At 72.6% G+C, this 57,671-nt stretch carries 46 protein-coding genes and 1 tRNA gene (2 of these 47 cut by a window edge); 32 read left to right on the top strand and 15 right to left on the bottom strand.

From position 1 onward, the window contains the following. The 6 genes from hpnH to AC07GB_RS15855 form a co-directional block, all read left to right on the top strand. Positions 1-930, top strand: the 3' portion of a protein-coding gene (gene hpnH / locus AC07GB_RS15880) for an adenosyl-hopene transferase HpnH (protein ID WP_478845650.1). The gene continues 90 nt to the left of window position 1, outside the view; the window shows 930 of its 1,020 coding nt (coding positions 91-1,020); the start codon falls outside the window, past its left edge; the stop codon is at positions 928-930. 4 nt (positions 931-934) lie between these two features. Then, on the top strand, positions 935-2,101 hold the full coding sequence (gene ispG / locus AC07GB_RS15875) for a flavodoxin-dependent (E)-4-hydroxy-3-methylbut-2-enyl-diphosphate synthase (RefSeq protein WP_478845648.1): 1,167 nt from the start codon (positions 935-937) through the stop codon (positions 2,099-2,101). Between the two features lie 25 nt (positions 2,102-2,126). Further along, on the top strand, positions 2,127-4,103 hold the full coding sequence (gene dxs / locus AC07GB_RS15870; RefSeq protein WP_478845646.1) for a 1-deoxy-D-xylulose-5-phosphate synthase: 1,977 nt from the start codon (positions 2,127-2,129) through the stop codon (positions 4,101-4,103). After that, complete coding sequence (locus tag AC07GB_RS15865; RefSeq protein ID WP_478845644.1) at positions 4,100-5,494, top strand: aspartate aminotransferase family protein; 1,395 nt, start codon at positions 4,100-4,102, stop codon at positions 5,492-5,494. Before dxs ends, AC07GB_RS15865 begins: the two co-directional genes overlap by 4 nt. 113 nt (positions 5,495-5,607) lie before the next feature. After that, entirely contained in the window at positions 5,608-6,240 is a 633-nt protein-coding gene (locus AC07GB_RS15860; protein WP_478845642.1) for a helix-turn-helix domain-containing protein, read from the top strand. Further along, positions 6,227-6,385, top strand: a complete 159-nt coding sequence (locus tag AC07GB_RS15855; RefSeq protein ID WP_478845640.1) for a DUF6126 family protein — start codon at positions 6,227-6,229, stop codon at positions 6,383-6,385. The genes AC07GB_RS15860 and AC07GB_RS15855 overlap by 14 nt, the downstream gene beginning before the upstream one ends. A gap of 6 nt (positions 6,386-6,391) precedes the next feature. On the opposite strand, the gene AC07GB_RS15850 is transcribed toward AC07GB_RS15855, so the two are convergent. After that, entirely contained in the window at positions 6,392-7,189 is a 798-nt protein-coding gene (locus AC07GB_RS15850; RefSeq protein WP_478845638.1) for a tyrosine-protein phosphatase, read from the bottom strand. Positions 7,190-7,454: 265 nt separating this feature from the next. On the opposite strand from AC07GB_RS15850, the gene AC07GB_RS15845 reads away from it, so the two are divergent. The 3 genes from AC07GB_RS15845 to AC07GB_RS15835 all read left to right on the top strand — a co-directional run bounded on the left by AC07GB_RS15845 (position 7,455) and on the right by AC07GB_RS15835 (position 11,568). After that, positions 7,455-9,566 carry an alpha-galactosidase gene (locus AC07GB_RS15845; protein ID WP_478845636.1) on the top strand — a complete coding sequence of 704 codons (2,112 nt, stop codon included), beginning with the start codon at positions 7,455-7,457 and terminating at the stop codon, positions 9,564-9,566. Between the two features lie 273 nt (positions 9,567-9,839). Then, positions 9,840-10,643: an SGNH/GDSL hydrolase family protein gene (locus tag AC07GB_RS15840; RefSeq protein ID WP_478845634.1), complete on the top strand. Its 804-nt coding sequence runs from the start codon at positions 9,840-9,842 to the stop codon at positions 10,641-10,643. Positions 10,644-10,809: 166 nt separating this feature from the next. Continuing rightward, entirely contained in the window at positions 10,810-11,568 is a 759-nt protein-coding gene (locus AC07GB_RS15835) for an SIMPL domain-containing protein (RefSeq protein WP_478845632.1), read from the top strand. Here the strand turns inward: AC07GB_RS15835 and AC07GB_RS15830 are convergent. After that, positions 11,565-12,176, bottom strand: a complete 612-nt coding sequence (locus AC07GB_RS15830) for a TetR/AcrR family transcriptional regulator (protein WP_478845630.1) — start codon at positions 12,174-12,176, stop codon at positions 11,565-11,567. The genes AC07GB_RS15835 and AC07GB_RS15830 overlap by 4 nt on opposite strands. Positions 12,177-12,271: 95 nt before the next feature. Next, positions 12,272-12,850 carry a carboxymuconolactone decarboxylase family protein gene (locus AC07GB_RS15825; protein ID WP_478845628.1) on the bottom strand — a complete coding sequence of 193 codons (579 nt, stop codon included), beginning with the start codon at positions 12,848-12,850 and terminating at the stop codon, positions 12,272-12,274. Positions 12,851-13,060: 210 nt separating this feature from the next. On the opposite strand from AC07GB_RS15825, the gene AC07GB_RS15820 reads away from it, so the two are divergent. The 12 genes from AC07GB_RS15820 (at position 13,061) to AC07GB_RS15765 (ending at position 24,965) form a co-directional block, all read left to right on the top strand. Next, positions 13,061-14,218: an MBL fold metallo-hydrolase gene (locus AC07GB_RS15820; protein ID WP_478845676.1), complete on the top strand. Its 1,158-nt coding sequence runs from the start codon at positions 13,061-13,063 to the stop codon at positions 14,216-14,218. Between the two features lie 377 nt (positions 14,219-14,595). After that, the gene (locus AC07GB_RS15815; protein WP_478845626.1) at positions 14,596-16,452 is read left to right on the top strand and encodes a sensor histidine kinase; all 1,857 of its coding nucleotides are present in this window, start codon (positions 14,596-14,598) and stop codon (positions 16,450-16,452) included. A gap of 80 nt (positions 16,453-16,532) precedes the next feature. Beyond that, positions 16,533-16,967, top strand: a complete 435-nt coding sequence (locus tag AC07GB_RS15810; RefSeq protein WP_030688231.1) for a roadblock/LC7 domain-containing protein — start codon at positions 16,533-16,535, stop codon at positions 16,965-16,967. A 2-nt stretch (positions 16,968-16,969) separates the two neighbouring features. Next, a complete protein-coding gene (locus tag AC07GB_RS15805) occupies positions 16,970-17,341 on the top strand; it encodes a DUF742 domain-containing protein (protein ID WP_478845624.1) in 372 nt (123 codons plus the stop codon). Next, positions 17,319-17,915: a GTP-binding protein gene (locus AC07GB_RS15800; protein WP_030688235.1), complete on the top strand. Its 597-nt coding sequence runs from the start codon at positions 17,319-17,321 to the stop codon at positions 17,913-17,915. The genes AC07GB_RS15805 and AC07GB_RS15800 overlap by 23 nt, the downstream gene beginning before the upstream one ends. A 16-nt stretch (positions 17,916-17,931) precedes the next feature. Continuing rightward, positions 17,932-18,549 (top strand): GAF domain-containing protein, encoded by a 618-nt coding sequence (locus AC07GB_RS15795; RefSeq protein ID WP_478845622.1) that lies wholly within the window; start codon positions 17,932-17,934, stop codon positions 18,547-18,549. Positions 18,550-18,726: 177 nt separating this feature from the next. Continuing rightward, a complete protein-coding gene (locus AC07GB_RS15790; RefSeq protein WP_478845620.1) occupies positions 18,727-19,911 on the top strand; it encodes a Gfo/Idh/MocA family protein in 1,185 nt (394 codons plus the stop codon). Positions 19,912-20,092: 181 nt separating this feature from the next. Then, positions 20,093-21,121 (top strand): L-threonine 3-dehydrogenase, encoded by a 1,029-nt coding sequence (gene tdh / locus AC07GB_RS15785; protein WP_478845618.1) that lies wholly within the window; start codon positions 20,093-20,095, stop codon positions 21,119-21,121. Positions 21,122-21,207: 86 nt separating this feature from the next. Next, positions 21,208-22,416 carry a glycine C-acetyltransferase gene (locus AC07GB_RS15780; protein ID WP_478845616.1) on the top strand — a complete coding sequence of 403 codons (1,209 nt, stop codon included), beginning with the start codon at positions 21,208-21,210 and terminating at the stop codon, positions 22,414-22,416. A 170-nt stretch (positions 22,417-22,586) separates the two neighbouring features. Further along, entirely contained in the window at positions 22,587-23,492 is a 906-nt protein-coding gene (locus AC07GB_RS15775) for a LysR family transcriptional regulator (protein WP_478845614.1), read from the top strand. Between the two features lie 83 nt (positions 23,493-23,575). Continuing rightward, positions 23,576-24,553, top strand: coding sequence for an alpha/beta fold hydrolase (locus AC07GB_RS15770; protein WP_478845612.1), 978 nt, complete (start codon positions 23,576-23,578; stop codon positions 24,551-24,553). 58 nt (positions 24,554-24,611) lie between these two features. Then, positions 24,612-24,965, top strand: coding sequence for an MmcQ/YjbR family DNA-binding protein (locus tag AC07GB_RS15765; protein ID WP_478845610.1), 354 nt, complete (start codon positions 24,612-24,614; stop codon positions 24,963-24,965). 32 nt (positions 24,966-24,997) lie between these two features. Here the strand turns inward: AC07GB_RS15765 and AC07GB_RS15760 are convergent, their stop codons facing one another. After that, a complete protein-coding gene (locus tag AC07GB_RS15760; RefSeq protein WP_478845609.1) occupies positions 24,998-25,927 on the bottom strand; it encodes a transketolase family protein in 930 nt (309 codons plus the stop codon). A 50-nt stretch (positions 25,928-25,977) separates the two neighbouring features. Further along, a complete protein-coding gene (locus tag AC07GB_RS15755; RefSeq protein WP_478845607.1) occupies positions 25,978-26,700 on the bottom strand; it encodes a transketolase in 723 nt (240 codons plus the stop codon). A gap of 125 nt (positions 26,701-26,825) precedes the next feature. Here AC07GB_RS15755 and AC07GB_RS15750 point away from each other — a divergent pair. Then, positions 26,826-26,902 (top strand) — tRNA-Pro (locus tag AC07GB_RS15750). A gap of 276 nt (positions 26,903-27,178) precedes the next feature. Here AC07GB_RS15750 and AC07GB_RS15745 read toward each other — a convergent pair. Further along, positions 27,179-27,970: a VOC family protein gene (locus AC07GB_RS15745; RefSeq protein ID WP_478845605.1), complete on the bottom strand. Its 792-nt coding sequence runs from the start codon at positions 27,968-27,970 to the stop codon at positions 27,179-27,181. Positions 27,971-28,240: 270 nt separating this feature from the next. On the opposite strand from AC07GB_RS15745, the gene AC07GB_RS15740 reads away from it, so the two are divergent. Beyond that, positions 28,241-28,810 carry a hypothetical protein gene (locus AC07GB_RS15740; RefSeq protein WP_478845603.1) on the top strand — a complete coding sequence of 190 codons (570 nt, stop codon included), beginning with the start codon at positions 28,241-28,243 and terminating at the stop codon, positions 28,808-28,810. Positions 28,811-29,358: 548 nt separating this feature from the next. On the opposite strand, the gene AC07GB_RS15735 is transcribed toward AC07GB_RS15740, so the two are convergent. Continuing rightward, on the bottom strand, positions 29,359-30,600 hold the full coding sequence (locus AC07GB_RS15735) for an IS701 family transposase (protein WP_478845601.1): 1,242 nt from the start codon (positions 30,598-30,600) through the stop codon (positions 29,359-29,361). A gap of 1,452 nt (positions 30,601-32,052) precedes the next feature. Here AC07GB_RS15735 and AC07GB_RS15730 point away from each other — a divergent pair. Continuing rightward, the gene (locus AC07GB_RS15730) at positions 32,053-32,607 is read left to right on the top strand and encodes an LmbU family transcriptional regulator (RefSeq protein WP_051856505.1); all 555 of its coding nucleotides are present in this window, start codon (positions 32,053-32,055) and stop codon (positions 32,605-32,607) included. A gap of 81 nt (positions 32,608-32,688) precedes the next feature. On the opposite strand, the gene AC07GB_RS15725 is transcribed toward AC07GB_RS15730, so the two are convergent. Beyond that, positions 32,689-33,333 (bottom strand): FMN-binding negative transcriptional regulator, encoded by a 645-nt coding sequence (locus AC07GB_RS15725; protein WP_478845599.1) that lies wholly within the window; start codon positions 33,331-33,333, stop codon positions 32,689-32,691. A 388-nt stretch (positions 33,334-33,721) separates the two neighbouring features. Between AC07GB_RS15725 and AC07GB_RS15720 the strand changes: the two genes are divergently transcribed. Continuing rightward, positions 33,722-35,047: a lysine N(6)-hydroxylase/L-ornithine N(5)-oxygenase family protein gene (locus AC07GB_RS15720; RefSeq protein WP_478845598.1), complete on the top strand. Its 1,326-nt coding sequence runs from the start codon at positions 33,722-33,724 to the stop codon at positions 35,045-35,047. Positions 35,048-35,222: 175 nt separating this feature from the next. Here the strand turns inward: AC07GB_RS15720 and AC07GB_RS15715 are convergent, their stop codons facing one another. Then, positions 35,223-35,447, bottom strand: a complete 225-nt coding sequence (locus AC07GB_RS15715; protein WP_478845596.1) for an MbtH family protein — start codon at positions 35,445-35,447, stop codon at positions 35,223-35,225. 590 nt (positions 35,448-36,037) lie between these two features. On the opposite strand from AC07GB_RS15715, the gene argJ reads away from it, so the two are divergent. The 5 genes from argJ to AC07GB_RS15690 all read left to right on the top strand — a co-directional run bounded on the left by argJ (position 36,038) and on the right by AC07GB_RS15690 (position 41,864). Beyond that, the gene (argJ, locus tag AC07GB_RS15710; protein WP_478845594.1) at positions 36,038-37,192 is read left to right on the top strand and encodes a bifunctional glutamate N-acetyltransferase/amino-acid acetyltransferase ArgJ; all 1,155 of its coding nucleotides are present in this window, start codon (positions 36,038-36,040) and stop codon (positions 37,190-37,192) included. After that, positions 37,189-38,100, top strand: a complete 912-nt coding sequence (gene argB, locus AC07GB_RS15705) for an acetylglutamate kinase (RefSeq protein ID WP_478845592.1) — start codon at positions 37,189-37,191, stop codon at positions 38,098-38,100. The genes argJ and argB overlap by 4 nt, the downstream gene beginning before the upstream one ends. Positions 38,101-38,152: 52 nt before the next feature. After that, positions 38,153-39,418 carry an acetylornithine transaminase gene (locus tag AC07GB_RS15700; RefSeq protein ID WP_478845590.1) on the top strand — a complete coding sequence of 422 codons (1,266 nt, stop codon included), beginning with the start codon at positions 38,153-38,155 and terminating at the stop codon, positions 39,416-39,418. Between the two features lie 207 nt (positions 39,419-39,625). Next, a complete protein-coding gene (locus tag AC07GB_RS15695; RefSeq protein ID WP_478845588.1) occupies positions 39,626-40,465 on the top strand; it encodes a DUF4097 family beta strand repeat-containing protein in 840 nt (279 codons plus the stop codon). Between the two features lie 175 nt (positions 40,466-40,640). Then, positions 40,641-41,864 (top strand): cytochrome P450, encoded by a 1,224-nt coding sequence (locus AC07GB_RS15690; protein WP_478845586.1) that lies wholly within the window; start codon positions 40,641-40,643, stop codon positions 41,862-41,864. Here AC07GB_RS15690 and AC07GB_RS15685 read toward each other — a convergent pair. Continuing rightward, complete coding sequence (locus tag AC07GB_RS15685) at positions 41,861-42,337, bottom strand: hypothetical protein (protein WP_478845584.1); 477 nt, start codon at positions 42,335-42,337, stop codon at positions 41,861-41,863. The two genes, AC07GB_RS15690 and AC07GB_RS15685, sit on opposite strands and share 4 nt — an antisense overlap. Positions 42,338-42,975: 638 nt before the next feature. Here AC07GB_RS15685 and AC07GB_RS15680 point away from each other — a divergent pair. Both AC07GB_RS15680 and AC07GB_RS15675 read left to right on the top strand, forming a co-directional pair. Continuing rightward, positions 42,976-43,947, top strand: a complete 972-nt coding sequence (locus AC07GB_RS15680; RefSeq protein ID WP_478845582.1) for an ATP-binding cassette domain-containing protein — start codon at positions 42,976-42,978, stop codon at positions 43,945-43,947. Between the two features lie 49 nt (positions 43,948-43,996). Then, complete coding sequence (locus tag AC07GB_RS15675) at positions 43,997-45,001, top strand: Ppx/GppA family phosphatase (RefSeq protein ID WP_478845580.1); 1,005 nt, start codon at positions 43,997-43,999, stop codon at positions 44,999-45,001. Positions 45,002-45,040: 39 nt separating this feature from the next. Here the strand turns inward: AC07GB_RS15675 and AC07GB_RS15670 are convergent, their stop codons facing one another. From AC07GB_RS15670 to AC07GB_RS15650, 5 genes are all read right to left on the bottom strand, one after another. After that, positions 45,041-46,228 (bottom strand): Rieske 2Fe-2S domain-containing protein, encoded by a 1,188-nt coding sequence (locus tag AC07GB_RS15670; RefSeq protein WP_478845578.1) that lies wholly within the window; start codon positions 46,226-46,228, stop codon positions 45,041-45,043. A 76-nt stretch (positions 46,229-46,304) separates the two neighbouring features. Further along, a complete protein-coding gene (gene redH / locus AC07GB_RS15665; protein ID WP_478845576.1) occupies positions 46,305-49,046 on the bottom strand; it encodes an undecylprodigiosin ligase RedH in 2,742 nt (913 codons plus the stop codon). Next, positions 49,043-50,197, bottom strand: coding sequence for an SAM-dependent methyltransferase (locus tag AC07GB_RS15660; protein WP_478845574.1), 1,155 nt, complete (start codon positions 50,195-50,197; stop codon positions 49,043-49,045). Before AC07GB_RS15660 ends, redH begins: the two co-directional genes overlap by 4 nt. Then, entirely contained in the window at positions 50,185-50,976 is a 792-nt protein-coding gene (locus AC07GB_RS15655) for a thioesterase II family protein (RefSeq protein ID WP_478845572.1), read from the bottom strand. Before AC07GB_RS15655 ends, AC07GB_RS15660 begins: the two co-directional genes overlap by 13 nt. Positions 50,977-51,004: 28 nt before the next feature. Next, positions 51,005-57,671 carry the 3' portion of an aminotransferase class I/II-fold pyridoxal phosphate-dependent enzyme gene (locus AC07GB_RS15650; RefSeq protein WP_478845570.1) on the bottom strand. The gene runs 1,103 nt beyond the window's last position, so only the last 6,667 of its 7,770 coding nucleotides appear in the window; the start codon falls outside the window, past its right edge; the stop codon is at positions 51,005-51,007.

Here is a 57,671-nt window from a genome sequence, read left to right as displayed (position 1 = left end):
GAGTTGGAGCCGTTGTTCGCCTGCAATCTGAAGTGCGAGGGCTGCGGCAAGATCCAGCACCCGGCCGGTGTGCTCAAGCAGCGCATGCCGGTGGCCCAGGCCGTGGGCGCCGTCCTTGAGTCCGGGGCGCCGATGGTGTCCATCGCGGGCGGTGAGCCGCTGATGCACCCTCAGATCGATGAGATCGTGCGCCAGTTGGTGGCCAAGAAGAAGTACGTCTTCTTGTGCACGAACGCCATGCTGCTGCGCAAGAAGATGGACAAGTTCACGCCCTCGCCGTACTTCGCGTTCGCCGTGCACATCGACGGCATGCGGGAGCGCCACGACGAGTCCGTGGCCAAGGAGGGCGTGTTCGACGAGGCCGTGGCCGCCATCAAGGAGGCCAAGCGGCGCGGCTTCCGGGTGACCACCAACTCCACCTTCTTCAACACGGACACCCCGCAGACCATCATCGAGGTCCTGAACTTCCTCAACGACGACCTGAAGGTCGACGAGATGATGCTGTCGCCCGCCTACGCCTACGAGAAGGCGCCCGACCAGGAGCACTTCCTCGGCGTGGAGCAGACCCGCGAGCTGTTCAAGAAGGCCTTCGCCGGCGGCAACCGGCTCCGCTGGCGCCTGAACCACTCGCCGCTGTTCCTCGACTTCCTGGAGGGCAAGGTCGACTTCCAGTGCACGGCCTGGGCGATCCCGAACTACTCGCTCTTCGGCTGGCAGCGCCCCTGCTATCTGATGAGCGACGGCTACGTACCGACGTACCGTGAGCTGATCGAGAAGACCGACTGGAGCAAGTACGGCCGGGGCAAGGACGACCGGTGCGCCAACTGCATGGCGCACTGCGGGTACGAGCCGACCGCCGTGCTCGCCACGATGGGGTCACTGAAGGAGTCGCTGCGCGCCATGCGCGAGACGGTCTCCGGGAACAGGTGACGTCATGACGCTTTCAGGCCCCGTCTCGCTGGGCCTGCCCGAGCCGCCGGTCCGCCCGATAGCGGAGCGCCGCACCACGCGGCGCGTCCAGGTCGGACCGGTGGCCGTCGGGGGCGGCGCGCCGGTGTCGGTGCAGTCGATGACGACGACGCGTACGTCGGACATCGGGGCGACGCTTCAGCAGATCGCGGAGCTGACGGCGTCGGGGTGTCAGATCGTGCGGGTGGCGTGTCCGACGCAGGACGACGCGGACGCGCTGGCGACGATCGCGCGCAAGTCGCAGATTCCGGTGATCGCGGATATCCACTTCCAGCCGAAGTACGTGTTCGCGGCGATCGACGCGGGCTGTGCGGCGGTCCGGGTGAACCCGGGCAACATCAAGCAGTTCGACGACAAGGTGCGGGAGATCGCCAAGGCCGCGTCCGCCGCGGGCGTCCCGATCCGTATCGGTGTGAACGCCGGGTCGCTCGACAAGCGTCTGCTCGCCAAGTACGGGAAGGCGACGCCGGAGGCTCTGGTGGAGTCGGCGTTGTGGGAGGCCTCGCTCTTCGAGGAGCACGGTTTCCGGGACATCAAGATCTCGGTGAAGCACAACGACCCGGTGGTGATGGTCAACGCCTACCGGCAGCTGGCGGCGGCCTGTGACTATCCGCTGCACCTGGGCGTGACGGAGGCGGGTCCGGCGTTCCAGGGCACGATCAAGTCGGCGGTGGCGTTCGGTGCTCTGCTGTCGGAGGGGATCGGGGACACGATCCGGGTGTCGTTGTCGGCGCCTCCGGCGGAGGAGGTCAAGGTCGGCATCCAGATCCTGGAGTCGCTGAACCTGCGGCAGCGGCGGCTGGAGATCGTCTCGTGTCCGTCGTGCGGGCGTGCGCAGGTGGATGTGTACAAGCTGGCGGACGAGGTGACGGCGGGCCTTGAGGGCATGGAGGTGCCGCTGCGGGTGGCGGTGATGGGCTGTGTCGTCAACGGTCCGGGTGAGGCGCGGGAGGCCGATCTCGGGGTGGCGTCGGGCAATGGCAAGGGGCAGATCTTCGTGAAGGGCGAGGTCATCAAGACGGTGCCCGAGTCGAAGATCGTGGAGACGCTGATCGAGGAAGCGATGAAGATCGCCGCACAGATGGAGGCCTCCGGCGTCCCGTCCGGGGCGCCCGACGTCACGGTGAGCTGAGGACAACCAGTTAGGGGGCCTGAGCATGACCATCCTGGAGACCATCCGAGGGCCGCGCGACCTGAAGGCGCTGACCGAGTCCGAACTGGCCGAACTGGCCGAGGAGATCCGCGAGTTCCTGGTGCACGCGGTCGCGCGCACGGGCGGACACCTCGGGCCCAACCTGGGGGTGGTCGAGCTGACCATCGCCCTGCACCGGGTCTTCGAGTCACCCGTGGACCGCCTGGTGTGGGACACCGGCCACCAGAGCTACGTACACAAGCTCCTGACGGGCCGACAGGACTTCTCGAAGCTGCGCGGCAAGGGCGGCCTGTCCGGCTACCCCTCGCGCGAGGAGTCCGCGCACGACATCGTCGAGAACAGCCACGCGTCCACCGCGCTCGGCTGGGCCGACGGGCTCGCCAAGGCCCGCCGGGTCCTGGGGGAGCGGGGCCACGTCGTCGCCGTCATCGGCGACGGCGCGCTCACCGGCGGCATGGCCTGGGAGGCGCTCAACAACATCGCCGCCGCCAAGGACCAGCCGCTGATCATCGTCGTCAACGACAACGAGCGCTCCTACGCCCCCACCATCGGCGGCCTCGCCAACCACCTCGCGACCCTGCGCACCACCGACAGCTACGAGAAGGTCCTCGCCTGGGGCAAGGACGTCCTCCAGCACACCCCCGTGGTCGGCCGGACGCTGTACGAGTCCCTGCACGGCGCCAAGAAGGGCTTCAAGGACGCCTTCGCGCCCCAGGGGATGTTCGAGGACCTCGGCCTGAAGTACGTCGGGCCCATCGACGGGCACGACATCAAGGCCGTCGAGTCCGCGCTGCGCCGCGCGAAGCGCTTCCACGGCCCGGTCCTCATCCACTGCCTCACCGAGAAGGGCCGCGGCTACGAACCCGCGCTCGCCGACGAGGCCGACCGCTTCCACACCGTCGGCGTCATGGACCCCCTCACCTGCGAGCCGCTCACCCCGTCCAACGGCCCGTCCTGGACCTCCGTGTTCGGCGAGGAGATCGTGCGCATCGGGGCCGAGCGCGAGGACGTCGTGGCCCTCACGGCCGCCATGCTGCACCCCGTCGGGCTCACCGGGTTCGCGGCGGCCTACCCCGAGCGCGTCTGGGACGTCGGCATCGCCGAGCAGCACGCGGCCGTGGCCGCCGCCGGGCTCGCCACCGGTGGCCTGCACCCCGTGGTCGCCGTCTACGCCACCTTCCTCAACCGCGCCTTCGACCAGCTCCTGATGGACGTGGCGCTGCACCGGTGCGGCGTCACCTTCGTACTCGACCGGGCCGGGGTCACCGGTGCCGACGGCCCTTCGCACAACGGCATGTGGGACATGTCCGTGCTCCAGGTCGTGCCGGGCCTCAGGATCGCCGCGCCCCGCGACGCCGACCAGCTGCGCGCGCAGCTGCGCGAGGCCGTGAACGTCGACGACGCGCCGACCCTGCTGCGCTTCCCCAAGGAGTCGGTGGGGCCCGCGATCCCAGCCGTGGACCGGGTGGGCGCCATGGACGTACTGCGCCAGGATCCGGCCCCGGACGTCCTGCTCGTCGCCGTCGGCGTGATGGCGCCGGTGTGCCTCCAGGCCGCGGAACTCCTCGCCGAGCGGGGCATCGGCTGCACCGTGGTCGACCCGCGCTGGGTCAAGCCCGTCGACGCGGCCCTGCCGCCGCTGGCCGCGCGGCACCGGCTCGTCGCGGTCGTGGAGGACAACAGCCGCGCGGGCGGCGTCGGCTCGGCCGTGGCCCTCGCCCTCGAAGAGGCCGACGTGGACGTCCCCGTACGGCGCTTCGGCATTCCGGAGCAGTTCCTCGCGCACGCCAAGCGCGGCGAGGTCCTCGCCGACATCGGCCTCACCCCGGTCGAGGTCGCGGGACGCCTCAGCGCGACGATCGCCCGCCAGGACGCGGCGCGGTCCGGCGCACGGGAGACGGCCGGGACACCCGGCCCGCAGGAGGCCGGGGCACCCGGCCCGGAGACAGCCGGGACACCCGGCGAGGAGAACCGAGCATGACAAGCACCAGCAAGGAGTTCGACCTCGGCACACTGCTCGCCGAGCGCGGCGGCGAGCGGTACGAGCTGCACACCCGGCACCTCAACCACCAACTGCCGCGCATGCTGCACACCATCGGCTTCGACAAGGTCTACGAACGCGCGGAGGGCGCCTACTTCTGGGACGCCGAAGGCCACGACTACCTGGACATGCTCGCAGGGTTCGGCGTCATGGGCCTCGGCCGGCACCACCCCGTGGTCCGCAAGGCCCTGCACGACGTGCTCGACGCGTCCCTCGCCGACCTGACCCGCTTCGACTGCCAGCCGCTGCCCGGGCTCCTCGCCGAGCGGCTGCTCGCGCACAGCCCGTACCTGGACCGGGTCTTCTTCGGCAACAGCGGCACCGAGGCCGTCGAGACCGCCCTGAAGTTCGCCCGCTACGCCACCGGCAAGCCGCGGATCCTGTACTGCGCGCACGCCTTCCACGGCCTGACCACCGGCTCCCTGTCCGTGAACGGCGAGAGCGGCTTCCGCGACGGCTTCGCCCCGCTGCTGCCCGACACGGCCGTCCCGCTCGGCGACCTCGACGCGCTGCGCCGGGAGCTGAAGCGCGGCGACGTGGCCGCCCTGATCGTCGAGCCGGTCCAGGGCAAGGGCGTGCACGAGCCCCCGCCCGGCTATCTGCGCGCCGCCCAGGACCTCCTCCACCAGCACAAGGCGCTTCTGATCGCCGACGAGGTCCAGACCGGGCTCGGCAGGACCGGCGCCTTCTACGCCCACCAGCACGAGGAGGGCGTCGAGCCCGACCTGGTGTGCGTGGCCAAGGCGCTGTCCGGCGGCTACGTCCCGGTCGGCGCGACCCTCGGCAAGGACTGGATCTTCAAGAAGGTCTACTCGTCCATGGACCGGGTCCTGGTCCATTCCGCGAGCTTCGGGTCCAACGCGCAGGCCATGGCGGCCGGCCTCGCGGTCCTCGCCGTCATGGAGGACGAGGGGACCGTCGCGAACGCCCGCGAGACGGGGGAGCTGCTCAAGGCCCGGCTCGCGGCGCTCGTCGACAAGTACGAGCTGCTCAGCGACGTCCGCGGCCGCGGCCTGATGATCGGCGTCGAGTTCGGCAGGCCGCGGTCCCTGAAGCTGCGCAGCCGCTGGACGATGCTCCAGGCCGCGCGCAAGGGCCTGTTCGCGCAGATGGTGGTCGTGCCGCTGCTTCAGAAGCACCGGATCCTCACCCAGGTCTCCGGCGACCACCTGGAGGTCATCAAGCTCATCCCGCCGCTGATCATCGGCGAGAAGGAGGTCGACCGCTTCGTCGCGGCGTTCACCGACGTCATGGACGAGGCGCACGGCGGGGGCGGGCTGATCTGGGACTTCGGCAAGACACTGGTGAAGCAGGCGGTGGCGAACCGGTGAGGCCTCACCTCCGAGGCCTGTGCCTCTGAACCTCCGAGGCCTGCGCCTGGGAGGTCTTTGCCTCTGAGGCAACAAAATTGCCTCCTGGGTAAGGCTCTGGCTCAATCGACGGTATGAGCCCTGCCACCCCGGACGACGGTGAGGCGGCCGAGGAGCTGCCCGCCGTCGCCCCGCAACTGCGTGAGCTGCGCCGCCGTGCCGCGCTGACCCTGGAGGCCGCCGCGCGGGCGGCCGGGCTCTCGCCCGCGCACCTGTCCCGTCTGGAGACCGGCCGGCGCCAGCCGTCCCTGCCGATGCTGCTCGCCCTCGCCCGTACCTACGGTACGACGGTCTCCGAGCTGCTCGGCGAGGCCCCCGCCGACCGGGACGCCGTCGTACGCGCCCCGGACATGGAGCCCACCGCCGCCGGTGGCTGGACGTACTGGCAGGCGGGCTCCCCGGGCCGGGGCATGCAGGCGCTGCGCGTGCACGTGCCGCACGGCGCGCAGGGCGACATCGTGCGCGTGCACCCGGGCGAGGAGTGGCTCTACGTCCTCCAGGGCCGCCTTCGCCTGCGCCTCGGCGACACCTCGTACACCCTCGCGCCCGGAGACAGCGCGCACTTCGACTCGCTGACGCCGCACCGGATCGCCGCCGTGGACCCCGGCGGCGCCGACCTCCTGTTCGTCCACACCCTGTTGCAGAGCCCCGCCGCCGCGCTCTGCCTCGGCGGCCCTACCAAGGGAGACCGACATGACGGAATCTGAACCGCAGCGGCCCGCGCGCCGGATGTCCATGGAGGAGAAGTTCCCGCGCGCCCTGTGGGTGCGCCTCATCGTGTACGTCGCCGTGGGCCACCTGTTCGCGGGCTTCATCTATCTGCTGTTCGTCCTCGGCGGGCAGAACCAGTAGCGCCGCTCAGTCCAGGAGCCGCTCGCGCAGCCGCTCGCGGGTCACCGGCGCGAGGCCGAGGCCCTCGGTGAGGTAGGTGTCGGTGTCGCCCCAGGTCTGCTCGATGGTGGCGAAGGCCGCCGCCAGATACTCGGCGCGGGCGTCGAAGAGCGGGCTGAGCAGTTCCATGACCTCGGCCGACATGGCGTCCGGCGAGCTGCCGCTGCGGTGCACCTTGTAGCGGCGGTGCGACGCGTTCGACTCCAGGTAGTCCGCCTCGATCGCCTCGCGCTCCACGCCGACGGCGAGCAGCGTGACGGCGATCGACAGACCCGCCCGGTCCTTGCCCGCCGCGCAGTGCATCAGCGCGGGCACGCTGTCCTCGGCGAGCGCGTGCAGCACCCGGCCGTGCTCGGCCGTGCGCTCCCGGATGATCGTGCGGTACGAGGACGCCATGCGCTCGGCGGCCTTGCCGTCCGACAGGGCCGTGCGCAGCTGGTCCAGGTCGCCGTCGCGCACCATCTTCCAGAACGCGGCGCCGTCGGCGGGGTCGGTCAGCGGCAGATTCACGTTGCGCACGCCCGGCAGCTCCACGTCCGGGCCCTCCAGGCGCTGGTCCGCGGCGTTGCGGAAGTCGAAGACCGTGTGCAGGCCGAGCGAGGAGAGGAACACGGCGTCGGCGGCGGTGGCGTGCGCGAGGTGCCCGCTGCGGAAGAGGACGCCGTGGCGGACCCGGCGGCCGTCGACGGTCGGAAGCCCGCCCACATCACGGAAGTTGCGCACACCGGCGAGTTCGGGTTCGGTCGACGGAACCTGCTGGGTCACGGGCTCTCCTCTGGGTCGGGGTGGATCGGGGTGGATCGGGCCTTGTCGGCGCCGGTCGGACCGGCCGGGACCGGGGCACCGCGCGGCTCGCCGCGGTGTGCCGTCGACGGCCGGTGGTCGCGCCTTCGACGATACGACACGGGTTCCTGAGGCAATCAGTCGTGGCGGAGCGCGCACGGGCGTTGCCCCGGTGGTCGTGCGGGCTCGAAGATGTGCGTACGCCCGCGCGGCTGTTGAGATCTGTCAGAGGACCTGTGGGGGTTTGATGATCGAGGTCGGCGAGGACGGTCGTACGTGGCTCCTCTCGGGGCCCACCAGCAGCTACGCACTCCACCTCACCGACCGCGACGAGCTGTTGCACCTGCACTGGGGCCCGCGGATCGCCCTGCCCGACGCCGAGGCCCTGGCCGCCGCGCCGCTGCCGCCCGAGCGGCCCTTCGAGGCCCGCGTCGACGGGCACGAGGAGTATCCCGTCGAGGGCGGCCCCCGCTTCGCGCGGCCCGCGCTGTCGGTGCGCGGCGGCGGCGTGCGGGGCACGGAGTGGCGGTTCAAGAGCGCCTGGCACGACGAGGACGAGCTGCAACTGAACTTCACCGACCCGCTGCACCACCTGGCGGTCCTGCTCGACTACCGGCTGCGCGGCGACGTGGTCGAGCGGTACGCGATCGTCCAGCACGAAGGCCCCGCCGGGTCACCGGAGGTGGAGGTGCTGCGCGCCGACTCCGCCACCTGGACGCTGCCGCGCCGCGAGCACTGGCGCCTGTCCCAGCTGCACGGGCGCTGGGCCGCCGAGTCGCGCCTGGTGCGCTCGGGCCTCACGTACGGGGAGCGGGTCATCGGCAGCCGCCGCGGGCACACCGGCCACCAGCACCTGCCCTGGGTGGCGCTCGACGCCGACGGCGCCACCGAGGAGCACGGCGAGGTCTACGGCTGCGCGCTCGCCTGGTCCGGCTCGTGGCGCGTCGCGGTGCACCGGCTCCCGGACGGCGCGGTGCAGATCACGGGCGGCTGTGGCCACGACGACTCCGGGCAGCAGGTCCTCGAACCCGGTACGGCGCTCGTCACGCCCGTGTTCGCGGGCCTGTGGAGCGACGGCGGCTTCGGCGGGGCGAGCCGCGCCTGGCACGCCTACCAGCGCGCGCACGTCGTCCCGGACGCGGGCGCGGTGCGGCCCGTGCTCTACAACTCCTGGGAGGCCACCGGGTTCGACATCTCCGAAGGGCAGCAGCGCGACCTCGCCGGGCGGGCCGCGGAGCTGGGCGTCGAGCTGTTCGTCGTCGACGACGCCTGGTTCGGCCGGCGGGTCTGCGACCGGGCCGGGCTCGGCGACTGGACGCCGAACCCGGAGCGGTTCCCGGAGGGTCTGAAGCCGCTCGCGGACCATGTGCACGACCTGGGCATGCGGTTCGGGATCTGGGTGGAGCCGGAGATGGTGAACGCGGACAGCGACCTGTACCGCGCGCACCCCGACTGGGTGCAGCACCACCCGGGCCGCAGCCGTACGGAGTTCCGCAACCAGCTCGTCCTCAACATCGCGCGCGAGGACGTGCGGGAGTACCTGTGGGAGCAGCTGGACGGGCTCCTGTCCGGCGCCCCGATCGACTATGTGAAGTGGGACTTCAACCGCTGCTTCACGGACCCCGGCTGGCCCGGCGAGCCTCATCCGGAGCGCCTGTGGTCCGCTCATGTGCACGCTCTCTACGGCCTCATCGACCGGCTCCGGGCCGCGCACCCGTCGGTCGCCTTCGAGTCCTGCTCGGGCGGCGGCGGCCGGGTCGACCTCGGCATCCTGGCCCGTACGGACCAGGTGTGGACCTCGGACAACACCGACCCTGCGGACCGCCTCACCATCCAGCACGGGTTCAGTCAGGTGCACCCCGCGCGCGTGATGGCGGCCTGGGTCACCGACAGCCCCAACACCCAGCTCAACGGGCGGGTCAGCCCGCTGCGGTTCCGGTTCGTCAGCGCCATGGCCGGGGTGCTCGGCATCGGCGGCGACCTCGCGCGGTGGAGCGAGGCGGAGCTGGCCGAGGCGCGCCGCTGGGTGGAGCTGTACAAGGAGATCAGGCCCGTCGTGCAGCTCGGCGAGCTGCACCGCCTGCGGGCGCCCGGCGAGGGGCTCAGCGCGGTGCAGTACGTACGGGGCGACGACGCCGTCGTGCTCGCCTGGCTGCGGGCGCAGGCCTACGGCGAGGAGCCCGCCCCGGTGCGCCTGCGGGCACTCGACCCCGCGGCGGCGTACGTGTGCCGGGACACCGGCGCGGTGCACCGGGGCGCGGTCCTGCTGCACCACGGCCTGCGCACCGGCCTCAGCGGGGACCTGGACGCGGCGGTCTTCCGGCTGCGGCGGGCCCCGGCAGCCACACCGGTGTCCTAGGGTCTGTCCGATGGGTCGGCGCGGCGTCGCGACGCCTGGCACGCACGCTCGCCGCGTTGCCGAAATGCCCTAGTAGCTCCGCTACGAGGACATCCCGGCGCCTTGCGATCGCACGCACCAGACGCCGCTCCTTGCTCCACGCCGACCCACCGGACAGGCCCTAGGCCTGGGTATTCCGGGTTGGCGCAATCTTGACCAATGGCTTATCTCACGCCACGTCAACCCCATATTACGGTGGCGTAGGTCACTTGACGGAAGGAAAGATGGGGCGATGTGACAGCAGAGTCGACACCCTTCGTCAAGAACGTACCCACAGAGACCATCACCTCCTACGCAGCGGTCGGCGACAGCTTCACCGAGGGCGTGGGGGACCCCGGGCCCGACGGAACCTTCGTCGGCTGGGCCGACCGGCTGGCCGTCCTGCTCGACGACCTGGTACCGGAGCACACGTTCCGCTACGCGAACCTGGCGGTGCGCGGCAAGCTGCTCGACCAGATCGTCGCGGACCAGGTACCGCGGGCCAAAAAGCTGGCCCCGGACCTGGTGACGTTCGCCGCCGGCGGCAACGACATCATCCGCCCCGGCACCGACCCGGACGACGTGGCCGAGCGCTTCGAGCGGGCCGTCGCCGACCTCTCGTCGGCCGTCGGCACCGTCGTGGTGACCACCGGCTTCGACACCCGCGGCGTGGCCCTCCTCAAGCATCTGCGCGGCAAGATCGCCACGTACAACGGCCACGTCCGCGCGGTCGCCGACCGCTACGGCTGCCCGGTGCTCGACCTGTGGTCGCTGAAGACCGTGCAGGACCGACGGGCCTGGGACACCGACCGCCTGCACCTGTCGCCCGACGGCCACACGCGCGTGGCGCTGCGCGCGGCCCAGGTGCTCGGCATCCCCGTGCCTGCCGACCCGGACCAGGCGTGGCCGCCGCTGCCGCCGCGCGGCACCCTGGAGGAGCGCCGCGACGACATCCACTGGGCCCGCGAGCACCTGGTCCCGTGGATCGGCAGGCGGCTGCGCGGCGAGTCCTCGGGCGACCACGTGGCGGCGAAGCGGCCCGACCTGATGCCGCTCTAGGCACCCGCCCGGTCCGCGCGGGGGTGGACCGGGCGGGTGACAGGGCGGGAGTGGCGTCCTCGCGCGCGCGTGCGCGCGTGCTGGGATGGCGGCCGGCCGTCCCCCGCGCGGGACGCGGGCCGCCCGCACGGGGCGGACGACCGGCACACCGTAAGGACTCCCGCCCATGCCGCCACGCCCGTACACGTCCGTACGTCCGCTCGCCACCGTCCTGCTCGCGCTCGCCGCGCTGGGGCTCGGCGCCGTGCCCGCCGGGGCCGTCGCGCCGTCCGCCGAGACGCCCGCCGCCGCGGCCGCGCACAACCCCGCCACCGTGACGGTGACCGGCACCGGCTCCGCCAGCGCGGCGCCGGACCTGGCCGTCGTCACCCTGGGCGTCGAGGTGACCGCGCCGACGGCCAAGAAGGCCCTCGCCGCGCAGAACACCGCGGCGCGGGCACTGCTCACCGCCGTGCGCGCGCAGGGCGTCGCCGAGCGCGACACCCGGACGGAAGGCCTGTCGCTGTCCGGCGTGTACAAGGACGAGGACGGCGCGTCCAAGCTGACGGGGTACCGGGCCGCCCAGACGATCTCGCTCACCGTGCGCGACCTCGCGGCGACCGGCCGGGTCCTCCAGGCCGCGATGGACGCCGCCGGTGACGCCGGCCGTGTCCACGGCGTGGCCTTCGACGTCGCCGACAAGCGGGAGCTGCGGGCCGAGGCCCGCGCGGCCGCCCACGAGGACGCGCGCACCAAGGCGGAGCAGTACGCGCACCTGAGCGGGCGCCCCCTCGGCCGCCTGGTCTCGATCAGCGAGAGCGACGGCGGCGGCCCGCGGCCCCTCGCGGTGCCCGTGGAGGCCGTCACCAAGGACCAGGGCGTCCCGGTCGCGCCCGGCGACATCGAGGACCAGGTGACGCTCGTCGCGGTGTACGAGCTGGGCTAGGCCCCCCGCACGGTCTCCACGGACAGGCCCAGCTCCCGGGCCAGCGCCTCCTCCGTCCAGGCGCGGGCACGGGCCCGGGAGACCGCGCCGTACGCCGTGAGCTGCACGGCGAGGCCGTCGAGGAACGCCGTCAGGCGCAGGGCCGCGCCCGCCGGGTCCGGGCAGCGGAACTCGCCCGCCGCCGTGCCCTCCGCGACGACCTCGGTGAGCGCCGCCTTCCAGCGCTGGTCGAGGTCGCGCGTCACCTCCCGCAGGACGGGCTCGCGCCCGGCCGCGGCCCAGCCCTCGATCCACAGCCGCCAGCCCTTGGCCTGACCCGTCGGCGCGTACCAGCGCACGGCCGCCCGCAGCCGGCGCAGCGCCGACGTGCGGCGGCGCAGCAGCTTGTCGAGGCGGGCGAGGTCGCTCTCGGCGGCGTGCGCGAACGCGGCGGCGACCAGCTCGTCCTTGGTGGAGAAGTGGTACAGCACGAGCGCGTTGCTCACCCCGAGCGCGGCCGCGACGTCGGCGATGCGCACGGCCGCCACGCCGCGCTCCTCGATCTGCTCCACGGTGGCGGCCAGCAGCTCCGCCCGCCGCTCCGCCACGCTCAGCCGTACTCTCACCACGTGCCGCACCCTACCCAGCGGGTCGCGGCGGCCCCTCGGCGCACCATGGCGGGCGCCCCCCCGTGCGCCCGGTGCGGCACGGCCGCCCGCGCGGGTCACAGGGTGCCGTGCTCCCTGCCCGCGGGTGCCTCCCGCAGGTCGCAGAACTCCTTGAAGCCCTGACTGGTGAGCCCCATCGCGGAGTTGAAGCGCGAGCGCAGGTTCTCCACGGCCACGATCATCGTCAGCTCGACGAACGCGGCCTCGCCGAGCCGCCGCAGCAGCCGCTCGGCCAGCTCGTCGTCGACCTCCGGCGGGGTCGCCGTCATCGTCTCCGCGTACGCCATGACGTCGCGCTCCAGGTCCGTGTACGCGTCGCTCTCGCGCCACAGCGGCACGTCGTGCAGCTTGCGCGGGTCCATGCCGAGCTTGTGGCCCTCCCAGTAGCCGAAGTCCATGCACCAGGAGCAGCCGATCGAGGCCGCCGACGCCATCACCGCCAGCTCCTTCAGGCCCGCGTCCAGCTTGTTCCACTTGGCCACGGACTGCTCGAAGCGGAGGTACGACCACAGGGCGCGGCGGTGGTGGGACATCGCCTTGCCCGGGTCCAGGACCTTGCCGTAGGCGCGCTTCGAGTACCACTCGACCATCCGGAAGAAGAGGGTGCGGGGCGGGGTGAGCGAGATGCGGGCCATGGGAGCCACCTCCACGTCGTACGCGGCGTCCTTCGCCGTTGTGCCGATGCGACGGACCGGGGGCGCGGGAATGTGACATCGGGGCGGCGAGCGGACCCGTGCGGCCCGTGCGACCGGCCCCGGCGGTCGTTGTCGGTGGGGGCGCACATAATGGGGAGGCCTGAGCAGCCCTGTTTCTGGAGGTGCGCCGTGTCCCGGTCCCTGAGCCCCATGCTCCGCTCCCTGCGGACGCCCGCGTTCGGCGCGGATCCGGCCGGCGACCGGCTCGCGCGCATCCGCAGATCGCCGAATTTCGCGAACGGCTCGTTCCAGAACCCGGTGGGGGCGCGCACCCGGCCCTCCGGCTCCGCCCTGGAGTTCGCCAAGGTCTACTTCCGCCGCGAGGAGCGGTCCCGGCGGGCCCCGGCGGGCCATGTGCCGGTGCACTCCACGACCCTCGCGGACCTCGCCCGGCCCCCGGCGAGCGGGCTCAGGCTCACCTGGATGGGGCACTCCACCGTCCTCGCGGAGATCGACGGGCGCCGGGTGCTCTTCGACCCCGTGTGGGGCGAGCGCTGCTCGCCGTTCGCCTTCGCCGGGCCCAAGCGCCTGCACCCGGCGCCGCTGCCGCTGACGGCGCTCGGCCCGGTCGACGCGGTCGTCATCTCGCACGACCACTACGACCACCTGGATCTGCCCAGCATCAAGACCCTCGCGGGCACCGACACGGTGTTCGTGGTGCCCCTCGGCGTCGGCGCGCACCTGGAGCACTGGGGCGTGCCCGCGGACCGGCTCCGCGAGCTGGACTGGCACGAGTCCACGGACGTCGCGGGCCTGACCCTGACGGCGACCCCCGCCCGGCACTTCTGCGGCCGTGGCCTGCGCAACCAGCAGCACATGCTGTGGGCGTCCTGGAGCGTCGCGGGCCCCGAGCACCGCGTCTTCCACAGCGGCGACACCGGCTACTTCCCGGGCTTCGCGGACATCGGCGCCGCCCACGGCCCCTTCGACGCCACGATGATCCAGATCGGGGCGTACTCGGAGTTCTGGCCGGACATCCACATGCGGCCCGAGGAAGGCGTGCGGGCCCACCTGGACCTCCAGGGCGGGCGGCCGCACGGCGTGCTGCTCCCGATCCACTGGGGCACGTTCAACCTCGCGCCGCACGCCTGGTCGGAGCCCGGTGAGGGCACGCTCGCCGCCGCGCGCGCCGCGGGCGCCCCGGTGGCGCTGCCCATCCCCGGCGAGCCGTTCGAGCCGGGGACCGACACGATGCCCGACACCCCGTGGTGGCGCGCGGTCGCCGTCACGCCGACCGGCGGCTGGAGCGACCACGGGCCGGGCCCCGCGCTCGACGCGGCGGACCCCGAGGCCGCGCCCGTCGGCTGACACCGGGGCGCGAGGCTCCGAGCGGGCCGGAAGGGGGGCTCAGGGGGGCTTGAAGGGGCTCAAGGGAGCCGCCGCCCCGGCCCCGCACGCCCCTGGGGAACGGGCGTCCGCCGCACACCCTGTGCGGCGCACACAGCCGCGCTCGCGCTGACGTGCGACACATTTCGTCCTCTCGTACGACGCGTCATACCAGAGCGGGACGCTGCTCGCCGGACTTTGTCAACTGCCCACCGCACGTGATGTCCCGGCGACTACCGTGTGTGGCCGTCGGGCGACGCAGGGATGACATCACGGCCTGCCGGCCGGCACCGCGATGCCATCGACGAGGGGCCGCAGCGGAATGCCGCGGCACGCGTCGCTACGTACCGAGGACGCTGATGTCTCACCTTCGCGCACCGGCAGCACGCGCAGACCGCCGTGAGGGCGGACGGCACGGACGCTCCGGGAGCCGCGCCGCGCCGCCGCCGCCCGAGACGCGCATACGGCTCCAGCTGATGCGCATCGCCGTACTGCCCGCCGTCGCCGTGGGCCTGTGCGGCTGCGCCGCCGTGCTCTTCATGATCCGCGCCGCCGGGGCGCGGCCCCAGCCGCCGCTGCTCGCCCTGCTCGGCGCGGCGGCCGGGCTCGGCGTCCTCGGCGTCGTCATCGCCGCGCTGGCCGCCGACCGGGCCGCGCGGTCCCTGCGCGACCGCGTCGTCGCGCTGCGCCGCGCCACCGCGCGCGACCAGGCCGACCTGCGCGAACTCGTCGAGCGGCTGCGCCACGGCGACACCCCCGCGGTGCGCGAGCCCGGCGCGCGTCCGGCACCGGCCAAGGACGAGTTCGGCCAGCTCGCCGACGAGCTGGCCCGCGCCCACGAGGGCGCCCTCACCGCCGTCGTACAGGCGTCCAGGCTGTCCGGCCGGGCGGGCAACGAGCAGAAGGTCGAGGTCTTCGTGAACCTCGCCCGGCGCCTCCAGTCGCTCGTGCACCGCGAGATCTCGCTCCTGGACGAGCTGGAGAACACCGTCGAGGACCCCGAGCTGCTCAAGGGCCTCTTCCACATCGACCACCTGGCCACCCGCATCCGGCGGCACGCGGAGAACCTCGCCGTGCTCGGCGGCGCCGTCTCGCGCCGCCAGTGGAGCAGGCCCGTGACCATGACGGAGGTGCTCCGCTCGTCCATCGCCGAGGTCGAGCAGTACTCGCGGGTCAAGCTGGTGCCGCCCGTCGACGGCACCCTGCGCGGCCACGCCGTCGCCGACGTCATCCACCTGCTCGCCGAACTCGTCGAGAACGCCACGGTGTTCTCCGCGCCGCACACCCAAGTCCTGCTGCGCGCGGGCCGGGTGACGGCCGGCCTCGCCGTCGAGGTCGAGGACCGCGGCCTCGGCATGCCCGTCGCCGAGCAGACCCGGATGAACCAACTCCTCGCCGACCCCGACCAGGTCAACGTCGCGAACCTCCTCCAGGACGGCCGCATCGGCCTGTTCGTGGTCGCCGCCCTCGCCCGCCGCCACGGCATCGCGGTGCGCCTCCAGACCAACATCTACGGCGGCGTCCAGGCCGTCCTCATCCTGCCCCAGGGGCTCCTCGGCGCCGAGCAGGACGCCCCGTCCGCCCCCCGCGGCGCCACCTCCGCCGCATCGCCGGCCCCCCACCCCGCCCCCGAGGACCCGCGCGAACCGGCCCCCGCGGCCACCCCGCACCCGACCGCCCCGTACCACGAGCAGCCGGCCCACCCGCCGTACCGGAACGGCACCACCGCCCCCCAGGGCCCGCAGTCCACCCCGGCCCCCGCACGCCACGCCGCGAACGCGGCCGGCCCCACCCCGGCCGCCCCGCCCAGCCCGCTGCCTGTCCGCGGCCCGCGCGGCGACCGGCCCACCCCCGCCGAAGCCCTGCCCGGCATCCGCCCCGAGGACCGGAGCGTCACCGCCGAGCACACCGCGACCCCGCCCGTGCCCCGCAACGGCGCCGTGCGCGGCCGGGTCGGCAAGCCCCAGCTGCCCCGCCGCCGCGCCCAGGAGCACCTCGCGCCGCAGCTGCGCGACGCCCGCGCCCCGCGCGCGGCGGACGACCAGCTCGTCAGCCACGACCCGGGCCTGATGGCCGCCTTCCAGCGCGGCATCGGCCTCGCCCAGGCGGCCCAGGCGCGCGACGCCCTGCCCGACCACGAAGTCAGCGTGCCCCAAGGCCACGGCGACAGAGCCGGCCGCACCGGCCCCACGGGCCGGAGCGACCAGGGCGGCTGACCCGCACCACCCCCCACCCCGTCTGCCCCGCGGACTTCGAGAACCTCTCGGACCCGTACTTTCCAAGGAGTCGATCCACCATGGCGAGCGATGTGCCGACCGGCCAGGTATCCGATCTCGACTGGCTGATGAGCGGCCTCGTCCAGCGCGTGCCGCACACCCACAGCGCCGTCCTGCTCTCCTGCGACGGACTCGTGAAGTCGGTCCATGGCCTCGACCCGGACAGCGCCGACCACATGGCCGCACTCGCCTCAGGGCTCTACTCGCTCGGGCGCAGCGCGGGCGTCCGCTTCGGCGACGGGGGCGATGTGCGTCAGGTGGTGGTGGAGCTGGACTCCACCCTGCTCTTCGTGTCCACCGCGGGATCCGGCACCTGTCTCGCCGTGCTCGCCGGGCGCGAGGCGGACGCGGCGGTGCTCGGGTACGAGATGGCGATGCTGGTCAAGAGCGTGCGCCCGTACCTGGTCACAGCGCCGCGGCAGCCCGCCGGTGAGCCCGCGTCGATGAGGCGCTGAGCGTGGGGGCCCCGCACGACGGGCCATGGCTCGACGACGCCGCAGGGCGGCTCATCCGCCCGTACACGGTCAGCAACGGACGCACCAGACCGACCACGCGGCTCGACCTGCTGTCCCAGGTGAGGACGACCGGCACCACCCCCGCCGGCTACCTGGGCCCGGAGCACGCCCTCGCCCTCGGCATGTGCGAGGCACCCACGTCGGTGGCGGAGATCGCCGCCCAGCTGAAGCTGCCCGTGGCGGTGACCAAGGTGCTCCTGTCCGACCTCGTCGACTGCGGGGCGATCACCACCAGAGCCCCGGACTTCTACCACAACCCGACCGACCGGTCCCTGTTGGAGGCAGTGCTCGATGGACTACGACGACAGCTCTGACGCCTTCCCCACCGCGCTGAAGATCCTCGTGGCGGGCGGGTTCGGGGTCGGCAAGACGACCTTCGTGGGCGCGGTCAGCGAGATCGCGCCGCTGAGTACGGAGGAACTGCTCACGACGGTCAGCGAAGCCACCGACGACCTGTCGGGCGTGGAGAACAAGACCACGACGACCGTCGCCATGGACTTCGGCCGGATCACACTCGACCCCGAACACGTCCTGTACCTGTTCGGCACCCCCGGACAGGAACGGTTCTGGTTCATGTGGGACGAGCTGTCCGAAGGCGCGCTCGGCGCGGTGGTGCTGGCCGACACCCGGCGCCTGGAGGACTGCTTCGCCGCCGTCGACTTCTTCGAGCAGCGCGGCATGGGATTCATCGTCGCCGTCAACGAGTTCGACGGCGCCTACCGCTACGAGCCCGAAGAGGTCCGCACCGCCATCGACCTGGACCCGCAGGTGCCGGTCGTGCGCTGTGACGCGCGGATCTCCAGCTCCGGCATCCAGACGCTCCTCACGCTCGTCCGCCACCTGCTCGCCCACGCCCCCGCCACGCCCACGTCGGGAGCCCACACATGACCCATGGAGCACGCACATGATGTACGAAGCGACCGGCCGCCTGCTGGTGACCCCGGTGGACAAGGAGGCGCCGGCCCGGGTGCGCAGGCTGCGGGACCTCGACCTCGGCGAGCGGCCCGAGCCCGGGCTCGACGCGTTCGCCGACCGGCTCGCGCGGATCATGGACGCGCCGTACGCCATGGTCAACTTCATCGACGAGGAACGGCAGTTCTTCGCCGGACTGCACCGGGCCGAGTGCGCGCCCCCCGAGCCGGGCACGCTCGGCCTCGGGGTCACCGAGGAGGCGGAGGAGCCCGGGGTGACGGCGCAGCCGTTCGCCGAGCGCCACCTGACGCGCGACCGCGGCTACTGCCCGCACGTGGTGGTGCGGGGCAAGGCGCTGGTCCTGGAGGACGTCCGCGACTATCCCCGGTTCGCGGGCAACCCGGTCGTCGACGAGTTCGGGGTCCGGTCCTACCTGGGCGCGCCCCTGGTCGACCGGACCGGGATCGCGCTCGGCACGGTGTGTGTGGTGGACGTGCGGCCCCGGCCCTGGGGGCGGACCGGGCTCGACACCATCAAGTCGATGGCGGCCGAGCTGACGGACCGGATCCACCTGCGCGAGGCCGAGGGGGAGCCGGGCTCGCTCCTGTGACGCCCCCGGGAGCCAGGCCCCAAGCACGGCTCAAGTCGTCCTCCAGGAAGGCGCGTTGACGACGCGTCGCCCTCCAGAAAGGTACGTTGACGATACAGGGACATGGTCATACGGTGCGAGGCCCCTGACGGAGCCCGCCCCGCCGCCCACGCGGGGCCCCACCGAAAGGCCCACCGCATGACCGACCTCCGCCTCGGCGTCCTCGGCTACGGACTGCGCGGCTCGCTCGCCCGCGCCGCCCACCGCCCCGGCGCGGGCGCCCGCGTCACCGCGCTCGCCGACCCCGACGCGGCCGCGCGGACCCGCGCGGACCAGGACTTCCCCGGCCTTCGCACGACCGCGGACCCGCGTGAGGTCGTCACGGACCCGGACGTGGACGCCGTGCTCGTCCTCACGCCCGACCACACCCACGAGCCCCTCACCCGCGCGGCGCTGCACGCGGGCAAGCCCGTCTTCGTCGAGAAGCCCCTGGACGTCAGCGTCGAGGCGAGCGACGCGATCCTGCGGACCGCGTACGAGACCGGCACACGCCTGTACGTAGGACACAACATGCGCCACATGCCGGTCGTGCGCCTGATGCGGGACATCGTCGCGCGCGGGGAGATCGGGACCGTCAAGACCGTCTGGGTCCGGCACTTCGTGGGCTACGGAGGCGACTGGTACTTCAAGGACTGGCACGCAGAACGGCGGTACACCACCGGCCTGTTGCTCCAGAAGGCCGCCCACGATTTCGACGTCGTGCACTGGATCGCGGGCGGCTTCACCCGGCACGTACAGGCGCTCGGCGACCTCATGGTCTACGGCGACATCCCGCACCGCCGCGCGCCCGGCGAGCCCAAGCCCGACGGCGGGCCCGTCCTGGACGGCCCCTGGCCGCCGCGCGCCCAGCGGGACCTGAACCCGGTGATCGACGTGGAGGACGTGTCCCTGGTCAATCTGCGCCTCGACAACGGCGTGCTCGCCGCCTACCAGCAGTGCCACTTCACCCCCGACTACTGGCGCAACTACACCGTCATCGGCGACGCGGGCCGCCTGGAGAACTTCGGCGACGGCCCCGGCGGCGTGGTCCGGGTGTGGAACGGCGGGCGCTCGCTCCACCGGGGCGAGGGCGACGCCGAGTACCCGATCGGGGGCTTCGCCGACGAGGCCGGGCACGGCGGCGCCGACCCGCTGATCGTCGACGAGTTCCTGCGCTTCGCCCGTGAGGGCGGGTGCACCGACACCTCGCCGGTCGCCGCGCGCATGGCCGTCGCCGCGGGCGTCGGGGCGACGCGGTCGCTGCGGGACGGCGGCGGCCCGCGGGAGGTGCCGCCGCTCGACGACGAGCTGATCGCGTACTTCGAACGGGGGCAGACGCGCTGACCGGGACGCGGGCCTCGGACGGGCCGAGGGCCCGGTGCGCCTGGGGTCTGAAGGAAAGCTGCGGCGGTGGTTAAGAAATCCTCGATGGACCGGCGCCGTGACGTACGGAAGATTGCTGTGCGGATGTGGCCGGTGGGATGCCGGTCACTCACCTTCCCTAGGTCACGACAGGAGCCGTCGCGTGAAGGCGCTGGTCAAGGAGAAAGCGGAGCCCGGGCTCCGCCTCATGGAGGTACCGGAGCCGGTCATCGGGCCCGGTGACGTCCTGATCAAGGTGCTGCGCACCGGCATCTGCGGGACCGACCTGCACATCCGGGCCTGGGACGGCTGGGCGCAGCAGGCGATCTCGGCTCCGCTGATCGTCGGGCACGAGTTCGTCGGCGAGGTCGTCGAGACCGGCAGGGACGTGGCGGATGTCAAGACCGGCGACCTGGTCAGCGGCGAGGGCCACCTGGTGTGCGGCAAGTGCCGCAACTGTCTGGCCGGGCGGCGCCACCTGTGCCGGGCCACGGTCGGACTCGGCGTGGGGCGCGACGGCGCGTTCGCGGAGTACGTGGCGCTGCCCGCGAGCAACGTCTGGGTGCACCGGGTCCCGGTCGACCTCGACATAGCGGCGATCTTCGACCCGTTCGGCAACGCCGTGCACACCGCGCTGTCCTTCCCGCTGGTCGGCGAGGACGTGCTGATCACCGGGGCCGGGCCGATCGGCCTGATGGCCGCCGCCGTCGCCCGCCACGCGGGCGCCCGCAACGTCGTCGTGACCGACGTCAGCGAGGAGCGCCTGGTCCTCGCCCGCAAGGTCGGCGTCAGCCTCGCCCTCAACGTCGCCGACGCGACCATCGCCGACGGCCAGCGCGAGCTGGGCCTGCGCGAGGGCTTCGACGTGGGCCTGGAGATGTCGGGCAACCCGCGCGCGATGCGCGACATGGTCGCCAACATGACCCACGGCGGCAAGATCGCCATGCTGGGCCTGCCGGCCGAGGAGTTCGCGGTCGACTGGGCGCGGATCGTCACCTCCATGATCACGATCAAGGGCATCTACGGCCGCGAGATGTTCGAGACGTGGTACGCGATGTCCGTGCTCCTCGAAGGGGGCCTCGACCTCACGCCCGTCATCACCGGCCGGTACGGCCACCGCGACTTCCAGGAGGCCTTCGACGACGCGGCGAGCGGCCGCGGCGGCAAGGTCATCCTCGACTGGACCTCCTGACCCGGGCGACCCTCCGCCCGCGGCGACCGCCCGCCCCGGGCCCTGCCCTCCGCCCTCCTTCCTCCGAACTCCCGAAGGACTCCTCGATGTTCGACTCCGTACGCGACGACCTCGCCGCCACCCTCGACGAGATCCGCGCCGCAGGCCTGCACAAGCCCGAGCGGGTCATCGGCTCCCCGCAGTCGGCGACCGTCGCCGTCACCGCCGGGGGTCGCCCCGGAGAGGTGCTGAACTTCTGTGCGAATAACTACCTCGGCCTCGCCGACCACCCCGAGGTGATCGCCGCCGCCCACGAGGCGCTCGACCGCTGGGGCTACGGCATGGCGTCCGTACGCTTCATCTGCGGCACCCAGGAGGTCCACAAGGAGCTGGAGGCACGCCTGTCCGCGTTCCTCGGCCAGGAGGACACGATCCTGTACTCCTCCTGCTTCGACGCCAACGGCGGTGTCTTCGAGACCCTCCTCGGGGCTGAGGACGCGGTGATCTCCGACGCCCTCAACCACGCCTCGATCATCGACGGCATCCGGCTCTCCAAGGCCCGCCGCTTCCGCTACGCCAACCGCGACATGGCCGACCTGGAGAAGCAGCTCAAGGAGGCCACGGAGGGCGGCGCCCGGCGCAAGCTGATCGTCACCGACGGCGTCTTCTCCATGGACGGCTACGTCGCCCCGCTCGCGGACATCTGCGACCTCGCCGAGCGGTACGACGCCATGGTCATGGTCGACGACTCGCACGCCGTCGGCTTCGTGGGCCCCGGCGGCCGGGGCACCCCCGAGCTGCACGGCGTCATGGACCGCGTCGACATCATCACGGGCACCCTCGGCAAGGCCCTCGGCGGCGCCTCCGGCGGCTACGTCGCAGCCCGCACCGAGATCGTCGCGCTGCTGCGCCAGCGCTCGCGCCCCTACCTGTTCTCCAACACGCTCGCGCCGGTGATCGCCGCGGCCTCGCTGAAGGTCCTCGACCTCCTTGAGGCAGCCGGTGACCTGCGCGAACGCCTGGCGGCGAACACACAGCTCTTCCGCTCGCGGATGACCGCCGAGGGCTTCGACGTGCTGCCCGGCGACCACGCCATCGCGCCCGTCATGATCGGCGACGCGGCGAAGGCGGGGCGCATGGCCGAGCTGCTCCTGGAGCGCGGCGTGTACGTCATCGGCTTCTCCTACCCGGTGGTGCCGCAGGGCCAGGCCCGGATCCGGGTGCAGCTGTCCGCGGCGCACTCGACGGCCGACGTGGACCGGGCCGTCGACGCGTTCGTCGCTGCGCGCGCTGAACTGGAGTCGGCCGGGGTCTAGCGACCCCGGGGCCCGGGCGGGTGGGGTTGTACTCCCGCCCGCCCCTCCGTCGCGCTGCGCGCTCGTCCTCAAACGCCGGACGGGCTTGCTGGTTGCGCACGTGCGTACGTCGTCACGGGACGGATGTGGTGCGGGGCGGCACGCGGGCGGTGGGTGGGAGAATCGGGGGCATGATCGAAGCCCGGCGGTTGCACATCCTGCGTGCGGTGGCCGACCACGGCACCGTCACCGCCGCGGCCGCCGCCCTCTACCTCACCCCGTCCGCCGTGTCCCAGCAGCTCACCGCGCTGGAGCAGGAGACGGGGCACCGGCTCGTGGACCGCTCGGCCCGGGGGGTCCGGCTCACGGCCGCGGGCGAGATCCTGCTCACGCACACCAACGCCGTGCTCGCTCAGCTGGAGCGCGCCGAGGCCGAGCTGGCCGCGTACAGCTCGGGCGCGGCCGGGACGGTGACGCTCGCGGCGTTCGCGACGGGCATCGGCCTGGTCGTGGGCCCCGCCCTGACCCGGCTCGCCGAGAGTGCGCCCGGCATCCGCGTGCGCGTCCAGGACGCCGAGGGCGACGCCAGCCTGCCGATGGTGCTCGACCGGCAGGTCGACGTGGCGGTGGCCGTGGAGTACCGCGGCGCGCCCGGCGCCGACGACCCGCGCCTGACGCGCGTACCGCTGTACGCCGAGCCCTTCGACGCGGTGCTCCCCGTGACGCACCCGCTCGCCGACGGCGGCCGCGTGCCGCTCGCCGACCTCGCCAAGGACGCCTGGATCGGCCCCTTCCCCGGCAACCCCTGCCACGACGTGGTCGTCCTCGCCTGCGAGCAGGCCGGGTTCCAGCCGGTCCTGGAGCACACGTCCGACGACTTCCGCGCGGTCGTCGCCCTGGCGTCGGCGGGCGCGGGAGTGGCTCTCGTCCCCCGTTCCGCCCTGCGGGGCATGGACGTGACGGACGTGGCGATCCGCCCGGTGGACGGGATCGCGCCCACACGACGGGTGTTCGCCGCCGTGCGCTGCGGCGCGGAGGAGCACCCGCTGATCGCCCCGGTGCTCGGCGCCCTGAAGGACGCGGCGGCCGAGGACTAGACGGCGCCCGTGGAGGGTTGGCGCCCCGGGTGCCGGGGGAGGCGTGGGCAGGACGCAGCCGCAGCCTGACAGGGGGCTTCTCGATGCCGGACCACGACCACGCGCGCGTGACACCCGTGACGTACACCGCGGGGCTGCTCACCGCGGCGGACGGCGTACCCGTCGCCACGTACACCTGGCAGCCACGCGACGGCAGGCCCCGAGCCTTCGTCCAGATCGCCCACGGCGCGGCCGAGCACGCCCTGCGCTACGACCGGTTCGCCCGTCACCTCACCGCGCACGGCTACGGCGTGGTGGCCTCCGACCACCGAGGGCACGGGGCGACGGCCCAGGCCACGGGCGGCTACGGCGTCGTGGACCCGGAGGGGGCGGGCGACGGGCCCGACGCGTGGCGGGCCGTCGTGGACGACCTCAAGGCCGTCGGCGACCAGGTCCGCGCCCTGTACCCCGGCACCCCCGTGGTGCTGTTCGGGCACAGCCTCGGCTCGATGCTCGCCCGCGACTACGCCCAGGAGTACGCGGACGGACTCGCGGGCCTCGTCCTCTCCGGCACGTTCCGCTCGCTGCCCGGCGCGGAGACCGAGACGGCGCTCGCGCGGCTGCGGGCCGAGGTCGCCGCCGGCGGCCGCGCGGCCCGCTCGTCCTTCGTCCCCGAGCTGTTCGCCGCGTTCAACGACGCCCACCCGCACCGCACCGGCTTCGAGTGGCTCTCGCGCGACGAGGCCGAGGTCGACGCGTACGTCGCCGACGAGCGCTGCGGCTTCCCCTTCTCGGCGGGCCTCTCCCTCGACTGGGTCCGCGCCGTCCGCAAGATCAACGACCCGCGGCAGCTGGCCCGCCTCCCCGCCGACCTGCCCGTCCACATCGCCGTGGGCACACAGGACCCCTGCAACCAGGGCATGACGCTCGTGTACGAACTCCTCGAGGACCTCCGCTACGCGGGCGTGCGCGACCTCGCCTTGAAGGGGTACGAGGGCGCGCGGCACGAGATCCTGAACGAGACGAACCGGGACGAGGTGCACCAGGACCTGACGGACTGGCTCGACGCGCGCGTGGGGTGAGGGCGTGCGGGCGGCCTGGGGCGGGTGGTTGTCAGAGGCGTTGGCTACCGTTCGTTCCATGGTCAACGCCGACGACGTACGCCGCACCGCCCTCGCTCTGCCGGACACGACGGAGAAGATCGCCTGGAGCATGCCGACCTTCCGGGTCGCGGGCAAGATGTTCGCCACGCTCCCCGAGGACGAGACGTCCATCGCCGTGCGCTGCCCGAAGCTGGAGCGGGACGAGCTGGTGCTCGCCGAGCCCGGCAAGTTCTGGATCGCCGACCACGAAGTGTCCTTCGCATGGGTGCGGGTGCGGCTCGCCGCGCTCGACGCGCGGGAGCTGGCGGACATCCTCGCCGACTCCTGGCGCCAGGCCGCGCCTACGCGCCTGCTGGAAGCCCATCCGGGCCTGGGCGTGCCGGCCGAGTAGCCCCTCGCAGGCGCGCTCCTCCTGAGGGCAGGTCAGGCCGGGGACCCCGCGGGGAGGAAGCCGGTGATGCGGGCGCGCAGGGAAGCCGCATCCAGGCCATGGGCGCGGAGGTGCTCGTCCTGGCGGCCGTAGCGGCGCAGTTCCGCGCGCCCGACGCCGAGCCCGAGGATCCGGTGCGGCACGTCGACGAGCGCGTCGTTCGCGGCGGCCGTGGACGTCCCGGCGAGGTACGGCTCCACGAGCACCACATCGGCCGTGCCCGCCCCGACGGCCCGCCGCAGCGCGTCCGCGTCGAAGGGCCGCACCGTCGTCGCGTACAGGACGGTGACGTCGAGGCCCTCCGTCGCCGCGAGGACCTGGTCGAGCAGCGGGCCGACCGCGACGACGACGCCCCCGCGCCCCTCCCGCACGGTGAGGAAGCGCTTGCCGTCCACCGGCATCGGCGCCGCGTTGGACTGCGTGGACAGGCGTACGTACGCCTTGTCGTCCACGGGCGGCGCCTCGGCGCCCGTGCCCACGGCGTGCCGCAGGAGCACCTCGGCCTCGTCCGGGTGGCCCGGGACGTGCACGGCCCAGCCGTCCAGGGTGTCCAGGACCCCGACGTCGCCCGGCGCCATGTGCGTGAAGCCGCCCTCGGGCCAGTCGAACGACGCCGCCGCGCTGACGAGCACCCCGCCCAGGCCCTGGTGCCCGAAGTCCAGCTTGATCTGCTCGAAGGGCCGCTCCACGAGGAAGCTCGCGAAGGTGTGCACGACGGGCCTGAGGCCCGCGAGCGCCAGGCCTGCCCCGGCGCCCACGAGCAGCTGCTCGCGGATGCCGACGTTGATCACCCGGTCCGGGTGCGCGCGCATCGCGTCCTCGAAGGCGTCCCTGCCGATCTCGGCGAGGACGACGGCGACGCGCGGGTCCTCGTCGAGCAGCCGGGACATGACGGGGGCGAAACGGTCTCGCATGGTGTCCATGGGGGAGAGGTCCTTCCGGAGGGAGGCGGGTGCGGGGCGGTGGCGCGGGGTCAGGCGGACTCGGGCTCGCCGTCGAACTCCTTGGGCTCGACGCGGGCCACGACCACGTGCGGGCGCCCCGGGTGCGGCGCGGTGAAGGCCGCGTACAGGGCCTCGTGGTCCCGGCCGTCGACGGTCAGGGCCGACCAGCCCGCGGCCTCGAAGCGGGCGGCGATGCCCCCGGGCCGCGCGTACGAGGCGGAGGCGTTGTCGATCACGAGGGTGTGCAGCCGCTCCAGACCCGCGGGCCCGGCGTAGGCGATGGCCTCGTGGTTGCTTCCCTCGTCCAGCTCGGCGTCCCCCACGAGCACCCATACGCTCGGGTCGGTGAGCCCGCGCGCCTTGAGGCCGTGGACGGTGCCGACCGCGAGGGGCAGACCGTGCCCCAGCGAGCCGCTGCCGATCTCGGCGCCCGGTACGAGCACCCGGTCCGGGTGGTGCCCGAGCGGGGAGTCGTACGACCCGAAGCCCTCCAGCCAGTCCACGGGGAGGAAGCCCTTGGCGGCGAGGATCGCGTAGTACGCCATGGGGCCGTGCCCCTTGGAGAGCAGGAAGCGGTCGCGCCCCGGATCGTCCACCCGCTCGGGTGTGACCCGCAGCACACGGTCGTAGAGGACCCAGAGCGCGTCCAGGGTGGAGGTCGCCGCGGGGCCGTGCTTCTCGTCGCCCGTCATCAGCCCCATCAGGCCGGGGAGGTCCGCGTACGTGAAGGTGCGTGCCGGTGTCGTCGTCATGCCGACGAGCTTGCAACCTCAAGTCCACTTGAGGTCAAGAGGGAAAGGCGGGAGCGATCACCGGCCGGAGTGCGGTATGGTTTCGGTGCGCGTTCGGCCAGGGGAAAGCCCAGGTCAGCGGGTAACGGGACGTGGCGCAGCTTGGTAGCGCACTTGACTGGGGGTCAAGGGGTCGCAGGTTCAAATCCTGTCGTCCCGACCAGCTTCACAGCGGGTCGAAGGCCGTTTTCGCAGCGATGCGGGAGCGGCCTTTTGTCGTAGCCGCTCTTTGTCGTACTCGCTCTTTGCCGTACCCGTGCTGTCGTGCCCGCTCTTTGTCATGCCCGCGGTGCCGTGCCCGTGGTGCCGTGCCCGTGGTGCCGTGCCCGTGGTGCCGGGCCCGCGGTGCCGTGCCCGTGGTGCCGTGCCCGCGGTGCCGTGCCGAGGCCCGCCGCGAGGGACGTGACGCGCCCCGGCCGGGCGCCGCGCGTGGCCCGCGTCACACCAGGTTCGGCATCTCGCCCTCGGTCGTCCCCAGGTCGATGACGGAGAACGCGGCGCCCTGCGGGTCCGCCACCGTGGCGAACCGGCCGAACGGCGAGGACATCGGGCCGAAGTACAGCCGGCCGCCGCTCCGCTTCACCAGCTCCACGGCGGCGTCGCAGTCGTCGACACCGAAGTACACGTTCACATGCGGCGGCACGTCGGCCGGCGCCTCCGGAGGCATCTTCATACGCCCCAGGACCGGCTGGCCGTCGAGCTGCCAGACGTGGAAGTCGACGTGCTCGTCCTCCATGCGCTTGACCTCGTAGGGGAACACCGCCGTGAAGAAGGCGTCCGCCTTCGCCGCCTCCCGCGTCGTGACCTCCGCCCAGCAGAACGCGCCCGACGCGCCCCTCAGCTCGAAGCCCCGGTGACTGCCCGGCTGCCACGCGCTGAAATACACACCGCTCGGGTCCCGCGCCGTGGTCATGGTGCCGAAGTCACCCACCGGCATCGGCTCCATCTCCAGCGTGCCGCCGTGCTCGCGGATCCTGCCCGCCGTGGCCGCGATGTCAGGCGTCGCCAGATACAGATTCCAGGCGGGCGGCTGCCCGGCCATGTCCGGCATCCGCGGAACGACCGCCGCCACGGCCTTGCCGTCCTTGTACGCCTGCGTATAGCCGCCGAACTCCGCCGAGCCCTCGGCGAAGGTCCAGCCGAACAGCTCGCCGTAGAAGTCCTTGGCCGCCCCGACGTCGGGGAACATGGCGTCCGCCCAGCACGGTGCGCCCTCAGGGTTCGTGGACATGGTGCTCCGACCTCCCGCCCCCCTGACGATGGGACAGCGCGCTCCGGGCGCCAGGTGCCGCTCACGCGTCAGGGGCTCGCGCCCCCGCGCCAGAAACCCGCGCTCCCTCCCACGCTAGGCGCAGGGGTGACAACCGGCCAACGGCCGGGGCGCGCCCCCGCACGCGCGCACGGCGGCGGCGGGCCGCCGCCCGGCTCCGGGCGCGCCCCCTCCCGGGTGCAATGAATCGAAAGCTTGCGCGTGGTGCCACAGTGGTGCGACGATGGCGCCATGGAACTCACGCGGTACGTCGACCAGCTGCGGCAGGAGTTGGCCGCAGCGGTCGAGGCGGGCGACGAGGAAGCGCGTGACCTCGCCGGACGCCTGGTCGCGCCGCTGGGTTCCGCGGTCCGGCTCACGCTCCTCGACGCCTTGTCGGCCGCCGTGGACGAGATCACCCGGGACATGGCCCCGGGGTCCGTCGAGATCCGCCTGCGCGGTCTCGACCCGACCTTCGTGGTCACCCTGCCTCCGCAGGAACGGTCCTTCGGCGCCTTCGACAGCGAGGGTGTCCGGGATCACGGCCATGGGCCCGCCGGGGTGGCGCCACCCTTGGTGTCACTGGCGCCACTGACGACGAACGGGGACGAGGGGGCGACATCCCGCATCAACTTCCGGCCGCCGGAGCACCTCAAGGCCCGGATCGAGGAGGCCGCGGGGCGCGAGCAGCTCTCGGTCAACGCCTGGCTGGTCCGGGCCGTCTCCGCGACCCTGGAGTACGACGACCGCGGCCGCCGGGCCGAGCGCGTCCCGCACGGCGCTCCAGCGAGCGCCCAGCGCTTCACGGGCTGGGTGAACTGACCCGGTGACCTGCCGCCGAGCAGAGGTGGGCCGGCTTCGGCCCGGGCGCGGGCCGCGCCCCTAGAGCTTCGGCCCGCTGTGCTGCCGCGCGGCGGACCGATCCAGCGGCCCTGGAGACCGACCTCCCCCGGCGGTTTCCAGGGCCGCACCCATCCGGCGCGAGCCGGCGAACTGATTATGCACGCTGTTCCTGTGAACGGGACCCCGCGGTGCGCCTGTTGAGGAATCGGCCACACGGTCCCGCACTGCCGCGTGCTCGCTTCCGCGTGAATCGCTGACGCCTCGCTCCAATTCCGGGCGAGCGTACTCCTGGGGGAAAGCGGGACATACGGCCGAACCCGCTCTTCGGTATATCCATCGATGCGCCGTCATATGCCCGCCGTTAGCGCTCGGTTCCGCCTGTGGCTTACCCGCGCATATGCCGTGAACGAGGTCTCCATTGCGGAGCACGACACGGTATCGGACAGGCCGCCGCCGTCAACGCGGCCGCCGGGAAATGACAGTTAACGAATGGGAACACAAGGGCAACGCGCGAACCGCAGGCAGGACTAGCGGTCCGCCAGGTGCAGCCGTTCCCGGGAACCCCGCGGCAAGGGCGCGGGGCAGCACGGAAGATGCCGGTTGACGGGCCGGTGCGTCAGCCGCTGATAGGTGTACGCGGCCGACACGAGCGTCATGTGGTGATACCAGCCGGGGAACGAACGGCCCTCGAAGTCGAGGAGCCCGAAATGCCGCTCCATGCCCGCCACGGCCGCGGTCGTGCCGTGACGACGGGTGGCCAGTGAGGCAACGTTGTCGAGACGGCGATGCGTGAGGCTGGTGAGCCACATGACACCTTGAGAGCCCTCGGGGAGAACTTCGGTGAAGAGCCGGTAGGGGTACTCCGGCGTGGCCCCGGCCCGCGCCCCCGGCAGGCGTACCAGGAGCGACTGGACGCGCAGCTCCTGCTGGCGCCCGTCCGCCGTGGTCACCAGGACGGTCTCGGTGTTGCCCTGGGCGACGTGGGACCGGGCGCTGACCGGCTCCGGCCCGTTCGGGACGCGCTCGCCGACCGGCAGGACCTTCAGGTGCTGCGGCACGGCGACGACGAAATCACGGGCGCGCTGGCTGAGTCCGCGCAGGAAGAGGCCGGCGTCGGGGTCGTCGCTCATGTCGGCCACGACCGGCGCGGCCGTCGGCTCGGTCCTGGCCTCCAGGGTGTCGACCAGGTCCAGGGCCTGCGCCCACAGCGGGCGGTGGTCCACCTCGTCGGGGATGCGCGCGCGGCGGCGCAGCTGCGGGTCCTCCGTCCAGGGCGCGGGCAGCAGCAGCCGCCAGTCGACCGGGACCTGGAGCGCCCCGATGCAGAGGAACGCGCCGAGCCCCAGCTGGCAGTTGAGGGTGCGGCCGGTGACCGGGTCGAAGTAGCGGTGCACGCCGACGGAGCGGTCGCCGCGCTTGGGCAGCACCGCGCGGCCGATGGCCCAGGTGGCGGCGGGGCCGTGGTCCTCGGCCCAGCGGGTCAGCTCGTGCATGACCGGCTCCCAGTCCCACGGGCTGAGGCTCACGAACTGGCGCAGGGACTGCACCGCGGTGGGGGAGGCCGAGACGGCTCCGGCCAGACGGCGCACGGACTTCTTGCCGGGAGTGATCAGCAGCCCCGCCAGATACGCGCCGGCCCAGCGGCGCTGGTCCGCCCGGCGCAGGTTCTGGAAGACCTGGTCGGTGAAATCGCTGAAAGGTGAGGCGAGATGAGGGTCGGGTACCTCGCTGACCGGAGTCGATATTGGCAATGCGCAGGGCACAACCATGCTGCAATCCCTCCCGGACCATCCCTGAGCGGCGGCTGCCGAGCGTTGAGTCTAGGATCCGAGAGCGCCGCGCACCATCTTGCTGCGGGCGTGACAGATGTGGCAACCACGGCTGCAAATTGGGGCGTAGAGGCCTCTTCGGGGCACTCGGCGCGAGGGCGGACCGCCCGCGCCCGGGCCCTTGGACGCGGTGTCGCGCGCGCGGCGGCCGTCTCGGCCACGAACCGAGCGGAACGCCTTATGCCGATTCCGCCCGCGCGGCCCGCTCCAGGGCGCGCGACGGAATTCATCATTCCGACATCGCGTGACTGCCTGTGCGTCTTCGCCGCGAACCGATTCCCCCTCATTCCCCTCATAGCCGCCGGGAGCTTGGACTCCGCGTAACCCTTGCGGCGGTTGTCGTCCGCACGGCGTGTTCTCCGTGCGGCGCGCGGTTACGCGTTAGGGGCGTTAAGGATCCGTATGGATAGTGCTAGTGTTCCCTGACAAGCTCAGGATTCCGCTACAGCACGCGAGTGGTGAAGGTTTGGCGGTGTTTGCCGTGGCCGATCCAGCAAACTTGAGGAATCGCCCCCTCCGCCTGTGTGCCCCCTTCTCGTCTGCAACTGTTTGCCCCTGGTGGATTTGGCTCAATTCTTGCCTTGACTGGCGGAAGACAATCGCCAATACGGATCCCGCGAGTGCCGCGGAGAGATCCACGCCACCCATGACAGGGATAGCGAAGTTGGGCTAGCTTGTTCGAACTTCGAAAAGTCGCGACGAGCGACGGCCTCTTCCTTGAATCTCCAACAGGTGCCGGGTTCTACTCGGGTAGGCCTTTGGAAGAGACCACTGCGAATCCGGGTCATCGGTACCGACGGGGGACACGTCGGTACCGACGGCATGGAGTGGGGTGGTCCAGGCGAACGGGGCGAGTAGTTGAACGGGGCGAGTAGTTGATGTACGTATCCGCACACATGCCGACTGAATGCCTTCCGCGCAGCCCTGAAGGGCGCGCCGAACGGCCGGACCTGACCGTGCTCAGCGCCGGAGGCCGCCTCGGCTGAGGCTGCCTGACGGCGGGATGCGCGCGTGGCCACTCCGGCAGGTCCATCCGTGAGTTGACGGAGCTTTGACGACCCTGTGCGGCGAGTGGCTCCACCGAGCTTTCATCCGGCCGATCGGCTGTGATCGATTGGCAAGCCTGTGCCTCGCGACGCGCGACGGCGACCGATCCCCAGGGGATCTTGGACACGGCTGCCAAGCCCGCATGGCTTTTTCGCGTTCGAACGCAGTCTGTCGTGTCCGCGTTCGTTCGAAGTTCATTCACATGGAGGCATGATGACGAACCAGGTCAGCGACCTCGAGGGCTCGAAGGTTGTGCTGTTCCGTAGAAACGCGAATTCCGTCCCTCGGCAGCGCAGGGTGGACGAGCGTCGTGGCCAGGTACTGACGACGAAGGTGGGCCTGCAAATGCCCGCCGGACTGACCTTCGAGGACTGGGAGCGGGCCGGGCGCCAGCTATCCGGAATCGTGAACTCCTCCTCCTGGTGGCTGGGGGACTGGCTGGTATACGGCAAGGACCACTACACCGACCGCTATCAGCGCGGAATTCGCGCGGCGGGCCTGCAGTACCAGACGCTGCGTAACTACGCGTGGGTTTCGCGGCGCTTCGACTTCAGCCGCCGGCGCGCGGCGCTGAGCTTCCAGCACCACGCCGAGCTGGCGTCCCTGCCGGTCGACGAGCAGGAGCTGTGGCTCGACCGCGCGGAGCAGTTGCAGTGGACCACCAAGCAGCTGCGCAGCGCGATCCGCATGGCGCGCGAGGACGAGGTGCGGGACGGCACCCCGACCCCTGAGACGATGCGGCGCCTCGCGGTGCCCGGAAGCCGGCTCCAGTGGTGGCACAAGGCCGCCGAGCAGTCGGGCATCGACTTCGAGCAGTGGGTGCTCGCGACGCTCGACAACGCCGCGGAGCGCGCTCTGGAGGAAGAGGAGGAGCAGGAGAAGGCGGGCATCAGCGCCTGATCCCACGCACCACATGCCTAGGGCCCGCGCCCCCTTCGGGGCGCGGGCCCTAGGCATGGGCAAGGGGCGGTGACGCGGCCGTCAGGGCAGCTTGCTCATGAGGCTCGCCGTCGCCTGGTGCCGGGTGCACTCACGGCCGCCGAACGAACGGCGCACCCGCTCCTGCACCTCGTCCGGCTGCTCCTGGCTGAGCTTGAACATGCCCTCGGCGCTGGTCACCCGGAATTGGAAGGCGCCCACCGCGGGCACGATCTTCCGGAAGTACTCGAGCGACTCGGACATGTCCCAGCCGTCGCCGAAGGCGCCTTCATAGGCCTCTACGGTCGCCTTCACGACGTCCAGGGTGTTCTCTATGCCCTCGATCTTCTCGACCACGCCGTGCACATGGACCGAGGTGAAGTTCCACGTCGGCGCGGCCGGTGTCACGTCGTAGACCGTCGGCGACACATAGCCGTGCGGACCGGTGAAGGTCAGCAGGTTCACCGTGCCCGACTCGAGCGCCTTCCAGTGCGGGTTCGCCCGGTTCATATGGCCGAGCAGCCGGCCGCCCGAGAGGTCATCCGACCATTCCCCGGTCCACTCCGGATCCCGGATTACCGGCAGATGCGTGGCGAACGGACCCGCTTCCGGGTTGCCGTTGCTCACGAACAGCGCCAGGGGATTGCCGTGGATCAGGTCGACCATCCATGAACTGTCCGGCTGGCGGTACTGGCTCGGAACAAACATCCGGAGCTCACCCTTTCGTTGAAATCACTCACGGCGCGGCGCGCCAAGTCGCCGACGTTACCCACGCTTTGCGTGGCACGACCCGAATTGCGGACGAGCAGCTCGGCTGTCCTGTCGACGGGACAGCGGGGCCCGGCCAGCTACGGCTGCCGGGTCCTCTTGAAAGGTCTGCCCGGCCCCTCTAAGTTGGCGTGGCGGTGTTCTCCAGCGCAATACTCAATGCGTGTTCTTCCGGACCACCGGTCGAGATGTTCGAGACCATCAGCCGCACTTCAGAAACGACAGTTGACAGCATTTCCGGCCGAGGTCCTCTCGGGCAACCGCAGCACTGAAACCTCAGCGAATACGCGGAAGTCCCTGTCGAAGCTACACCAGCGGGAGATTATCTATGGGTACTCGTGAACACGAGATATACGACATCGTTGGCATCGGGTTCGGCCCGTCCAACCTGTCCCTGGCCATCGCCCTGGAGGAACACCAGAACAACGCGACGGGACGGCCCGTCACGGCCGCCTTCTTCGAGCGCCAGGCGGCCTTCGGCTGGCACCGCAACATGCTGCTTCCCCAGGCGACGATGCAGATTTCGTTCCTGAAGGACCTGGCCACTTTCCGTAATCCCGTGTCGCGGTACAGCTTCGTGTCGTACCTGCACGCTTCGGACCGGCTCGTGCAGTTCGTGAACAACCAGGACTTCTTCCCGACCCGGCAGGAGTTCCACCAGTACCTGGAGTGGGCGGAGTCGAGCTTCAGCGACCGCGTCACGTACAACTCGGAAGTCACCGGCATCCGGCTTCCCGAGGACGCGGGGACGGGCCCCGACCAGTACCTCGAGATCACGGTCCGGGACACCGTGAGCGGCGCGACCCGCGTCGTGCGGGCCCACAACGTCGCCGTCTCGACGGGCCTCGTGCCGCGCATGCCCGAGGGCATGGAGCGCGACGAACGCGTCTGGCACAGCTCGGAGTTCCTGGCCAAGTACGGCCGGATGGACCCCTCGGAACTCCAGAACGTGGCGGTCGTCGGCGCGGGCCAGAGCGCGGCCGAGATCACCAAGTACCTGCACGACATGCTGCCGCACGCGCAGGTGTCGGCGATCCTCCCGTCGTACGGCTACTCCGTGGCCGACGACACCCCCTTCGCCAACCAGGTGTTCGACCCGAGCGCGGTCGACCACTACTACTTCGGCAGCGAGACGACGCGCGACGCGTTCTGGCGCTACCACAAGAACACCAACTACTCCGTCGTCGACGACGACGTGATCCGTGAGCTGTTCCGGCGCTCCTACGAGGAAGAGGTCGCGGGCGCCAAGCGCCTGCACTTCCTGAACCTGACCCGGGTCAAGGAAGTGAAGCGCTCCGGCAGCGACACGCGCGTCGTGCTGCACTCGCTCCTCTCCGGCGAGGCCCAGCAGGAGATGGACGTCGACGCGCTCGTCTTCGCCACCGGCTACACCGGCATGGACGTCACCGACCTGCTCGGCGACCTCGACCGGTTCTGCCGGCGCGACGCGGAGGGCCGCCACCATGTGGAGCGCGACTACCGCGTGACCACCGATCCCGGTCTGACCTGCGGCATCTACCTCCAGGGTGGCACCGAGCACACGCACGGTCTGACCTCGTCGCTGCTGTCGAACATCGCCATCCGCAGCGGTGAGATCGCCGACTCCGTCGTCGCGCGCCGCGCCGAGCCGGCCCGGGTCGGCAGCGAGGTCTAGGCGCGGCGACCACGCTCTTATACGCACCACCTCCGCCCCACGGCCCGCCAGCCTCGCTGGCGGGCCGTAGGCGCGGGCGGGGGCGGGGTGTCACGGGCCCGGCGGGCCCCTGGGGACAGACGAGGGCCCCGGCGCCGTTCCCGGCGTCGGGGCCCTCAGCGGTACGCGGAGCGCGTCACGCAGCCGCGTCCGCCGCCATGGCGTCACGGAGGCTCTTGGGGCGCAGGTCGGTCCAGTTCTGCTCCACGTAGTCCAGGCACTCCTGGCGGCTCGCCTCACCGAACGTGACCCGCCAGCCGGCGGGCACCTCGGCGAAGGAGGGCCACAGCGAGTGCTGCTCCTCGTCGTTCACCAGGATGTAGAACCGGCCGTCCGCGTCGTCGAACGGGTTGCTGCTCATAGTCACTCCAATTCGAAAGGTCTGGTCACCGGCCGGGCAGGTCCTCGGGCCGGGTACCGGCACCGCCATTGTCGTTCGCTGCGGCCCCGGCGTCCAGATGCGTCCGTCTCCGGGGAATTGCCGGGGATCGTCCCGGGACGATACTGCGCCGACATGAAATCCGTATCGACGCCGGGACAAAGTCCGGTGCGAATCCGGACCGCCACCGCTCCCACCACTATGGGAGACGGGCGAGGTCGGCGTCACTATGGAGCCGGGCAGCCGACGCACGTCCTGTGGACAGGACAACGCCCCGGTGCCGAGCGCCGGAATCGCGGGTAGTTTGTTGCGGGCTGCCGGTCGGTCCCGCCCGACGGCCGGCGCGCCGGCCCGAAGCCCACCGGGCGCTGTGCGATCAGCCGGCAGGCGGGCAACGCAAAGGACCCGGCAGCGAGTTGTCGAGTTTCGGCGCTCAGTCGTCAGAGTCGTCAGAATCGAGGAATGGGGCGGCGTCGGCCCGGCATTGCCAGGCCGCCGTCGGTGTCCTTGCCGACGGCCCCCCTCGGCCTTCCCGGGAAGCCGGGAACTTCCGCTTGAGGAGAAGCAGAGCCATGAGCGTCACGGCAGCACGAGGTTTTTCGGCCGCGGGCGTCGCGGCCGGAATCAAAAGCAATGGAAATCCTGATCTGGCCCTCGTCGTGAACAACGGCCCGCGCCGGGCCGCGGCAGGTGTCTTCACCGCGAACCGGGTGAAGGCGGCCCCCGTGGTGTGGAGCGAACAGGTCATCAGGGGCGGCACCGTGAGCGCCGTCATCCTCAATTCCGGCGGAGCCAACGCCTGCACGGGCGCACCCGGATTCCAGGACACCCGCGCCACGGCGGAGAAAGTGGCCGCGGTCCTGGAGGGGCACCGCGCCGGGGAGGTCGCGGTGGCCTCCACCGGGCTCATCGGCACCCGGCTGCCGATGGACCGGGTCCTGCCCGGCGTCGAGACCGCGGTCGCCGCCCTGGCGGAGGACGGCGGCGAGAAGGCCGCCATCGCCATCAAGACGACCGACAGCGTGCACAAGACGGCCGTCTTCGACGGCGAGGGCTGGACCGTCGGCGGCATGGCCAAGGGCGCGGGCATGCTCGCCCCCGGCCTCGCCACCATGCTGGTCGTCCTCACCACGGACGCCGACCTGGAGAGCAAGACCCTGGACAAGGCGCTGCGCGAGGCCACCCGGCTCACCTTCGACCGCGTCGACTCCGACGGCTGCATGTCCACCAACGACACCGTGCTGCTCCTCGCGTCCGGCGCCTCCGGGCAGACCCCCGACTACCCCGCGTTCGCCCGTGCGGTACGTGCCGTGTGCGAGGACCTGGCCCGCCAGCTCATCGGCGACGCGGAGGGCGCCAGCAAGGACATCCGCATCGACGTGGTCAACGCGGCCACCGAGGACGACGCGGTGGAGGCCGGCCGTTCCATCGCCCGCAACAACCTCCTGAAGTGCGCCATCCACGGCGAGGACCCCAACTGGGGCCGGGTCCTCTCCGCCATCGGCACCACCGGCGCCGCCTTCGAGCCGAGCCGCCTGAACGTCGCCATCAACGGCGTATGGGTCTGCAAGGACGGCTCCATCGGCGCGGACCGCGACGCGGTGGACATGAGCGGCCGCGAGGTCGTCATCACCGCGGACCTCGCGGCCGGCGCCGAGACCGCGACCCTGTGGGCGAACGACCTGACCGCCGAGTACGTACACGAGAACAGCGCGTACTCGTCATGAGGATCGCCACCCACGAGCACCCCGCACTGGTGAAGGCGCAGTCCGTCATGGACGCGCTGCCCTGGCTGAACCGCCACCAAGGCAAGATCTGCGTCATCAAGTTCGGCGGCAACGCCATGATCGACGACGAGCTGAAGGCCGCCTTCGCCCACGACGTCGTCTTCCTTCGGCACGCCGGGCTCAAGCCCGTCGTGGTGCACGGCGGCGGCCCCCAGATCAGCGCCGCGCTGCGCCTGCACGACATCCCCAGCGAGTTCAAGGAGGGCCTGCGCGTCACCTCGCCCGAGGCCATGAACGTCGTCCGCATGGTCCTCGCCGGACAGGTGCAGCGCGAACTCGTCGGCCTCATCAACCAGCACGGGCCGCTCGCCGTCGGCCTGACCGGCGAGGACGCCGACACCATCACGGCCACCAAGCACCGGCCGAAGAACGAGGACGGCGAGCGGGTCGACATCGGCCGGGTCGGCGAGATCGTCGGCGTGAACCCCGGCGCGGTCGAGGCGCTGCTCGACGACGGCCGCATCCCGGTGATCTCCCCCATCGCCCGCAGCGTCGACGACGAGTACGTCTACAACGTCAACGCCGACACCGCCGCAGCCGGGGTCGCCGCCGCCCTCAACGCCCACACGCTGGTCTTCCTCACCGACGTCGAGGGCCTGTACCGGGACTGGCCGCAGAGCGACGAGGTCATCAGCAGGCTCAGCGCCAGCGAGCTGGAGAAGGTCCTGCCCGAGCTGCACGACGGCATGGTGCCGAAGATGGCCGGCTGCCTGCACGCGGTCCGCAACGGCGTGGGCAGCGCCCGCGTGATCGACGGCCGCGTCCAGCACTCGGTGCTCCTTGAGATGTTCACGCGTGAAGAGATCGGCACCCTCGTCATGCCGGACATCGAGGAGGGCTTGCGATGATCGGGACTGATGAACGGGCCGCGACCAGCGCGGTCGTGGAAGAGAGGACGCGATGAGCGAGGACATAGGCGGCGCCGGACGCACGGCCGGGACCGGCACGGGCGGGCAGGCGGCGGCGCTCACCGAGCGCTGGCAGGCGTCGTTGATGGACAACTACGGCACACCGCGCGTGCCGTTGGTACGGGGTGAGGGCGCCGCGTTCTGGGACGCGGACGGCAAGAAATACCTGGACTTCCTCGGCGGCATCGCCGTGAACTCCCTGGGCACCGCGCACCCGGCCGTCGTCCGCGCCGTCAGTGAGCAGATCGCCCGGCTCGGCCACGTGTCGAACCTCTTCATCGCCGAACCGCCGGTTCTCCTCGCCGAGCGTCTCCTGAGGCTGTCCGGACGCATCGGCCGGGTGTTCTTCTCGAACTCCGGCGCCGAGGCCAACGAGGCCGCCTTCAAGATCGGCAGGCTCACCGGCCGACGCCGGATGGTCGCCACCGACGGCGGCTTCCACGGCCGCACCATGGGCGCGCTCGCGCTGACCGGCCAGCCCGCGAAGCGCGCTCCCTTCGAGCCGCTTCCCGGCGAGGTGACGCACGTGCCCTTCGGTGACACCGAAGCGCTGCGCGCCGCCGTCGACGCCGACACCGCGCTCGTCGTCATCGAGCCGATCCAGGGCGAGAACGGCGTGGTCGTACCGCCGCCCGGCTATCTTTCGGCCGCCCGCGAGATCACCCGCGCCGCCGGGGCGCTGCTCGTCCTCGACGAGGTGCAGACCGGCATCGGCCGCACCGGGCACTGGTTCGAGTGCCAGGCGCAGGGCGTCGAGCCGGACGTCCTGACGCTCGCCAAGGGGCTCGGCGGAGGACTGCCGATCGGCGCGACGCTCGCCTTCGGCCCGGCCGCGGACCTGATGTCGCCCGGCGCGCACGGCACCACCTTCGGCGGCAACCCCGTCGCGTGCGCCGCCGCCCTCGCCGTCCTCGACACGATCCACGGCGACGGCCTGCTCGACCACGTCAAGCGTCAGGGAGAGGCCCTGCGCCAGGGCATCGAGGCCCTCGGCGACCCGCTGGTGGACCGGGTCCGCGGGGCCGGCCTGCTGCTCGGCATCGTCCTGACCGAACCGCTCGCCGCAGACGTGCAGCAGGCGGCCCAGGACGCGGGGCTCCTGGTGAACGCCGTCGGGGCCGACACGATCCGCCTGGCCCCGCCGCTGATCGTGGGCGAGGACGAGGTCACCATGTTCCTGCGCACGCTGCCCGGCGTGCTGGAGCAGGCACGGCGGACGGCCCTCGGGCAGGGGAGAAACGAACTCAGCACTAAATAGAGCGTTCGTTCTAGTCCGGAGTTAGAAGTTCGTCGGGCCGGGGGAGGTGCCGCTCGGGCGACGGTGCGTGCCAGTCCGTGCTTGCAGTGGCGCCAGAGTGATGCCATCATGGCGTCGCGGAGCGTGCGCCTCCTGTCGGTCACGCCACCTCCCCTCGCCGTCCCACCCGCGGGGACGCCCGGCAGAACCCATGAGGACGGGGCAGCCATGCCAGCCTTCGACACCCCCGAGCCGATCTCGGTCTCGCTCCAGCTCAACGCGGGCGTGCTGCGCCTCACCGCGGGCGCGGGCGCCCGGACGGTCGTCGAGGTGAGTCCGAGCAGCGGTTTCAGCCAGTCGGACCGCAACGCCGCCGAGCAGACCCGGGTCGAGTTCGCCCATGGCCGGCTTCTCATCAGGGCGCCCAAGCGGCGCAGCCTCTTCGGCTCCGGCGGCTCCGTCGACGTGACCGTCGAACTGCCCACGGGCTCCGACGTATCGGGTGATGCCATCGTGGCCGACCTGTACGGCCGGGGGGAACTGGGGGAGTGCGCGTTCAAGACGGAGGTCGGCAAGATTCACCTGGAGCGCGCCGGGCGCCTCCAGCTCAACACCGGATACGGCGACGTCAGGATCGGCAGCGCCACCGGCGAGGCCGACATCCGCGTCGCCTCCGGTGACATCTCCGTGGGCCGCATCGACGGCCCCCTCACCCTCAGGAACTCCAGCGGGGACTCCGACATCGAGGAAGTGACAGGGCCGCTGCGGGTGACCGTGAACCGCGGTGACATCACCATCGGCCGCGTCCACGACGCCGTCGCCGCGCGGTCCGTGACCGGCGACGTCCGTCTCGGCGAGGTGTCCTGCGGCCGCGTCGAACTCAGGGCCGCGACGGGTCAGTTGGAGATAGGGGTCAGGAGCGGCACGGCCGCCTGGCTGGACATCCACACCAAGGTCGGCCACATACGCAACTCCCTGGGCGCGTCGGACGCCCCGGAGGAGCCCGGCAAGGCGGTGGAGATACACGCCGCCACCAGCCGCGGCGACATAGTCATACGCCGAGTCTGACCCCCCCGGCCCCCACGCGCCTGCGGCATCTGTGCCTGCGGCATCCTTGGCCACGTGCCCAGGTGCCCACGTGTCCAGGCGACCACGTGCGCGGGTAATCAGTGGGTCATCCCCATACCGCGCGGTGCATGACCGTGATGCGTACTTCCGCACGACCTTGAACAGGTGATTTTTCATGATGTATCAGTCCACATGCCCTTCACCGCTCGCTGCACTCGCGGACGGGTGGGGAGCGCACCCGGCGCACTTCTGGTTGCGGGGGCAGGAACCCGCGCGGGCGGTCGAGTTCGATGAGGGACTGGGGCTGTGGAACGTGTACGGCCACCGGGAGGCCGTGGAGGTCTTTGCCGACCCGAGCCGGTACTCGTCCGACGTCGTACGTCATCTCGCGCCCGAGGTACAGGAGTACGAGCGCTGCGGCATGCTCACGCAGATGGACCCGCCCGGGCACCGCAAGCTGCGCCGGCTCGTCAGCCGTGCGTTCACGCCCCGGCTCGTGGCCGGGCTGGGGCCGAGGATCGATGCGCTCACGCATGAGTTGCTGGACCGGGTCGGGGGCGGTGGGGGGATGGACCTCGTCGCGGACCTGGCGCATCCGTTGCCGGTGATCGTCATCGCCGAGTTGCTCGGGGTGCCGAGTGAGGACCGGGAGCTGTTTTGGCAGTGGGCGGAGGAGTTGCTCGCGCGGACGGAGGTGGCGGCGGTCGGTGGCACAGCGGACAACACGGAGATGGTGGCGGCTGTCCTGGACCTGTCGGCGCGTATGAGCGCGTACTTCGGCGTGCACGCCGAGGAGCGCCGGAGGAGGCCGCAGGACGACCTGCTGACCGCGCTCGTACGGGCCGAGGTGGACGGGGAGCGGCTGAGCGGGGCGGCGATCGGGAACTTCGCGCAACTGCTGCTCGTCGCCGGGCACATCACGACGACGATACTGCTGGGCAACGCGGTGCTCTGCCTGGACGCCCACGCCGGGGCGTGGGAGCGGGTGCGGGCGGACCGGGCGCTGGTTCCCGCGGTGATCGAGGAGGCGCTGCGGCTGTTGCCGCCCTTCTCGGTCTTCTACCGGGCCACCACCCGCGCGGTGGAGCTGGGCGGGCGGCGGCTGCCCGCGGGGCAGGTCGTCGCGCTGTGGCTGGGTGCGGCGAACCGGGACGCGCGCGTCTTCGAAGACCCGCACGGTTTCCACCCGGAGCGCGACCCCAACCCGCACCTCGGCTTCGGCCGGGGCATCCACTTCTGCCTGGGGGCGCCCCTGGCCCGGTTGGAGGCGCGGATCGCCTTGGACATCCTGCTGGAGAGGTTCCCGCGGCTGCGGACCGATCCGGACCGTCCGCCGGTGTTCCAGACGACTCCGGACGTGGTGGGACCGCGGACGCTGCCGCTGCTCATGGCGCTCTAGGGGCCGGGGGCGCCAGGGTCGAGGAAGGTGGAGGCGATGTCGTCGAGGCCGGGGGTGTGCACCGTGATCGCGGTGATCTCGATGCCGGCCTCGTCGAGCACGCCCAGGACGGAACGGAGCGTGGCGACCGAGCCGTTGCCGGGCACGTGGAGGGCGAGCACCTCGTAGTCGGGCACGGCGTCGTCGAACAGGGCGGTGGCCGCGTCGAGGTCGCCTGGGGCGGTGAGCTGGAGCCGGATGTAACCGCCGGTGAGGGCCGCGCTCAGCAGGCTCAGGGGAAGCCCGGCGGGCTCGGGCGCGGCCGGGAGGGGCTCGGACGGGCGGTGGCGCCAGGCGAGGTCCTCGGCGTTCGGCGCGAGCCGGTCCGGAGGGGTGCGGCGGCCCCCGTCCGGGGTCCACCCTCCCGGTCCGCCCGCGTCCGAGGCGCCTACGAACCTGTGCCGAATATCGTCGACGTATGGCGTGAAGTTCATGATGCCATGATGGCACACCAGTGGCGCCATTCAAGGGGCGCCCTGGCGGGGGCCCAGGAGGGCTGGCCGGATCCGAGCCCTGGGGTCCGGTTCATTCGTGGCGAAGGCCCTCAAGGTGGGCGGAGTCGTGTCTGCTGGTTCGGCACCACGGCCAGGGCGCCTTGGCGCCGCCTGGGGTGGTGACGTATCCCGTGAGTGTACTTGTCGCCCCATTTGCGCTCGGGCGGGGGTGGGTGGGGGAGGGGTTGGCGCGAAAGTGGCTCCGTGTGTGCGCCAGGTGCATATGGGGTGGCGTCACAGTGGTGCCAGGGTGGGGTAATGGTGAAGGGAGGGTTCTGTGGGGTGGGTGAGAGGTGTCTGACGGGAGGGGCTGTCCTGGTGGGCGGGACATGGGAGGCCTCGGTGGCGGGATGATACGGACTGGGGCGCGGGCCTCAGGGGTTTTCCGCCGGAGCGGGGCTGGCGCCATGGTGGCTCGTGGTGGCGCCACGGTCGTAGCATGATGCCGGAATGCAACCGGCGCCCCGGGTTCCTGTTCGGCTACCGGCCGGGGCGGGTGGAGCGCGCGCCGGATCACGAGGCGGCCCGTCGCACGCGCCGGGGCCTGGAAGCAGCGAACGGAAACGAGCAGGGGCACCATGACCGCCACCATCCGAACGACCGGGGAGCCCAAGGGGATCTCCGCTCAGGGGTTGCGCAAGGCGTACGGCGAGAAGGTGGTGCTCGACGGGATCGACCTGGAGGTCATGCCCGGCACGATCTTCTCGCTGCTCGGCCCGGACGGCGCGGGCAAGACGACCACGGTACGGATCCTCTCCACCCTGGTCAGCGCCGACGGTGGCCGGGCCACGGTGGCCGGGCACTCGCTGCGGCGGGCCCCGGGCGCCGTGCGTGCCGAGATCGGCGTAACGGGTCAGTACGCGGCGGTCGACGGGCTCCTGACGGCGGAGGAGAACCTGCTCCTCATGGCGGACCTGCTGCACATCGGCCGGGCCGAGGGCAGGCGCCGTACCGCCGAACTCCTGGAGCGCTTCGAGTTGTCGGAGGTCGCGCGGAAGCGCGCGGCGTCGCTCTCCGGACGTACGCGCCGCAAGGTGCACCTGGCGATGGCGCTGGTCGGCCGCCCGAGCGTGGTGTTCCTCGACGAGCCGACGACCGGACTGGATCCGCGCGGGCGCCGCACGATGTGGAGCCTGATCCGTGACCTGGTCGCGGGTGGTACCACCGTCTTCCTGACGACGCAGTACCTGGAGGAGGCCGATCAGCTGGCCGACCGCATCGCGGTGCTCGACGGCGGGAAGATCGTCGCCGAGGGCACCGCCGAGGAACTCAAGCGCCGCATCCCGGGCGGCCACATCCGGCTGCGCTTCAGCGACATCCACCAATTGAACGCCGCCACGCACCGGCTGGCGCTCAGCACCGTGACGCGCGAGGGCGACGGGCTGACGCTCCAGGTGTCGAGCGACGGCAGGATCCCCGTCCTGCGGGCCGTACTCGACGTCCTGGAGGGCTCCGGGATCCAGGCGGAGGCGCTCACCGTGCACACCCCCGACCTGGACGACGTGTTCCTCGCCCTGACCGGCGGAGGGGGGGGGCAGCATATGCCGTGAGTGGCCGGAACGAGGGCGTGCGGCAGTTCCGACGGGGTACTGAGCGTTCATGCGAGTGAGCGTGCTGGATGTGGGGTCGCGCACCGCGCGGCTCGTGGTCGTGGACACGGGCAGCGGGGCGCCGCTGCCCGTGCACACCGCCAAGTGGAAGCTGCGGCTCGGCGAGCAGGTGGAGCCCGGCGGCCCGCTCGGCGAGGAGAGCGTGGAGAGACTGGGCAAGGCGGTGACGGCCGCGGCGGCGACCGCCGAACGGTGGGGCGCGGGCCGCCCCCTGGCCTTCGCGACCGCCGTGGTGCGGGACGCGCCGAACCGCCGCGAGGTGCTGCGGACCGTCGGCCGGCACACCGGTGTGTGGCTGCGTACGCTCCCGGGGGAACTGGAGGCCGAGCTGACGTTCCTCGGCGCCCGGCGCTGGCTGGGCTGGCGGGCCGGTCCGCTGGTGCTCATCGACATCGGCGGCGGCTCCCTCGAAGTGGCCTTCGGCCGGGGGCGCCTGCCGGACTTCGCGGTGTCCGTGCCGCTGGGCGCGCTCCGGCTCACGCACGAGTTCTTCCCCGCCGACGAACCGCCGACCGAGGCGGCCGTCAAGGCGCTGCGCCGCCGGGTGCGCCACCAGCTGCGGGACGTGGCGGCCCGGGTGCGCTGGGAGGGGCCGCACACCGCCGTGGCCACGTCGCGGACGTTCCAGCAGCTGGCCCGGCTGACCGGGGAGGCACCCGGACGGCACGGGCCGTTCGTGAGCAGGACGCTGCGCCGCTCGGGCCTGCGCCAGGCGCGTGACCGCCTCGCCCGGCTGCCCGCCGCCGAGCGGGCCCGCCTGCCCGGCATCTCGGCGCCGCGCGCCGGGCAGAGCCTGGCCGGCGCGGTGGTCGGGCACACGGCGATGAAGCTCATGGGCCTCAAGTCGGCCGCCGTGTGCCCCTGGGCGCTGCGCGAGGGCGTCCTGCTGCGCCACATCGAGGACGGCCCGCAGTGGTGGGACGACCTCGGCGAGGACGGCGAACAGGCCCCGGCCGACGTGGCCCCGCTGCGCGTGGCCGCGGTGACGCCGTGACGCCGTGACGCCGTGACGTCCTGACGCCGGCGGCCCGCGTCAGGACGCGCTCTCGCCGACACCGGCCGGGCGGGCCGCGGCCTGCTTCGGCTCGGCGGCGCGCTCGGCGGGGGACCCGTTCCCCGCGCCCGAGCCGTTGCCGTTGACCGGTGCGGCCGCCGCCGCGCCCTCCACGTCGGCCTCCGCCTCCGCGCGGGCCTCCGCGCGGGCCTCCGCCTTCAGCCGGTCCCGCATCTGCAAGTACTTCGCGTTCATCTCATCAGGCGCGATGAGCTTGTTGACGCCGCGCTCGCTGACCTTCGGCTCCTGGCGCGCCATGATGGCGTTGTCCTGCTGGTCCTGGACGTGCTTCTCCATCTGGAGCGAGGCCCTGAGAATCCACGGCCGCAGCCGCTTGATCGGCACCATCCGCTTGAGCAGCGGATACTCCCACAAGCGCATGATCGCCTGGGTGTTCTCCTCGTCGATGGGGGTGAGCCAGGTGGTGACCTCCAACAGGCCCTGGCGGACGTGGGTCATGCAGGGCGCCTGGTAGATGAGGTCGAAGTGCCAGATGTTGGAGGGGTTGCCCTCCTCGCACTGGTCGAAGGTGGAGCGGATGATCGTGCCGTCCACGTCCACGCGATGGTTCACGATCTTGTTGGCGGCGATGTAGCGCTCGCGTCCGTCGGTCCAGAGCTTGCGCCAACTGCCGTACATGAACGTGTAGTCGATGATGTTCGCCCAGTGGTCCCGGTGCACGAACGTCACGTGGTAGAACTCGAGCAGGCTCTCGATGTAGCGGGTGTAGTGGACCGGCCTGCTCCAGGTGATCGTCTCGTACGGCCTGGGGTGCTCGGCGAGTTCGTGCGGCAGCTCGATGTCCGGCAGCTTCTCGCGCTTGGCACCCCACCACAGCCACACCAGGCCGTACCGCTCGCGCACCTCGTACGTGTCGATGCGCAAGGACGCCGGGATGCGGCCCTCGGCGCCGAGGGCCGGGATGAGCCGGCAGGTGCCGCTCGTGTCGTAGCGGAAGCCGTGGTAGGGGCAGGCGATCGCGTTGCCGACGAGGCGCCCGTCGGACAGGTTCGCGCCCTTGTGCGGGCAGCGCGCCGACTGGCACACCAGCGTGCCGTCGAGGTCGCGCCAGAGCACCAGCTCCTCGCCCAGGCGCTTCACGCCCGTCGGAGCGCCGCGTTCGACGTCCTCGGTCCGCAGGATCGGATACCACTGGTTCGGGATCATCTGGTCGCCTCTCGTTGTCCTCTCCGGTTGCTCGCGGGCTCGTCGTCCGCGCGGTGCCGGCGGGCGCTCGGCCCGCTCAGCCCTCGACGATCTCGACGACCCCGGTGTCGCCGTCGACCATGACCATGTCGCCGGTGTTGATCAGTTGGGTGGCGTGCTTGGTGTTGACCACCGAGGGCACGTTGAACTCGCGGGACACGATGGAGCTGTGCGAGAGCATCGACCCGATGTCCGTGACCACGCCGCCCGCGATGGCGAACAGCGGCGTCCAGGACGCGTCGGTGTGCCGGGTCACGAGGATCTCGCCCGCCTGGAACTCGTCGGCCTGCCACACCAGGTCCTCCACGATCCGGGCCCGCCCCACGATCCGGCCCGGCGACGAGCCGAGGCCCGTCAGGCGCGCCCCGTCCTTCACCGGCCGCACCGCGCGCGTGCTGTCGTGCTCACCGACGAACGTCAGCGGCGGCTCGGGCAGGCGGTTGTGGTACTCGTGCACGCGCCGCCGCTCCTCCAGGGCCTCTCGCGAGAAGGCCTCGTGCACCGACAACTCGCCGCTCACGTACCGGCGTACGTCCTCGAAGTCCAGGTGGGCGACCTCGTCCAGGCTGTGCAGCACGCCCTCGCCGACGAGCCGCCGCCCCACCTCGTACACCACGTTCCTGACCAGCCAGATCGAGGTGATCATCGACATGCGGGTGGTCTCGCGCAGCTCGCTGCACAGCGCGTACATGGAGATCAGGCCTTCGAGCGTCTTGCGCTTCGGCAGCGGCAGCTCGCCGAGCACCTCGCGGACGTCGCCCTCCTGGCGCGCGCGGCTGCGGCCCATGATGTCGTCGGCCGTGAAGCCGTCGGCGGCGTAGCGGCGGATCATCTGGAAGAGGTACGAGGGGTCGTCGATCCAGCGCTGGTGGGTCAGCTCCATCTCCTGCCGGCCCCGGGTGCCGTTGGCGCGCAGGAACGGCTCCATGCGGGTCTCCCAGAACACCCGCCCCTCGGCGTCCGCGCGCAGCCGGTCCGCGACCTCCTCCAAGGGCGCGCCCTCGATGATCTCCATGACGCGCGGCCTGGCCTTGGCGGCCTGCGCCACGGCCCAGATCTCCTGCGCCGACGCCACCGTGCGCAGGCTCGACATATCGGTCTTGATGCGGTTCTGGAGGTTGTCGCCCGCCGCGCCGAGCCACTTCGCGCACAGCTCGGTGAGGATGCCGTAGAACCCGAACGCGTTGATGTAGTACGGCATGTAGCCGACGTGGGCGTCGTGGAAGTAGTCGAGACAGCGGGTGAGTTCGGCGTGCAGCTCGCGGCGTGACATGCGGGTCAGGTCCAGGCGCCGGGCGCGGTCGAACTCGTACAGGCGCGTGTCGGCCATCGTGCGGGCCCGGCCCTTCATCACCACCATCTCGCGCGCCGTCTCACGCAGCCAGTGCAGGCTCGACAGGAGGTCCTCCACGCCGCCGGGGAACGTCCCGAAGGGGTTGGCGTACGTCGCGAGGTCGACCTCCTCGCTGACGAAGCGGCGGGTGAAGTGCCGCTGGTCGCGCGTCGGCAGGGCCTGGCCGAGGAGGTACGCGGTGTAGGAGATGTTCAGGTACACATGGCCCTGGAAGTAGCCCATGTGCAGGCCGACGTCGCCGATGTCGCGCACGCCGAGGGCCCGCGCGCAGTCGCCGTGCACATGGTCCTGGTAGTAGCGGGCGAAGCTCAGGCCGAGCGGGGACATCAGGCCCACGAAGATTTCGCCGATGTCCATGCGCGACCACAGCGTGCCCTGCCGGACCGTGTCCGGCTGCTCCTGCCAGTGCCGCGGTAGATAGGGGCTGCGGGCGCCCGCGTCCGAGCCGGGCCGGGTCCGGGTGGTGATGGGCCGGGCCTGGAGCAGGTGCAGGGTACCCTCGCGCAGCGCCCACTCGATGTCCTGCTCGCTGCCGTAGTGCTCGCGCACCTCCAGGGCGAGCCGGGCGAGCGCGGTCAGCTGGTCGTGGGTCAGGCACGGCGCGTCCCGCTCCGCGGCGTCCACCTTCGTCACGCCGATGCGGCCGGGCGCGAGCGGGGCGCACTTGGTGACCTTGTAGCGCACCCGCTCCTCCACGACGTCCAGGGTGCGGTCGTCCACGACGAAGAAGTCGCTGGAGACCCGCCCGGACACCAGGCCCTCGCCGAGCCCGCAACAGGCCTCCACCACCAGGCGGTGGGGCCTGCCGCCGATCGGGTCGACGGTGAACAGGACGCCGCTGACGTCCGCGTTCACCATTTCCTGGACGACCACGGCGATCGAGCCGACCGGGCCTGGACCCGAGCGGTAGGCCGCCGCGCGGTCCGACCACAGCGAGGCCCAGCAGACCTTGACGGCGTCGAGCAGCGCCGCGTCGCCCGCCACGTCGAGGACCGTGTCGTGCTGGCCCGCGAAGGACCGCGTGGCGGAGTCCTCGCGCACCGCCGACGAGCGCACCGCGACGCGCGGGCGGCCCAGGTCCTCGTACGCGGCGACGACGGTGCGCGCGAGGGGCTCCGGGAGGTCGCGCCCGAGCACCAGCTCCCGCAGGGCGGAGGGCGCCTCGCCCCTGGCCTCGGCCGCGCGCAGCTCGGCGCCGAGGCCGCTCTCGCGCAGGAACAGGTCGAACAGGCCGGTGGTGAGGCAGAACGCGGGCGGCACGGGCAGGCCCGCCCGGGTCAGCTCGTCGAGCCGGGCGCCCTTGCCGCCGAGGGCCTCGGCGGGCACGGTGTGCGGGCCCCCGATGACGGCGACGAGGCCGGGGGCCGCGCCCTGGGCCGGCGTTGCCGACGCCTCTGTCGCTTCCTTCGTGGCCTTCGTGGTCATGACGCGGCCTCCTCGGCGGTCTGCGGGAGCGGGGCGGGGGAGGCCGGGCGGGAACCGTCGGACCCGGCACGCGCGTTGACCCCGGTGAACAGGCGGAACGGCTGACCGGGCAGCAGGCCCGTGGCCCGCACGTCGGCGAACCCGGCGGCGCGCAGCTGGCCGAGCAGCTCGTCCTCGTACGGCAGCGGCCCGCCGAACGACGCGTACTCGAACCACAGGTTGAGCACCTCGATGCCGAGCGTGCGGCCGCCCCGGCAGGACGAGGTGAGCAGCAGCGTGCCGCCCGGGGCGAGGAAGGAGCGGACCCGGGCGAGGACAGCGGCGCGTTCCTCGGGCGGGAAGTAGTAGATGTTGTTGTGCAGGGTCACCACGTCGAACTGCGGCTGGAGGTCCAGGGTGCGCACGTCGCCCTGGCGGGTCTCGACGCGGTCGGCGAGGCCCCACTGCGCGATGTTCTTCGCGGCCCGCTCGGCCACCTCGCCCTGGAGGTCCACGGCGAGCGCGGTCAGGCGCGGGTTGAGCCCGGCGGCGTGGCGGACGTACGCGCCGCTGCCGCAGCCGACCTCCAGCAGGCGCACCGGCGTGGTGCGCGGCAGCGTGCGGTCGATGGCCTCCTCGACGAAGCCGCGCACCACGAGCGAGGAGCGGGCGATGACCGGCCCTTCCTGGTCGGACAGGGTGAAGCGGTCGCCGCCGGCGAGCATGCGCGGGGCGTCGCGCAGGGCGGGCACGTGGAAGCGCGTCAGCTCTTCGAGGGCCGCCGCCACCGGGTCGTTGGCGACCCGTGCGAGGGCCTTGGCGGTGCGGCTGCGCAGGCGGTAGCAGCCCTCCTTGTGGCGCAGCTCGCCGAGGCGCACGCCGATCTCCAGCCAGGCGCGCAGCCGCCGCCGGTCCTCGGGCCCGGTGCCGCAGCCGATCCGCTCGGCGAGGCTCTCCAGGTCGCAGGGGCGCACGGCCAGGCACTGGAGCACGCCCGAGCCCGTGGCCGCCGCGAGGAACGACGCCCGGTACAGCGGTGTGAACAGCGTGCGGTCGAGCACGAGCAGCAGCGGCAGGCGCGGGTCCGCGATGATCCGCGCCGCCGCGAGCGCGTCCGTGAAGGGCTCCCGCGCCCGGTCCTTGACGGCCCTGGCCAGGCTCAGTGGGTCCATGAGGGTTCCTTCTCCTCGGTGGTGCGGGTGAGTTCGGAGCGCAGGTCGCGCAGGAGGGGCTCGCGGGCGGGGCCGTTGAGGAAGAAGTGGCCGCCCGCCACGTGGCGGCGCAGCAGCGAGGCGCCGGTGTACGGGCGCCACGCCTCGACCTGCGCGACGGGCGCGAGGGGGTCACCCGCGGCGGAGTACGCGGTCATCGGGCAGTCCAGGGGGCGGCGCGGCCGCCACCGGTAGCGCTCGCAGGCCGTGAGGTCGGCGCGCAGGACCGGGAGCCTGCGCTCCAGATAGGCGCCCGCGACCCGGTCCCCGGGCGCGAGGGCGCCCAGGTCGTGGACGAGGCGGCGCAGCTCCTCGTCGCCGAGGGTGTGGTCGGCGCGGTCGGCGTACAGGTGCGGGGCCCGGCTGCCGGACACGAACAGGTGGCGCGGCCCGGGCGCGCCGCGCTCGCGCAGCGCGCACGCCACCTCGTAGGCGACGAGGGCGCCCATGCTGTGCCCGAACAGGGCGTAGTCGTCGGCGAGGCCGGCCGCGAGCAGCGCGTCCGTCACGGCGGACACCAGCGCGTCCAGGTCCGTGTACGGCGGCTCGGCCAGGCGCGGGCCGCGCCCGGGCGGCTGCACCGGCACCACCGGAACGCCCAGGCGCGCAGGCCAGTCGCGGTACACGGAGGCCGTGCCGCCCGCGTACGGGAAGCAGATCAGGCGCGGCGCCCCCTTGGCGGGGCCGGGCCCGGGGAACCAGGCGCGGGCCGCGGGCCGCTGCCGCTCGGTCAGATGCACGGGACGGGGTCCTCTCGCGGGGCGGTGGTCAGCGGGTGACGTGGGCGCGGCCCTCGGGCGAGTCGAGCCAGTCGAGCGTGCGCCGCACGCCCTCCTCGAAGCCCACCTCGCTCTTGAAGCCGAAGTCGTCGCGGGCACGGTCGACGGCGTACGACTGGTCGCGGTCGAACAGGTGCACCGCGTGCCGGGTGAGCACCGGCCGCGACTTCAGGCGCAGCGCCCCGTACACCCCTTCGGAGAGGGCCGCGACGCCGCGCGCCACCGGCGCGGGCAGGCTCAGCGCGGGCGGCTTGACGCCGAGGCCGCGGGCGAGCGCCTCGATGTAGGCGCGCCACGTCGTGCGGTCGGGGTCGCGCAGGTTGTACGTCCGCCCCGCGGCGGCCTCCGCGGCGCAGGCGGCGATCATCGCGTCGGCGGCGTTGCTCACGTACAGCAGGCCCGCCGGGACGTCGCCGCCGCGGATGTAGACCATCTGGCGGCTCAGGAGCAGCGTGGCGATCTCGACGACGAAGTCCTTGCTGCGCGGCCCGTACACGCTGACCGGCCGCACCACGGTCAGCGGCAGCAGGGCGCGCGCCGCGGCCTCGCGCACCGCCTGTTCGCCGAGGAGCTTGCTGCGGTTGTACGGCAGGCCGATGTCGCGCGGCGGTGTGCTCTCGTCGCAGGGCCTGACCGGGTAGCCGTACACGTCGGTGGTGCTGACGTGCAGGAACCGCTCGACGGTGCCCGCGTGCGCGGCGGCCTCGACGAGGGCGCGGCTGCCGTCGACGTTGACCTGCTGGAAGTGTGCCCAGGGCCCCCAGTCGGCGGAGAGGCCCGTGCAGTTGTAGACGTGGCGGACCCCGGCGGCCGCGCGGCGCAGGCTGTCCGGGTCGGTGAGGTCGCCGGTCACCACCTCGATCGCGTCGGCGTCCACGCCGGCGAGCCCGGAGCGGTCGCTGCCCTCGCGGACGAGCGCCCGGACCCGGTGGCCGCGCTCGGTGAGGCGGCGCGTGAGGTGCCCGCCGATGAAGCCGCCCGCCCCGGCCACGAGCACGTCGGGCGGCGCGGCGGGGCCTGGTGCGGCCAGGCCCCCGGCACGGGGGGACGCCGCCGGAGAGGCCGGCTTGGACGACGTCCCCGATGCCGCTCCCGCACCGGGGCGGGAGGTCTCCGGGGTGTGCTGCTGCTCTGCCATGGCTCGTCCCAACAGGTCGAGGGCGCGGTCGAGGTCGTCCCGGGTGTGGTCGGCGTTGATGAAGAAGCGCAGGCGGCACGCGTCGCGCGGGACGGCCGGATGGCCGATGGGCATCACGTTCACACCCAGGCGGAGCAGCGCGTTCGAGAGCGCCATGGTCTCCTCCCAGCCGCCGATGACGACCGGCACCACCGCCGACGCCCGGGAGACGCCGATGTCGAGGCCGCGGGCGCGTGCCGCGTCCCGGAAGTGCTCGGCGAGGTCGCGGAGGCGGGCCACGCGCTCCGGCTCGGCCCGGATGACGCGGATCGCCTCCAGGGCGGCGGCCGTACTCGCGGGGGTGATGCCGGTGCTGAAGATGTGCAGCGGGGCCGTGAACTTCAGGTACTCCACGAGCGGGTGCCGCGCCGCCACATAGCCGCCGAGGCTGCCGATGGCCTTGCTGAGCGTGCCCATCCACAGGTCGACGTCGGCGCGGTCCACGCCGAAGTACTCGCCGATGCCCCGGCCGGTGCGGCCGAGCACGCCGATCGAGTGGGCCTCGTCGACCATGAGCAGGGCGCCGTGCCGCCGCTTGACGTCGATGAACTTCGGCAGGTCGGGCAGGTCGCCGTCCTGGCTGTAGGCGCCTTCGATCAGGACGAGGGCGCGCCGGGCACGGCCGCGCGCCGCGGTGAGCGCGCGGTCCAGGGCCCGCCAGTCGTTGTGCGGGAAGGGCCTGCGGCGCGCGCCGGACAGGACGCTGCCGCGCACCGCGCTGTCGTGGATCCACTCGTCGTGCAGGATCAGGTCGTCGGGGCCGAGGAGGTGCCCGATGGTCGCCACGTTCGTGGCGTGCCCGCCCGCGAAGACGACGGCGGCCTCGGTGCCGAGGAACGAGGCGATCTCGGCGTCGAGCGCGTGGTGCAGCGGGGTCTCGCCGAACAGCAGCGGCGTCGCCGAGCACGACGTGCCGTAGCGGTCGACGGCGGCCTTGGCGGCGTCGCGGACCCGGGGGTGGGAGGACAGCGCGAGGTAGTTGAACGAGGAGAAGTTCAGGACGGACTCGCCGTTCACGCGCGCCCGGGCGCCGTTGTACCCCTCGTGCGTACGTCCGTACGGGTTCGCCCCGTCGGCCGTCGCCTGCCGCAGCCTGGCTTGCAGCTCGGCGTACTCGGGCCACTCCTCGAAGACGCGCTCCTGGGGGACGGGCCCGGGAGCGAGCCGCGGCGCGGGGCCCTCCACGGGCACGGGGTCCGCAACCGGCACAGGGCCTTCGGTCCGCTCGGCCTCCTGGGCCGCCGTGCTGTCCGGCGCGGGCCCGGCCGCGCCGACGAACCGCACCAGTTGCTCCACCGTCGGGTCCTCGGGCAGCTGTTCACGGTGCCCGTTCAGCTGGTGGGGGAAGGACCGCGCCAGCGCGCGCTCCAGCTCCGTACGCATCAGCGAGTCGAAGCCCAGGTCGGCGGTGAGCCGGGCCTCTTGGGGGATCTGCTCGACGGCGTACCCGCAGACGCGGGCGACCTGCGCCACCACGTCGTGCCCGGCCGTCGGGGCCGTGTCCGCCTCTTGGCGGGGTACGGCGACGGGGCGCGACTCCGCTTCGGCTGCCGTCGGCGTCCTGGCCCCGGGCGGCGTGAACCAGTACGGCTCCCGCTCCAGGACCGCGTGCGGCACCGGCACCCGGGGTCCGCGGTAGCCCTCGTCGAGTGCCGCCCAGTCCACCGCGGCGCCCGCGCAGTGCAGCCGGCCCAGGGACTGGAGCAGGGTCTCCCAGTCACCGGCGCCCGCCGCCGCACCGGAGGCGGGGCGGCGCAGCGACGGCAGCCACAGTGGCGCGCGCCCGGTGTCCGGCGGCGCCGTCGCGCGGGCCAGGCCCAGGAGCGTCGGATGCGGGCCGACCTCCACGAAGGCGGTGCAGCCGATGCGGCGCAGCGCGCCACAGCCGTCGGCGAACCGCACGGTGCCCAGGAGGTGGTCCACCAGGGCGTCGGCGTCGACGCGCCCCACGCTCTCGCCGGTGGCGTCCGACACCCAGGGGATGACGGGCTCGGCGAACCGCACCGGCCGCGCCGCCGCCCGCAACGGCTCGGCGGCACCCGCCATCAGCGGCGAGTGGAAGGCGTGCGACACGGAGAGGGGTTTGACCGTGACCGACCGCTCGCGCAGCGCGGCGCCCGCCCGTTCGATCTGCTCGCGGTCGCCGGACAGGACGAGATGGGTGGGGGAGTTGACGGCGGCCACCGCCACGGAGTCCAGGCCTTCGGCCACCGACCGCACCGTGTCGGCGTCCCCGACGCAGGCGATCATCGCGCCGTCGCCCGGCTGCTCGGCCATCAGGCGTCCGCGCGTCGCGGCGAGGGTGAGGGCGTCGTCGAAGGAGAGCGCGCCGGACACGCACGCGGCGGCGTACGCGCCGACGCTGTGTCCGAGGACCGCGGCGGGCCGCACCCCGAGCGACATCCACAGCTCGGCGAGCGCCACCTCCAGGGCCACCAGGGCGGGCTGGCAGCACCGCGTTGACCGCAGCCGTCCCGCCGCGCCCTCGGCGGCGCTGAACAGCAACTCCTGGAGCGGCACGCCCAGTTCGGGCCGCAGCACGCGGTCCGCGCGGTCGATGGCGCGGGCGAACGACGCGTGCGTGTCGTACAGGCCCTTGCCCATGCCCGGGTACTGTGTGCCCTGGCCGGTGAACAGGAACGCGACCTTGGGCGCCGGGCCGTGCGGGGCCGTCCCGCGCACCACCGACCGGGCCGCTTCGCCGCGCGCCAGGGCGTCGAGGCCGGAGTCGAGGTCCGCCGCGGAGCCGCCGATGACGACCGCGCGGTGCGCGAGCCGCGCGCGGCCGGTGTGCGCCGCCCGGCACAGGTCGCCCACCGGCGTGCCGGAGTGGGCGGCGAGATGCGTGCGCCACTCCCGGGCCAGTGCCGTGAGCGCGGTCGGCGTATGGCCGGACAGGCACAGGGCGTGCACCGGCCGCTCGGGCGGCGCCTCCCGCGCGGCGGGGGCGGGCTCGGGCGGCGACTCCAGGACCACGTGCGCGTTCGCGCCGCCGAAGCCGAAGGAGCTGACCGCGGCCCGCACCGGCCCCCGCGCCGGGAGCGGCGTCCGGCGCGTCGGCACGTGCAGCCCCGCGCCCTCCCGGTCCAGGTGCCGGTTGGGGGTCCGCAGGTGCAGGGTCGGCGGCACCTCGCGGTCACGCACCACCAGTGCCGCCTTGATCAGGCCCGCGATGCCCGCGGCCGCCTCCAGGTGCCCGATGTTCGTCTTCACCGAGCCGACCAGGCAGCGCGCGCCGTCCGGGCGGCCCATGCCGTACGCGCCCGCGAGCCCCTCCCACTCCACGGGGTCGCCGAGCGGCGTGCCGGTGCCGTGCGCCTCGACGTAGTCGACCTCCTTGCCGCTCAGGCCGGCGCGGGCCAGGGCCTGTTCGATCACCGCGCGCTGCGCGGAGCCCTTGGGCGCGGTCAGGCCGTTGGCGCGGCCGCCGTGCCCGGTCGCCGAGCCCTTGATCACCGCGTGCACCCGGTCGCCGTCGGCGAGCGCGGCGGACAGCGGCTTGAGCAGCACCAGGCCCGCGCCCTCGCCGCGTACGTAGCCGTCCGCCGCGTCGTCGAAGGTGCGGCAGCGGCCGTCGGCGGAGAGCATGCCGCCGTCCGCGAACGCCACCGAGAGGCCGGGCGTGAGCATCAGGTTCACGCCGCCCGCGAGCGCCTGGGAGCACTCGCCCCGGCGCAGGCTGTCGCACGCCAGGTGCACCGCCGTCAGGGACGACGAGCACGCGGTGTCCAGGGCGATGCTCGGGCCGCGCAGATCGAGGACGTACGACAGGCGGTTGGCGGCGACGGAGTGCGCGTTGCCGGTGGCGCCGTGCACGTCGACGGTGTCCAGGCGGCCCATCTGGAGTTCGCTGTAGTCGTGGCTGCTGATGCCCGCGAACACGCCGGTGGAGCTGCCCGCAAGGGATGTCGGGTCCAGGCCCGCGTCCTCCAGGGTCTGCCACGCCACTTCGAGCAGGAGCCGCTGCTGGGGGTCCATGCGGACCGTCTCGCGCGCCGACAGGCCGAAGAAGCGGGCGTCGAACTCCGCCACGCCGTCCAGGAACCCGCCGAAGCCCGGCGCGGCGACCCGTTCGGCGTCCCAGCGGTCCCGCGGCACCTCGGTGACCGCGTCCCTGCCGTCGCGCAGGAGCCGCCCGAAGCTGCCCGGGTCCGGCGCGCCGGGGAAGCGGCAGCCGATGCCGACGACGGCGACGGGCTCGGGCGCCGCCCGGTCCTCGGGCCCGCCCCCGTCGCCCGTGGCCGTGGCCCGGGCGGTCGCCAGGTGCGCCGCGATCGCGCGGATCGTCGGGTGGTCGAAGACGACGGACGCGGGGATCTCCCGGCCGGTGCGCGCGCCGAGGTCGGCGAGGACGGCCACGGCCTGCCGGGAGTCAAGGCCCAGCGAGGCGAGGGGCCTCGTGGGGTCCACGGCGGTGGCGGCGAGGCCGAGGCGCTCGGCGACCCGCGCGGTCAGCCACGCCTCGACCGCGTCGGGCGCCCAGGCCTCGTCCGGGCGCGCCGCGTCCGCGAGCAGCTCGACGAGCGTGCCGACCCGAGGCCGGGCCAGCAACTCCCCGACGGGCAGCACGGTGTCGTACCGCGCCTCCAGGGCCCGTACGACGTCGTGGAGTCCGGCGTAGTCAAGGCCCATCTCCGCGAACTCGCGCTCCAGGGCACTGGACGTGTCCTCGACGTGGTCGTGCAGGACCTCCAGGATGTGCTGGACCGTCTGCCGCCCGCGGGTCCGTGGTGGCTGGTCGCGCGGTTCCCCGCGCCCCTTCGGGCGCGTGTCGCGCGCCACGCTCGCGGCCACGACCTTCAGGCCGAGCCCGATGAAGTCCCGCCGGCACGCCTGCCGCTGGATCTTCCCGCTGGTGGTCTTGGGCACGGTCGACCGCTTGAGCAGCAGCACCGCGTGCGGCGTGACCTCGTGCTCCTCCGCGACGGCGGCGCGCAGCCGGGCGAGGAGTGCCGGAGCGTCCTCGGCGCGCCTGCCCTCGATCTCGTACGCGACCACGAGCTGCTCGGCGCCGTCGACCTCCACGCCGAACGCGGCGCCGCAGCCCGCGCGGATCGCCGGGTCGGCCCGCTCCACGGTGCGCTCGACGTCGTGCGGGTAGTGGTTGCGGCCCTGCACGATGACGACGTCCTTGGAGCGCCCCACCACGTGCAGCTGCCCCGCGCGCGTGAAGCCGAGGTCGCCGGTGCGCAGGTACGGCGTGTCGCCCTCCCCTGTGAGGCGCGCCCGGAACGTCTCCTCGGTCGCGTCCGGGCGCCGCCAGTAGCCCCGCGCCACGCTGCCGCCCGCGATCCACACCTCGCCGACGGTGCCCTCCGTGGTGATCCGGCGCCGCGTCGCGCCGTCCACGACCGCCACGTCCAGGCCGTCGACCGCGGGGCCGCACCCCACGACGCGGGTGACGCGGCCACCGCTCGCCGGGGCGGCGGTGCCCGCGCCGAGCGCCGTCGCGTCGAACGCGCCGACCTCGGGCGGCTCG

The sequence above is a fragment of the Streptomyces sp. NPDC045778 genome (assembly GCF_056431945.1).
This window is presented reverse-complemented; position numbering and strand designations above follow the sequence as displayed.

Excerpts from the sequence above, each read along its gene's own strand:
- ispG (WP_478845648.1), top strand. The coding sequence starts at position 935 with ATGACGCTTTCAGGCCCCGTCTCGCTGGGCCTGCCCGAGCCGCCGGTC.
- dxs (WP_478845646.1), top strand. The coding sequence starts at position 2,127 with ATGACCATCCTGGAGACCATCCGAGGGCCGCGCGACCTGAAGGCGCTG.
- AC07GB_RS15865 (WP_478845644.1), top strand. The coding sequence starts at position 4,100 with ATGACAAGCACCAGCAAGGAGTTCGACCTCGGCACACTGCTCGCCGAG.
- AC07GB_RS15860 (WP_478845642.1), top strand. The coding sequence starts at position 5,608 with ATGAGCCCTGCCACCCCGGACGACGGTGAGGCGGCCGAGGAGCTGCCC.
- AC07GB_RS15855 (WP_478845640.1), top strand. The coding sequence starts at position 6,227 with ATGACGGAATCTGAACCGCAGCGGCCCGCGCGCCGGATGTCCATGGAG.
- AC07GB_RS15845 (WP_478845636.1), top strand. The coding sequence starts at position 7,455 with ATGATCGAGGTCGGCGAGGACGGTCGTACGTGGCTCCTCTCGGGGCCC.
- AC07GB_RS15835 (WP_478845632.1), top strand. The coding sequence starts at position 10,810 with ATGCCGCCACGCCCGTACACGTCCGTACGTCCGCTCGCCACCGTCCTG.
- AC07GB_RS15825 (WP_478845628.1), bottom strand. The coding sequence starts at position 12,850 with ATGGCCCGCATCTCGCTCACCCCGCCCCGCACCCTCTTCTTCCGGATG.
- AC07GB_RS15820 (WP_478845676.1), top strand. The coding sequence starts at position 13,061 with ATGCTCCGCTCCCTGCGGACGCCCGCGTTCGGCGCGGATCCGGCCGGC.
- AC07GB_RS15815 (WP_478845626.1), top strand. The coding sequence starts at position 14,596 with ATGTCTCACCTTCGCGCACCGGCAGCACGCGCAGACCGCCGTGAGGGC.
- AC07GB_RS15810 (WP_030688231.1), top strand. The coding sequence starts at position 16,533 with ATGGCGAGCGATGTGCCGACCGGCCAGGTATCCGATCTCGACTGGCTG.
- AC07GB_RS15800 (WP_030688235.1), top strand. The coding sequence starts at position 17,319 with ATGGACTACGACGACAGCTCTGACGCCTTCCCCACCGCGCTGAAGATC.
- AC07GB_RS15795 (WP_478845622.1), top strand. The coding sequence starts at position 17,932 with ATGATGTACGAAGCGACCGGCCGCCTGCTGGTGACCCCGGTGGACAAG.
- AC07GB_RS15790 (WP_478845620.1), top strand. The coding sequence starts at position 18,727 with ATGACCGACCTCCGCCTCGGCGTCCTCGGCTACGGACTGCGCGGCTCG.
- AC07GB_RS15780 (WP_478845616.1), top strand. The coding sequence starts at position 21,208 with ATGTTCGACTCCGTACGCGACGACCTCGCCGCCACCCTCGACGAGATC.
- AC07GB_RS15775 (WP_478845614.1), top strand. The coding sequence starts at position 22,587 with ATGATCGAAGCCCGGCGGTTGCACATCCTGCGTGCGGTGGCCGACCAC.
- AC07GB_RS15770 (WP_478845612.1), top strand. The coding sequence starts at position 23,576 with ATGCCGGACCACGACCACGCGCGCGTGACACCCGTGACGTACACCGCG.
- AC07GB_RS15765 (WP_478845610.1), top strand. The coding sequence starts at position 24,612 with ATGGTCAACGCCGACGACGTACGCCGCACCGCCCTCGCTCTGCCGGAC.
- AC07GB_RS15760 (WP_478845609.1), bottom strand. The coding sequence starts at position 25,927 with ATGGACACCATGCGAGACCGTTTCGCCCCCGTCATGTCCCGGCTGCTC.
- AC07GB_RS15755 (WP_478845607.1), bottom strand. The coding sequence starts at position 26,700 with ATGACGACGACACCGGCACGCACCTTCACGTACGCGGACCTCCCCGGC.
- AC07GB_RS15745 (WP_478845605.1), bottom strand. The coding sequence starts at position 27,970 with ATGTCCACGAACCCTGAGGGCGCACCGTGCTGGGCGGACGCCATGTTC.
- AC07GB_RS15740 (WP_478845603.1), top strand. The coding sequence starts at position 28,241 with ATGGAACTCACGCGGTACGTCGACCAGCTGCGGCAGGAGTTGGCCGCA.
- AC07GB_RS15735 (WP_478845601.1), bottom strand. The coding sequence starts at position 30,600 with ATGGTTGTGCCCTGCGCATTGCCAATATCGACTCCGGTCAGCGAGGTA.
- AC07GB_RS15730 (WP_051856505.1), top strand. The coding sequence starts at position 32,053 with ATGCCCGCCGGACTGACCTTCGAGGACTGGGAGCGGGCCGGGCGCCAG.
- AC07GB_RS15725 (WP_478845599.1), bottom strand. The coding sequence starts at position 33,333 with ATGTTTGTTCCGAGCCAGTACCGCCAGCCGGACAGTTCATGGATGGTC.
- AC07GB_RS15720 (WP_478845598.1), top strand. The coding sequence starts at position 33,722 with ATGGGTACTCGTGAACACGAGATATACGACATCGTTGGCATCGGGTTC.
- AC07GB_RS15715 (WP_478845596.1), bottom strand. The coding sequence starts at position 35,447 with ATGAGCAGCAACCCGTTCGACGACGCGGACGGCCGGTTCTACATCCTG.
- argJ (WP_478845594.1), top strand. The coding sequence starts at position 36,038 with ATGAGCGTCACGGCAGCACGAGGTTTTTCGGCCGCGGGCGTCGCGGCC.
- argB (WP_478845592.1), top strand. The coding sequence starts at position 37,189 with ATGAGGATCGCCACCCACGAGCACCCCGCACTGGTGAAGGCGCAGTCC.
- AC07GB_RS15700 (WP_478845590.1), top strand. The coding sequence starts at position 38,153 with ATGAGCGAGGACATAGGCGGCGCCGGACGCACGGCCGGGACCGGCACG.
- AC07GB_RS15695 (WP_478845588.1), top strand. The coding sequence starts at position 39,626 with ATGCCAGCCTTCGACACCCCCGAGCCGATCTCGGTCTCGCTCCAGCTC.
- AC07GB_RS15690 (WP_478845586.1), top strand. The coding sequence starts at position 40,641 with ATGATGTATCAGTCCACATGCCCTTCACCGCTCGCTGCACTCGCGGAC.
- AC07GB_RS15685 (WP_478845584.1), bottom strand. The coding sequence starts at position 42,337 with ATGAACTTCACGCCATACGTCGACGATATTCGGCACAGGTTCGTAGGC.
- AC07GB_RS15680 (WP_478845582.1), top strand. The coding sequence starts at position 42,976 with ATGACCGCCACCATCCGAACGACCGGGGAGCCCAAGGGGATCTCCGCT.
- AC07GB_RS15675 (WP_478845580.1), top strand. The coding sequence starts at position 43,997 with ATGCGAGTGAGCGTGCTGGATGTGGGGTCGCGCACCGCGCGGCTCGTG.
- AC07GB_RS15670 (WP_478845578.1), bottom strand. The coding sequence starts at position 46,228 with ATGATCCCGAACCAGTGGTATCCGATCCTGCGGACCGAGGACGTCGAA.
- redH (WP_478845576.1), bottom strand. The coding sequence starts at position 49,046 with ATGACCACGAAGGCCACGAAGGAAGCGACAGAGGCGTCGGCAACGCCG.
- AC07GB_RS15660 (WP_478845574.1), bottom strand. The coding sequence starts at position 50,197 with ATGGACCCACTGAGCCTGGCCAGGGCCGTCAAGGACCGGGCGCGGGAG.